This window comes from Bradyrhizobium sp. CCGB20, from assembly GCF_024199855.1.
Taxonomy (GTDB): Bacteria; Pseudomonadota; Alphaproteobacteria; order Rhizobiales; family Xanthobacteraceae; genus Bradyrhizobium.
Genome location: NZ_JANADN010000001.1, coordinates 5115131 through 5171539 on the forward strand (window position 1 = coordinate 5115131; position 56409 = coordinate 5171539).

Sequence of the window (56409 nt, forward strand, 5' to 3'; positions counted from 1 at the left end):
CAGGATCATGAACTCCTGGAAGTCGATCGGATTGTCGGCATGTACGCCGCCATTGATGATGTTCATCATCGGCACCGGCAACAGCCGCGCCGAGGTGCCGCCGACGTAACGATAGAGCGGCATGTCGAGCGAGTTCGCGGCCGCCTTGGCGCAGGCGAGCGAGACGCCGAGGATGGCGTTGGCGCCCAGCCGGCTCTTGTTCGGCGTGCCGTCGAGGTCGATCATGATCTGGTCGATCTGGGCCTGCTGCTCGACATCGAGGCCGCTCAGGGCCTCGAAGATCTCGCCGTTGACGGCGCCGACCGCCTTGGTGACGCCCTTGCCGAGATAGCGGGCCTTGTCGCCATCGCGAAGTTCCACCGCCTCATGGGCGCCGGTGGAGGCGCCTGATGGCACCGCGGCGCGGCCGAGCGCACCATCTTCCAGCACGACGTCGACCTCGACGGTGGGATTGCCACGGCTATCGAGAATTTCGCGGCCGATGATGTCGATGATGGCGGTCATGATGTGCACTTCCGTTCGTTAGGGCTGATCGGTGCCGCGGGTCTTACACGGAGCGCAAGCAAATGTGAACGCTTGGAGGGCGTGCTTCGACTGACGCTTGAAGCTCCCGAGACTAAGCTTGCTTTCGCCTGATCTGCGCGTCCAACCTCAATCTGAAACAGTCGGGGTAACGCCATGAATCGCCGCCAGTTTCTTGCCTCGAGCGCCGCCACCCTCGCCGTCCGCCCAAGTTTTGCGCAGGAAGGGCCGTTCCGGACAAAATATTACCCGATCAGCGCCGGCATTGGCCTGCACGACCTCGCCCCCGCTCCCGACGGCACGGTCTGGTTCACGGCGCAGGGTAAGGGCCTGCTCGGCAGGCTCGATCCCCGGGATGGCAGTTTCAAGACAGTCAGCCTCGGCCAGGGCGCCGCCCCGCACGGGGTGACCATCGGCCCAGACGGCGCGCCCTGGATCACCGAGGGCGGCCAGAACGCGATCGCGCGGGTCGATCCCGGCGATCTCAAGGTCACGCTGTTCCGCCTGCCCGAAAAATTCGCCTCCGCCAATCTCAACACCGGCGTGTTCGACAAGGAAGGCACATACTGGTTCACCGGCCAGTCCGGGTACTACGGCCGGCTCAAGCCCGGATCGGGCGAGATGGACGTGTTCAAGGCGCCCAAGGGCGTCGGCCCCTACGGCATCGCGGTGACGCCCAGAGGCGAGGTCTGGTACGCCTCGCTGGCCGGCAGCCACATCGCGAAGATTGATCTTGCGACCGGCAATGCCGCCATGGTCGAACCGCCGACGCCGAACCAGGGTTCGCGGCGGGTCTGGTCAGATTCGCAAAGCCGGATCTGGGTCAGCGAGTGGAACAGCGGTCAGGTCTCGGTGCATGATCCCGCCAACGGCTCCTGGAAGTCCTGGAAACTGCCGGGCGATCGCCCCCGCACCTATGCCGTCTATGTCGACGACAAGGACAAGGTCTGGCTCACCGATTTTTCCGCCAATGCCATCGTCCGCTTCGATCCCGCGACCGAGCGATTCAACGTTTTCGCCAGCAACAAGGCCAATGCCAATGTGCGCCAGCTCGATGGCCGCGCAGGCGAGCTCTGGGGCTGCGAGTCCGGCAACGACCGGATCGTCATGATCCAGACGATCGCGGCTGGTTGACGACGGCGACATTTGCGTCCATCCCGGCACCCTCCGGAGCGCGATCTTATCGCGCTCCGGTTTTTTGGAGCATGATCTTTCGGAAAACCGGTGCCCACTTTGCGCTAACGCGGCCCTCCGGGTCCGGATCATGCTCGAACAGGATGTGACGACGATGGCGAAAAAATCCCTCCAGCTCGGCCGCGCGGTTGAGTGGCCGCACACACCGGAAGAAGCCCAGCTCGACCGCGTGCCCAATCCGCAGAAGGGCACGGACTATCTGGTGCGCTTCACCGTGCCGGAATTCACCTCGCTCTGCCCGGTCACGGGCCAGCCGGATTTCGCCCATCTGATGATCGACTACGCGCCCGGCCCGTGGCTGCTGGAGTCGAAGTCGCTCAAGCTCTACATCGCGAGCTTCCGCAATCACGGCGCCTTCCACGAGGACTGCACCGTGATGATCGGCAAGCGCATCGCGAGCGAGATCAAGCCGAAGTTCTTGCGCATCGGCGGCTACTGGTATCCGCGCGGCGGCATCCCGATCGACGTGTTCTGGCAGACTGGCCGCGTGCCGAAGGGATTGTGGCTGCCGGAGCAAGGCGTCGCACCCTATCGCGGGCGGGGCTAGCTGGAGACGAATGACGATGAGATCGATGTCTGTAAAATTCCGCAGCCTTGCCTTGGGCCTTTTGGGTGTTCTGTGGCTCACCGGCGCATCCGACGCTGCCGAAGTCCGGGTGATGATCTCGGGCGGACTGACGGCGGCCTACCAGTCGCTGGTGCCGGAGTTCGAGAAGGCCACCGGCAACAAGGTGCTGACGTCGTTTGGGCCGTCGATGGGGACGACCACCAATGCGATCCCGGTCCGGCTGGAGCGCGGCGAACCGGCCGATGTCCTGATCATGGTGGGCTATGCCCTCACCGACCTCGCCAGCAAGGGCAAGGTCGTGGCCGGCAGCCAGGTCGACCTCACCAGATCGCCGATCGGCATTGCCGTGAAATCGGGAGCGCCGAAGCCGGACATCAGCTCGGTGGAGGCAGTCAAGCGCGCGCTGCTGGCGGCGAAAACGATCGCCTATTCCGATAGCGCCAGCGGCGTCTACGTCTCGACCGAGATGTTCGACAAGCTCGGCATTGCCGACATCATGAAGGATAAGGCGCGGAAAATTCCGGCAACGCCCGTCGGCGAGATCGTCGCGCACGGCGAGGCCGAACTCGGCTTTCAGCAGATCAGCGAGCTGAAGCCCGTGAAGGGCATCGATATCGTCGGACCGCTGCCGAACGAATTGCAGAAGATCACGATCTTCTCCGCCGGAATCGCGGCCGGTTCGAAAGAGTCCGATGCCGGCCGGGCCCTGATCAAGTTCCTCGCCTCCCCCGCCGCACGCGATACGATCATCGCGAGCGGCATGGAGCCGATCGCGGGTGGTGGAGCGAACTGACGTAAGGCCGGCTCGACGCGCCGGCCCTCATCAATCGGATGCTGCCGGGTCCTTCTTGATCGGACCGAGATCGCGCGCCGGATAGTTGGCGCCGGATTCGACGATGTGTCGCCGCACCGCTGCAACGAGTGCGGCGAGATCGCGAGACTCGATCGCATCGACGATATCGACATGGTGTGCAGCACTCCGCTGGAGTTCGGCGTTCGATGGCCACAAGGCGATCGGTCCTGGCCTGGCGCGATTTCTGATCTCCACGATGAGCCTCGCGAGTGATTGGTTCGCGGCATGGCGATAGATTTCGTCGTGAAAGGCGGCGTTGGTGTTTGCCTGGTCCGCCTTGCTGCCGCGCGCCACGGCCTCTTCAAAGATTTTCTGAGCCTGCTTGATCTTCGCTAGTTCGTCGGGGCCGATATTCGGTAGCGCCTGCGTGGCCGCTTCAACCTCGAGCAGCATGCGGATCGCCAATATCTCGCGAACGACGTTCAAGTCGGGTTGCGCAACCCGATACCCACGATTTTCGACGTGGGTCACCATCCCGCTTGCGGCGAGCTGGGTCAGCGCACTCCGGACATCAAACCGTTTGGCAGCGAAGTCCTCCTCCAGGTCGATCTGGCGCAACCATTCGCCCGGTCGATAGTCGCCTTGCAGAATGGCGGCGCCGATTTCCGCCGCCAACAGCCGCTTCTGCTCCTTCCGTACTTTCATGGCTGCTTCCCTTTTTGGAGCGCTTGACTCGCCAAAACTATTGCGCACAAATTGGCGCCAATAAATGTGCATAACAAATCGCGACGACGGGAGGAACAGTAGATGTCCGGCATCGATCGTAGAAGCTTAATGGTGATGTCGGTTCTCGGCGCCACGGTGGGGCTCCGTGGGGCGGCCCAGGCCGCGCCGAACGGATATCCCGAGAACTATCAGAAGATCATCGACGACGCCGAGAAAGAGGGCAGCCTTCTCATCTACTCGATCATGTCGCCGGAAAACTGGCGGCCCGTGATCGAGGGCTTCAACAAGCTCTACCCCAAGATCAAGGTCGAGACGCTGGATCTCCCCGCTTCCCGCGAGAGCTTCGAGCGCTATCTGGCCGAGCGCAGCACCAACAGCCGCACCTGCGATCTCATCGCGACGGCTGACCCGGGCGGCTGGATCGACTTCCAGGAGCGCGGTGAGATCCTCGACTATGCCTCGCCCGAAGCGAAGGCCTGGCCGGATTGGTCGAAGCCGTTTCCCGGCGTCTACACCGTCTCCTCCGACCCGATGGCGCTGATCTGGAACAACACGCTGGTGCCGGACGGCAAGCGCCCGAAGACGCTTGCGGAGTTCGTCGAGCTTGCGGTGGCCAACGAGAAGGCCTGGCGCAACCGCATCACCAGCTACGGCGTGCACCAGACGACCTTCGGTTATGGCATCTCCTACGCCTACGTGAAGAAGCACGGCGAGAAGGCCTGGGACCAGTTCGCCCAGCTCGCCAAGCTGTCGCCCCGCTTCGAGCGCTCCGGCGGGCCGATGACCGAGAAGGTCACCTCAGGCGAATACAACATGGGCTTCTTCGTTTCGGCCATTACCTTCTGGCCGCGCCTGAACGATCCGGCGCGGGCAAAGATCCTCGGCTGGAGCTTCATCGGCGACGGTCAGCCGGTCGTGCTGCGCGGCATCGCCATCCCGAAGGGATCGAAGAACGTCAACGCAGCGAAATTGATGCTCGACTACGTCGTGTCCGAGGACGGTCAGCGCGCATTCGGACGGGGCGGCCTGACGCCGGCACGCCCCGGCGTGAAGCCGGGCGACGGAATCCGCCACACCTACTCCTCGATCGTGGAAGCCGTCGGCGAACAGAATATCTGCTACATCGGCTACGATCGGGACGCCGTGCGCGATTACGACAGCTTCCTCGCGCGCTGGAAAAAGACCTTCAATGTCGCTTGAGGCAAGCAGCGCGCTGAGGGCAACGGCTACGGACTCGCTGCCGAAGCCGTTGCCCGGCCGCGATACCGTCATCCAGTACGGCATGGCGCTGCTGACCGTCGTCTTGATCGCGGCGCCTCTCCTGCCCGTTCTCTATCAATCGTTCCTGGATCGTGCGCTTTACGATTCCGGCCAGCAATTGACGCTGGGCAATTTCGGCCGCCTGCTGCGCACCGACGGCTTCGCGCTCGTCATCTGGAACACGCTTGTCTTCGCCACCCTCACCACCGTGATCTCGCAGGCCCTCGGCACGATGGCAGCGGTGCTGTTCGGCCGCACCGACATGCCTTTTGCCCGGCTGTTTGGCGAACTCTTCCTGTGGCCGATCTATCTCTCGGCGCTGGTGCTGTCGTTCGGCTGGTACACGATCTACGGGCCGGCCGGTTACCTCACGCTTCTGGTTCAGTCGATCTTCGACGGCGTCCCCTGGAATCTCTACTCTCTGCCGGGCATGGCGATGATCGCGGGCGTCTCGCAGGCGCCGGTCGCCTACATCTACTGCATGTCGTCGGCGTCGATCACCGACCCGACACTGGAGGAAGCCGCGCGCGTGGCCGGTGCCGGCACCTTGAGAACCTTGTGGCGGATCACGCTGCCGCTGCTGATGCCGGCGATCGCCTACAGCGCAGTGCTGAATTTCACGGTCGGACTGGAGCTGCTCGCGATTCCGCTGGTGTTCGGAGATCCCGCCGGAATCACCGTGCTGACCACGTTCCTCTACAACAACGGCGTGGCGTCAGCCCGTCCCGATCACGGGCTGGTGGCGACTGCGGCCGTGCTGATGCTTGTCGTCGTGTGCGTGTTGGTTTGGCTGCAGGGACGCCTGCTCGGCAACACCAGGCGCTTCGTGACGCTCGGTGGCAAGGCCACGCGACCGCGCCCGTTTCGGCTGAACAGTCTGCGCTGGCCGCTTTGCATCGTCGCGGCGATCTACATCACCGCAACGGTCGTGATGCCCATCGGCGCGCTGCTGCTGCGCGCCTTCACCAGCCTGTTGTCGCCGATGGTGCCGATCAGCGAGGTGCTGACGCTCGGCAATTTCGCCAACATGCTCGAATATCCGGTCTACCCGCGTTCGATCTGGAACTCGCTCATCGTCAGCTCCGTCGGTGGTGTTGTCGCGACTGCGATGGTCGCCCTGATCGCCATCATCGTGCTGCGATCTGATTTCCGCTGGCGCGGCCCGCTGCACTACGTCGCGCTGTTTCCCCGCGCCGTGCCCGGCGTCGTCGCCGGCATCGGGTTCTTCTATGCGTTCGCGCTTGTGCCCGGCCTGGGCGGCCTTCGGAACACGATCTGGATTCTGGTCGCCGCCTTCACGATGCACTTCATTCCCGTGGGGCTCGGCGCGGTCGCGCCGATGCTGTTGCAGATGAGCCCGGATTTCGATCGCGCTGCCCGCACGCAGGGCGCGGACTGGTGGACGACGAGCCGGCGCATCGTTCTGCCTCTGCTGCGCCCAGCGCTGGTGGCCTGCTTCATCATCCTCTTCATCACGTTCTTCAAGGAATACACGACCGCGATCTTCCTGTTCGCTCCCGGCAGCGAAGTGATCGGGACCACGCTGCTCCAGGCCTGGACGCAGGGCGAGGTCGGCCTCGTGTCCGCGCTGGCGACCGTCCAGATCCTGGTGATCGGAGTCTGCGTGACGGCGGCGCGCGCTTTTCTCGGAGTGAAGCTTTATGGCTGAGTTGCTGATCGAGAATCTGCACAAGCGGTTCGGGCCGGTCAAGGCGATCGACGACGTCAACATCCACGTTGCGGACGGCGAGTTCGTCACGCTGCTGGGTCCGTCGGGGTGCGGCAAGTCGACGACCCTCGGCGCCATTGCCGGACTGGATCAGCCGACGAGCGGACGGATCCGTGTCGGCAACAAGACCTATTTCGACGGCCAAAAGGGCATTTTCCTGCCGCCAGAAGCCCGCCATTGCGGATTGGTGTTCCAGAGCTACGCCTTGTGGCCGCACATGACGGTCTACGACAACGTCGTGTTTCCGCTCAAGCTGCGCAAGGTGTCGACCGCCGATTGCAAGCGCCGCGTCGAGGAGAGCCTCGCTCTCGTCGAGATGGAGAGCTTTCAGGATCGCTATCCGCATCAGCTCTCGGGCGGCCAGCAGCAGCGTGTGGCACTCGCGCGAACGCTGGTCTACCAGCCCGAAATCCTGTTGCTCGACGAACCCCTGTCGAACCTCGACGCAAAGCTGCGCGACCGTGCCCGGACCTGGCTTGCCGAACTGCGCACGCGCCTCGGCCTGACGACGATCTACGTGACGCACGACCAGGTCGAAGCACTAGCCCTGTCCGACCGCATCGTGGTCATGAATGGCGGCCGCATCAGTCAGATCGGCTCGCCCCAGGAGATCTACACGCGGCCGGCAGACAGTTTCGTGGCCGACTTCATCGGAACGACCAATTTTCTGAACGGCGACGTGGTCGGGGCGCCCGACGGCGATGGGCAGACGCTGGTCAGTCTCGCCGACGGCCAGCGCGTTCTGATCAAGTCCGACAAACGTCCGTCCCCGGGCGACAAGGTGACGTTTGCCTATCGTCCCGAGCAGATGCGCCTGGCAGCGGCCAACGATCAGGCCATCGGAGGTTCGATCGTCGAGGCCGACGTGGTCAGCCATTCCTACGTTGGCGGCCGCTGGCAAATCGGATTGAGCGTCGGCGGAAACCAGATCCGCATCGAAACCCAGGACGCAACGCCTGACCGCCGGTTGCGCCTGTGGCTGCCTGTCACCGGCGGCATCCTGTTTACAGAACGGAACCATGGCAAATCCCACTGACGCCACCTCTCCCGAAAGCGGACTGCATCAGGCCGACTACACGCCCGGTGTCCGCGGCCCGCTGACAGGGCTCCGCGTCATCGACCTTTCGAGGCTGGTTGCGGGCAATCTGCTCACCCAGCATCTCGCCGACTTCGGCGCCGACGTCATCAAGGTCGAGCCGCGCGAAGGCGACACCCTGCGCGGCTGGCGCACCAAAGGCGTCGAGACGAACTGGAAGATCCATTCGCGCAACAAGCGCAGCATCTGCCTGGAATTCCGTCACGACGAAGCGGTGCCGCTGATCCGCAAGATGATTCCCGGCGCGGCGATGCTGATCGAGAGCTTCCGTCCCGGTACGCTCGAGCAGATGGGGCTTTCGCCGGAAGAGCTGCTGCGGCTTGAGCCGAAGCTCGTGATCGTGCGGATATCGGGATGGGGGCAGACCGGCCCCTATCATCGCCGACCCGGCTTCGGAACGCTGGTGGAAGGCTTCTCCGGCTTTGCCGAGATGAACGGTTTTCCCGATCGCGAGCCGGTGTTGCCGCCAATGTATCTGGCTGACGCCCTCTCCGGTCTCACCGGAGCGTTCGCCGCGATGGCGGCGCTGCGGGAGGTCGAGATCAACGGCGGCAAGGGCCAGGTAATCGATCTGCCGCTGCTCGACCCGATCGTGAACTCGCTCGGGCCTCAGGCGGCAAACTATCGTCTGACCGGTGTCGTCAAACCGCGCAGCGGCAGCCGCTCGAGCGGCTCGGTCCCGCGCAACGTCTACCGTACCCTCGATGGCGGCTGGGTCTGCCTGTCCGCGTCCACGCAAGGCATGGCTATGCGGGTCTTGCGCTCGATCGGCCGCCCGGAGCTTTGCGAGGATCCCAAGTTCAAGACCAACGAGCAGCGGCTCGTCCATGTCGCCGAACTCGATCAGATCATCGGCGATTTCATCGCGACGCGGACAGTCGACGACAACGTGGCTTTCTTCGAGGCGGCCGAGGTCACGATCGGTCCGGTCAACGACACCGTCCGATTGATGAACGATCGCCACGTGCAGGCCCGCGGACTGCTGGCCGACTATCCCGACGAGGACATGGGAACGTTCCCGATGCACGCCGTCCCGGTGCGCCTCTCCGAGACGCCGGGAAGCATCCGGACGCCGGCCCCACGCCTCGGTCAGCACAGCCGCACCATCCTGGCCGAAGCAGGCCTCAGCCCTGACGACATCGATGCCGCCCTCACCTCGGGCGTTGTGAAGGAAACCAGCACATGACAGTTCAACGAAAATTCCCCGTCTGGCGCTCCGCGCTGTTCGTGCCCGCGAACGTCGAGCGTTTCGTCGCCAAGGCCGTCGAGCGCGGCGCGGACGCACTGATCATCGATCTCGAGGACAGCGTGCCGCTTGCCGAGAAGGCGAACGCCCGAAAGCTGATCCCGGGCATCGTGAAGCGTTTTCGCGACACCGGAAGTTCGGACGTCATGGTGCGCATCAACCAGCCGCTCGAACTGGCGGTGCCCGATCTGGAAGCGGCCGTCATCGCCGGCGTGGACGCGATCAAGATCACCAAGGTCGAAGGTGCCGAGCATCTCCGCCTGCTCGACGAGATGGTGACGAGACTGGAGATCGAGCGCGGATTGCCCGTCGGCAAGATCTGGTTCGTCGGCCTGATCGAGGCTCCCGGTCCGCTCGCCAGGGCCCATGACATCGCGCGATCAATCCCGCGGCTGGCGGGCATCTCGCTGGGTGCGGAAGATTACGCCACCGCGATCGGCGCCAAGCCGACCGAGGAGACCCTGTTGATGCCGAAGCAGCAGGTGGTGCAGGCAGCACGCGCCGCCGGCATCATGCCGCTCGGCACCATCGGCTCAGTCGCCGATTTCTCCGACCTCGAAGGATACACAAGGATCGTCAGGCGTTCGGCCGACTTTGGCTTCGTCGGCTCGGCCTGTATCCACCCGTCGCTGGTGCCGATCCTCAATGCGGGCTTCAGCCCGTCGGCCAAGGAGGTCGCGGATGCCGAACGCGTCGTCGAACTCAACAAGCAGGCGGCCGCCGAGGGACGCGCATCCTTCGCCATTGACGGCAAGATGATCGATATTCCGATCGTGCAGCGGGCCGAAGCGCTGCTTGAACGCGCGCATGCAATCGCCGCCCGCGCGCATCGCCCCCGCTGATTGTGTCAGCCGCAGCGTGCCATGCCGCAAGCGCGGCGCGCTGCGGCGTCGAAAGAGCAAAATCCGAGCAATAGAGCGATTGAGCGCAGGTCTTACGCCACCGCCCTCACCTTGCTGATGAAGCCGTCGACCTCCGACGTCAGCGAGGTCGACTGGCTCGACAGGTTGGCGGCGGCCTTCAGCACACCGGACGCGGCGCGGCCGGTCTCGTTCGCCGCTGACGACACGGTTGCGATGTTGCGCGTCACGGTCGAGGTAGCCTCCGCCGTGTGCTGGACGGTGTTTGCGATCTCGGCAGTCGCCTTGTTCTGCTCCTCGATGGCGGCGGCGATGACGCGGTTGATGCTCGAGACTTCCTCGATGGTCTTGACGATGCCGTCGATCGCCGAGACCGCCTTCTGCGTTGCGCCCTGGATCTCCGTGATCTGGGCGCTGATCTCTTCGGTGGCCTTCGCGGTCTGCGAGGCCAGGTTCTTCACCTCGCTCGCCACGACCGCAAAGCCCCTGCCGGACTCGCCGGCGCGGGCGGCTTCAATGGTCGCGTTCAGCGCCAGCAGATTGGTCTGGCCTGCGATCGAGGTGATGAGACCGATGACCTCGCCGATGCGATCGGCGCCGTCGGCGAGCGCGCGCATGGTGCTGTCGGTCTCCTTGACGGTGACGACCGCCTGCTCGGTGGCGCGCGTCGCCTGCTCGACCTGACGGTTGATCTCGCGGATCGAGGCGTTGAGCTCCTCCGCCGCAGCCGCCACGGTCTGCACGCCGCCGCCGACCTGGTCGGCAAGCGTCGAGGCCGAACCGGCCTGGGTCTGGGCTTCGGCGGCGGTGCCCGACATCGAGCGCGCGGTCGTCTCCAGCTCGCCCGAGGCGCTCGACAGCGCCTGCACCATCTGGCCGATCCGGCCTTCGAACTGCCGCACGAGGCCGGACATTTCGGACGCACGCTTTTCCTTGTCGGCGCGCTCGGCGGCCTGGTCGCCGGACAGGCGCTCGGCGTTGATCATGGCGTCCTTGAACACCTGCAAGGCGGCGGCCATGCGGCCGATCTCGTCGTTGCGGCCGAGGCCCGGCACGTCGCTGGCAAAATCGTGCGCGGCGAAGCGGGTCATTACGCCGGTAATCGCGGTCAGCGGACGGGTGACGCGGTTGCGCATCAGGAACAGGCCGCCCACCGTCAATGCGAGCGAGGCCGGCACCAGCAGGCCGAACAGGATCAGGCTGAAGCGGGCGCGCGAGGCGCCCTCCTCGGCCCGCGAGATCATGTTGGCGAGCGCGGTCTGCGTGACGATGACGACATTGTTGGCGCCGACCAGCTGGCGATCGCGGTACTCCATACCGACGACGCCGGCAGGCTCGCCGGCAAGCAGCTTGGTCGCAATCGCATTGCGCTCGTCGCTGAGCGCGCCGGAGATTTCCGGCTCGGCGTTGCGGATCGCCTGCAACAGCTCGGGCGAGGCCACATTCGGGCTGAGGTCGCGCACGACGACCCAGGACTGTTGGATGCGGCCGCGCAGATCGGCGAACTGGACGCCGTCGGCGGCGGTCCAGGTCTTGTTGGCGAGGATCGAGGAGAACTGGATGAGAATGGTCTGACCGGCATTGGCGCGGGCCTGCCAGGACGCCTGCTTGGCGATCAGGAGGCGATCGACCACAGGGTCGATCAGCGTCATCGCGTTGTCGACATGAGCGGTGACGTCGCCGATCGCGTCCATATAGGCATCGCTGATCCTGGCCCAGCTCGGCTGCAGGTTCGCATCACGCGCGCCCTTCTCCTGCTTCAGAGCCGTGATGGCACGCGGCCTCAGTTCCTCGAGCTGCGCCCAGATGCCGCGGAGCTTGTCGAGCTTCTCGGCAAGACCGGGGGCTTCGACGGAAGCGAGGCTCTCCAGGGCCTGTGCGTGATTCTTCTGCACGGTGGCGCGCTGCCCGGAGAGGCTGGTCATGACGCTGTCGGGCGCGGGGGCGGCCGCTGCGAGATAGCTCAGCGTATCACCACGCTCCAGGCGAAAGATCACCAGCGTGTTGGTCAGGTCGCGGCTGGCGACCGCGAGCGAGACGATGCGGTTGCTGTCCGAGTAGCGCGTCACCGCCAGCTTCAGCGCATAGGCGGAGATGACGACGAGGACGAGACCGAGAGACCCAACCACCGTGCCGAGGATACGGGCGACCGAACGCTGCTTTTGCATCGACTGATCCATAGATGTTGCCGCCAATTCGCGGTTTGCGGGCAATCTAGGGAGCGAACGGTGAGATTTGATTTAAGATTGAAGGGATTTGGCTACCATTTTCTCCCGGGAAAATACGGAGAGCTGGTAGTTCGATACTTCCGTCAGGCCCGCGCGTCCGCCGGCGCCCGCTGCTTGAGCAGCCGGGCACAGACGAGGCCCAGCACCACCATGATCGCGGCGCTCACGAGCAGGGTCGGCACCTTGCCGGCGTGCTGGAGCCCGATCCCATAGGCGAGCGGTCCGACCGTCTGGCCCATGAAGAAAAAGAACGAGTGCAGCGACAGCGCGGTCGCGCGGGCCTCGACCGAGAGCTCGCTGGCAAACACCTGCAAGCAGCCATGGGCCATGTAGAAGCCCCAGCCCATCACGACGAGGTTGAGCGCCTGGACCTCCCAGCGCGGGCCGAAGGCGACGGCAACAAGCTGCGAGGCTACCAGCGTCATGCCCGCGATCATCATGCCCTTGACGCCGAGCCGCGGCAGCATGCGCGACACCGTCAGCGTGTAGAACAGGCCGCCGACCGCGAAGCCCGCGATGACGAGGCCCGCGATCGACAGCGAGGTCTGCCCGAGCTCGAACAGGAACGAGGCGATGTAGGGAAACAGGCCGAGCACGCAGCAGCCCTCGACGAACACCGCCGAGTAGCACACATAAGCGTTGGGATTGGTGAAGATGGTGCGATAGCCCGCCTTCAGCGCCGACAGGCTCGTCTTCGGCGGATGCTTCACCCTGGCGCCACGAAAGCCGGCTGCGACCGCGATCGAGGCAGCGATCACGAGCACGCCGAGCACCGCCAGCACGCCGCGCCAGCCGAGGAAATCGCCGATCAGGCCGGAGGCCGAGGCGCCGAGCAGATTGCCGGTCATCGCGCCGGCCAGCGTGCGGCTGATCGCGACCTGGCGCTTCTCCGGCCCGACCAGATCGCTGGTCAGGCTCAGCGCCACCGGAAACACGCCGCCGGAGCCGATGCCGGCGAGCACGCGGGTGGCAAACAGGACGGAGAACGAGGTCGAGAGCGCGCCCAGGATGTTGGCAAGGCCGAGCAGCGCGAGGCAGCCGATCATCAGCCGCGTCTTGCCGAACAGATCGGCGGCGGCGCCGACGATCGGCTGGATGATCGAAAACGTAAAGGCGAACACCGCGGCAAAGCCTGCGGCGGTCGCGATGCTGACGCCGAAATCCTCGGCGACGTGCGGCAGCACCGGATCGAGCGCACGCGCCGAGAGTGCTGCTGCGAAACTTGCGCCGGAGATGACGTAGAGCGCAGCCGGCAGGCCGTGATCGTGCGGCCGCGCCTCGCCGTGCTGCATCAGCGCGGATTCTTTGCGAGCGCGTCGAACGCCATGAGCGTGCGGATCAGCCCTTCGAACTCGCGCAGCGGCACCATGTTGGGCCCGTCGGAGGGTGCGTTATCGGGATCGGGATGGGTCTCGACGAAGACGCCGGCAACGCCGACCGCGACAGCCGCGCGTGCGAGCACCGGGACGAATTCGCGCTCGCCGCCCGAGGATGCCCCCTTCCCGCCCGGCTGCTGCACCGAATGGGTGGCGTCGAAGATCACGGGCGCGCCGGTGGTGCGCGCCAGGATCGGCAGCGCGCGCATGTCGGAGACCAGCGTGTTGTAGCCGAACGAGGCGCCGCGTTCGGTGACGAGCACGTTGGCATTGTTCGCGCTCGTGATCTTGGTCACGACATTGGCCATGTCCCAGGGCGCGAGGAATTGCCCCTTCTTGACGTTGACGACCTTGCCCGTCGCGGCGGCCGCCAGCAGCAGATCGGTCTGCCGGCACAGGAAGGCCGGGATCTGGAGGATGTCCACGGCTTGCGCCACCTCGGCGCACTGCGCAGCATCATGCACGTCGGTCAGCACCGGCAGGCCGAGCGAGGCGCGGATCTCGGCGAAGATCGGCAGCGATTGCGCGAGGCCAAGACCGCGCGCAGCGGATGCGCTGGTGCGGTTCGCCTTGTCGAACGAGGTTTTGTAGACGAGGCCGACCTTCAGCCGCGCGGCGATCTCCTTCAGCGCAGAGGCCACCTCCAGCGCATGCTGGCGGCTTTCGAGCTGGCAGGGTCCTGCAATGATCGAGATCGGCAGATCATTGCCGAATTTGACCGTGCCAATGGTGACGACGGGCGCCGCTGACGTCGAAGAGCTCAAGGCCAATATCCCTCGTTTCGCCGCGACCATAGCGGCGATGGGGGGCGGATCAACCCTCTTTGGCCCGGGCTGCCAGAATATCAGGGTTGCGCCGGGGTTCCCCGGCGCGCCCTGCGCCGAATGCCGCTACTTGACCGACGAGAAGGCAGTCGGGGTCAGGATCTGGCTGACGATGTTGCCGACGATCTGGCCATCGGCCTCGCTCTCGGCGCGCGCTTTCATCCAATCCGGATCGGTCATGAAGGCGCCCCACTTCTTCTCGCGCTCGGCGAGCGACTCCCAGGCCAGGAAATAGGTCAGCTCCTGGTTGGAGTCACCGATCAGGGTGGTGAAGAACCCGGCCTGCTTGATGCCGTGCTTTTCCCACAGCTTCAGCGTCACCGTCTCGAACCGCTTCAAGAGCGCCGGCAGGCGGCCGGGCACGCAGCGGTAGATGCGCATTTCATAGATCATTCTTGCTTCCTCCCTGATCAGGTCGGGCGGTTATAGCGGCTGGCCATGATGGTGTCTTGAGCGCCGCCCGGTCGCCCCCGCAGCGTTTCGCGCATGGCTGGACAGGTCTTGACAGCCAACCGGCGCGGTTCGCTCCCGCAATGCTGCCGTAATGATCGGGCCGCTAGAACAGTCCAGTTGCAGCCAGGTGCCGGGATCATGCGGATTTTGCTCGTCGAGGATGAAGCGGAGATGGCCGGCGCATTGGCGTCGGCCTTGAAGCGCTACGACATGGTGGTGGATCACGTGCCCACGCTGGCCGAGGCGGAAGAGGCAATCTCTTCCGACGTCCATGCCGCCGTCCTGCTCGACCGTCAGCTGCCGGACGGCGACGGCCTTTCCCTGATCCCAAAACTTCGCGCGCGCGCCGACGGCGTGCCGATCATCGTCCTGACCGCACGCGGCGAGCTCGCCGACCGCATCACCGGGCTCGACAGCGGCGCGGACGATTATCTGGCAAAGCCGTTTGCGGTCGAAGAATTGCTGGCACGCCTGCGCGCCGTGTTGCGGCGGCCCGCCGGCCTCACGCCGGACGTGATCCGCGCCGGCCGCCTCACCTTCGATGTCGGCCATCGCGAAGCCAGTATCGACGGCCAGTCGTTCGAGCTGCCGCGCCGCGAATTGCTGGTGCTCGAAGCCCTGATCCGCCGCATGGGCCGGACCGTGCTGCGCTCGGCGCTGGAAGAGGCCGTCTACAATTTCGATGACGAGATCCAGTCGAACGCCTTGGACACCCACATCTCGCGGCTGCGGCGCAAGCTTGCCGAGGCCGATGCCGGCGTGGAAATCCACGGCATTCGTGGCGTCGGCTATCTCCTAAAAAAGCTGCCATGAGCAAGCACGACGATCCCTATTGCCTGCGCTCGCGGCTCAGCTGGCGCCTCCTCTCGCTCCAGGCCGCCATTCTGGTTGCGCTGATTGCGGTCGTCCTCGCCGGGCTGTGCGCATCCGGCTTCGTGCTGGCCGAGCGGGACGAAGATCGTGTGATCGACGTCGTGCAACGCGCGATCGCGCGCGACGAGCAAGGCGGCCTGATGCTGCGCCAGACGCCCGAACTGAAGCAGCTGCGTGGTGAAACGCCCGATCTCTGGTTTCAGGTCCGCGACAAGCAGGGACACTCGCTCAGCGAAGGCGTCGTGCCGGCCGAATTCGCTGCGATCGGCGGCAATCTCGACCAGATTAGCCAGGCACGGCTCGGCTGGCAGCTGTTCGAGGACGATCCGCGCAAGCCGGCCGCTCGCCTGAAGCGCGTCGATACCGACGCCGGCAATGTGCAGATTATCACGGCGACCCAGGGGCGGCTCACCGGCACCAAGGCGCTGTTCATGACATCGCTTGCGTTCCTCGGTATCGCCCTGCCCGGTCTGCTGCTGATGGGAACGGCGACCTTCATCGCGACACCGATGATCGTGCAGCGTGCCTTCCGGGGGCTCGACACCACGGCGGACGAGGCACGACGCATCGACATCCATCAGCGCGGCGCGCGGCTGTCGGTCGCGCAAATTCCGCTGGAGGTCGTGCCGCTCGTCACTGCGATCAACGACGCGCTAGCGCGACTCGACCAGGGCTATGCCCGCCACAAGCGCTTCGTCGCCGACGCCGCGCACGAGTTGCGCACGCCAATCGCGATCCTGAACACACGCCTGGAATCACTTCCGTCGAGCCCGGACAAGACCCGTCTGCTGGAGGATTCCGCCCGGCTGGCGACGCTTGCCGAGCAATTGCTCGACATCCAGCGGCTCGACCGCTGCGGCCATCCATTCACACGCGTCGACCTCGTCGCGATTGCGCAAAGCGCGGCCGCCGATCTTGCACCGCTGGCCATTGCCGCCGGGTACGAGCTGGCCCTCGATGCCCCTGCAACACCAGTCGAGACGATCGGCGACGCGGCGGCCCTGGAGCGGGCGCTGACCAATCTGGTGCAGAATGCGATCCAGCACGGCCCGCGGCACGGCACGATCGGCATTCGCGTCAGCAAGCCCGCATGCATCGAGGTCACCGACGAAGGCCCCGGCATTCCCGCCGATCAACGCGAGATGATCTTCGAGCCGTTCTACCGGCTCGCACCGCTCGATCGCGGCGCCGGCCTCGGCCTCAACATGGTGCGCGAGATCGTGCTCCTGCACGGCGGCCACGTCACGGTCACCGACGGGCCGAACGGCGGGACGTGCTTCAGGATGACTCTGGCGCCGGCCCGGCAGAGCTGATTCAATTCGCCCTTTGCGGCTCATGCGCAATGCAGTCGCAATGCACTTCAGCGACTCTTCGATTGGCCTCACCTCTGACCTGCGAGGCGCAACCAAGATGCCGGAGTGCGCATGCCCAACGATTTCCTCTCGTTCTTCCTGTCCTGGATGTCAGCCCCACGTCGCGTCGGCGCGATCGCGCCGTCAGGTGCGGCGCTGGCCGATCTCATCACCCGCGAGATTACCGCATCGACCGGCCCCGTTCTCGAGCTCGGCCCCGGCACCGGCGCGTTCACCTACAAGCTGCTCAAGCGCGGCGTGCGCCAGCAGGACCTCACGCTGATCGAATACGGCTCCGACTTCATGAAGCTGCTCCAGATGAGGTTTCCCAACGCGCGCGTGTTGTGGATGGATGCAGGGCGACTGACGACGGAGCGCCTCTATGAAGGCGCGCCCGTCGGCGCGGTCGTGAGCGGCCTGCCGTTGCTCAACATGTCGACGCGCAAGGTCGTCTCGATCATTGGTGGCGCGTTCAGTTACGTCCGCCCCGGCGGCGCCTTCTACCAGTTCACCTATGGGATGAGCTGCCCGATTCCACGGCCGGTGCTCGACAGGCTTGGCCTGCGCGCAAAAATCGTCGATCGGGCGATGCTGAACGTGCCGCCGGCCGCCGTCTACAAGTTGACGCGGCGGCCGCAGATGAAGCTCATCGCAGGATCACTTGCGCCCGACGCATCAACGCCGGTCGCGGCCGAAGCGGATTGCTAGACCAGCCGGCTCTGCACCATCGCCGCCTGAATGAACGAGGCGAACAGCGGGTGCGGCTCGAAGGGGCGCGACTTCAGTTCGGGGTGGAACTGGACGCCGATGAACCAGGGGTGATCCTCGTATTCGACGATCTCCGGCAGCACGCCGTCGGGCGAGAGGCCGGAGAATTTCAGCCCGTGCTGCTCGAGGCGATCCTTGTAGGCGGTGTTGACCTCGTAGCGGTGGCGGTGGCGCTCGGAAATCTCGGTCGCGCCGCCATAGACCTGCGAGACGCGGCTGCCGCGGTTGAGCGCGGCGGGATAGGCGCCCAGACGCATCGTGCCGCCGAGATCGCCGGCCTTGGAGCGCTTCTCGAGCTCGTTGCCGCGCAGCCATTCGGTCATCAGACCGACCAGCGGCTCCTTGGTCGGGCCGAACTCGGTGGAGTTGGCGTCCTCGATGCCGACGAGGTTTCGCGCGGCTTCGATCACCGCCATCTGCATGCCGAAGCAGATGCCGAAATACGGCACGTTCCGCTCACGCGCGAACTGCGCAGCGCGGATCTTGCCTTCGGCGCCGCGCTGGCCGAAGCCGCCCGGCACCAGAATGCCGTTGACGTGTTCGAGGAACGGCGCGGGATCTTCCTTCTCGAAGATCTCGCTCTCGATCCAGTCGAGATTGACCTTCACCTTGTTGGCGATGCCGCCATGCGAGAGCGCCTCGATCAGCGACTTATACGCATCCTTCATGCCGGTGTATTTGCCGACGATGGCGATGGTGACGTTGCCCTCGGGATTGCGGACGCGCTCGTTGATCTGCTGCCAGCTGCGCAGCTCCGGCGGAATCCGCGAGCCGATGCCGAAGGCGGCAAGCACTTCGTCGTCCAGGCCCGCGTTGTGATAGGCCTCGGGCACGGCGTAGATGTTGTCGACGTCGCGCGCCTCGATCACGGCGCTTTCGCGCACGTTGCAGAACAGGCCGAGCTTGCGCCGCTCTTCCTTCGGGATCTCGCGATCGGTGCGGCAGAGCAGAATGTCCGGCTGGATACCGATCGAGCGCAGCTCCTTCACCGAGTGCTGCGTCGGTTTTGTCTTCAGTTCGCCGGCACTCGGAATGTAGGGCAGCAGCGTGAGGTGGATGTAGACGGCATGATCGCGCGGCAGCTCGTTCTTGAGCTGGCGGATCGCCTCGAAGAACGGCAGGCCCTCGATGTCGCCGACAGTGCCGCCGATCTCGACCAGCACGAAGTCGTATTCGTCGTTGCCGTCGAGGACGAATTCCTTGATGGCGTTGGTGACGTGCGGAACCACCTGGATGGTCGCGCCGAGATAATCGCCGCGGCGCTCCTTGGAAATGATGTCCTGGTAGATGCGGCCCGTCGTGATGTTGTCGGCCTTGGTCGCAGGCCGGCCCGTGAAGCGCTCGTAGTGACCGAGATCGAGATCGGTCTCCGCGCCGTCATCGGTCACGAATACTTCGCCGTGCTGATACGGCGACATCGTTCCGGGATCGAGGTTGAGATAGGGGTCGAGCTTGCGGAGGCGGACCTTGTAGCCCCGGGACTGCAGCAGGGCACCGAGTGCCGCTGAAGCCAGACCCTTGCCGAGCGAAGAAACCACGCCGCCGGTGATGAATATGTACCGCGCCATGGGACCTAACCTCTAATCCCTCGAATTCGATTCGCCAAAGCGATTCGTATTCCGCCCCAAAGATTTTGCGGGCCTGTGGGTGAACCAAAACTAAGTGTGGTGACAGAACCTTGATGGGGATTCTTGATGCAGGACAGTAGAAGCCGCCCTGCATGGCCCCCCTGCTTTATTGCGAGCGCGGCACCTGCGGGCCGGCCGGCGCCTGGTTCTGCTGCTGCTCGTCGGCCTTCTTCAGCGAATCCAGGATGCCGCCCGAGGTCGGCGGCGCGATTGGCGATCCGCCGGCCGGCTGGCTCTGCGACCCCGGCTGGCCAATGATCGACGAGGGCGCGCGGCTGTAGCCGGCGTGCCAGGACAGGAACAGGCTGGTCAGGAAGAAGCCGGCGGCCAGGATCGCGGTGGTCCGGGTCAACAGATTCGCGGTGCCGCGGCTCGACATGAAGCCCGCGCCGCCCCCCATGCCGAGGCCGCCGCCTTCCGACTTCTGGAGCAGGACGGCGCCGATCATGACGGCAACGATCATGAGGTGAATGACGATGACAACGGTTTGCATAGTGTCCTTCCGTCACAAGCCGACAGCGCCGAGACGGCGGCCGATCGCGCTTCGCGGGTTTTCCTGAAGTTGCGCGGTGTTACACGATCGGAAGGGGCATTGCCACCCCCGATCGGGTCGGATCAAGGCTTTGCGGTTAGCTAGGGGCAGCCCTTGGCAATCGCAAGGAAATCGGCCGCCTTCAGGCTGGCGCCGCCGACCAGCGCACCGTTGACGTTTTTCACGGACATCAGTTCGGCCGCGTTCGACGGCTTGACCGAGCCGCCGTAGAGGATGCGCATCTTCCCGCCATCGGCCTTGAACCGGGAGGTCAGGAGTTCCCTGATAAACCCATGAATCTGCTCGACATCCTGGGCTGTGGGGGTCAGGCCGGTGCCGATCGCCCAGACCGGCTCGTAGGCCACGACCAGATTGGCCGCGGTCGAGCCGTCAGGTAGCGAGCCATCGAGCTGACCGCGCAGGACGTCCAGGGTCTGGCCGGCATCGCGCTGGCCCTGGGTCTCACCGATGCAGACGATCGCAGTGACTCCGGCGCGCCAGGCGGCCTCGGCCTTCTGCCGGATCAGGGCATCGCCCTCGCCGTGGTCGGCGCGGCGCTCGGAATGGCCGACGATGATGGCGGTCGCGCCGGCGTCCGCCAGCATTTCGGCAGCGATATCGCCGGTGTGGGCGCCGGAGGCCTTGGGGTGGCAATCCTGCGCCCCCACCGCGACCTTGGTGCCGCGTGCCTTGTCGGCGTAGGCCGCGATCAGAGTCGCCGGCGGGCAGACCAGCAGGTCGGCCTTGGCGGCCACGTCTGCCGCGCCCTTGAGCATGGCGTCGAATTCGGCAGCCGAGCCCTTCAGGCCGTTCATTTTCCAGTTGCCGGCGATCAGCGGTCGGATGGCATCGGTCATGTCAATTTCCAGCAAAATGAGGTTTGTGCATGCGCTAGCAGAGCTGTTGCGGCAGTTCCAGAGACCAGGGGCTTTTAACCGCAGCTTCGCGAGACCGCGGGACCTGAGGTTGCGGGGGGAAAGCCGCCACTTTATGATGATTGATCAATTTGGTGACGCGCTTTTGCGGAATCTGCATTAAGACGCGCTCCCGTTCCCCTCCTGACCAAACAAGTTGGACCAAATGCTTCGAGGAATGCGCAAGGCCTCATCAAACTGGGTCGGCAAGACCATTATGGCGATCGTGATGGGCGTGCTGATCATCAGTTTCGGCATTTGGGGCATCGCCGACATCTTCAAGGGCTTCGGGCAGTCCACGGTGGCCAAGGTCGGCAGCACCGAAATCTCGCTGAACGAGTTCCGCCAGATCTATACCGACCGCCTGCAGCAGATCAGCCGCCAGTTCGGCCGGCCGCTGACGCCCGACCAGGCGCGTGCCTTCGGCCTCGACCGTCAGGTACTCCAGCAGACGATCGCGGAAGCAGCCCTCGACGAAGAAGCCCGCCGGCTCGGGCTCGGCCAGTCCGACGAGCAGATCCGCCAGGTCATCATGAACGACCCCAACTTCAAGGGCGTCGGCGGCAGCTTCGATCCGAACCGCTTCCAGGCCGTGATCCGCAATTTCGGCTATACCGAGCAGCGCTACGTCTCCGAGCAGCGCAAGGTGTCGCTGCGCCGGCAGATCACCGGCACGATCGGCGCCGGCCTCGAACCGCCGAAGGCCATGATCGACGTGCTGACGCGCTTCCAGAACGAGCAGCGCGCGATCGAATTCGTCAGGCTCGACGCCGCGCAGGCCGGCACCATCGACGCCCCCTCGCCCGAAGCACTCGCCGCCTATTTCGAGGATCACAAGGTCCAGTTCCGCGCGCCCGAATATCGCAAGATTTCTTTCGTCGTGGTCTCGCCGGAAGAGATCGGCAAATGGAGCGAGGTCTCCGACGAAGACGCCAGGAAGGTGTTCGATCAGCGTAAGGACCGGCTCGGTACCCCGGAGAAGCGCCAGATCCAGCAGCTCGTGTTCCCCAACGCCGCCGAGGCGCAGGCCGCGCGCGAGCGCCTCGTTGCCGGGACGTCGTTCGAGGACCTCGCCAAGGAGCGCGGCCTCAGCGCCTCCGACGTCGACCTCGGGCTAGTCACCAAATCCTCGCTCGACTCCGCGGTCGGGAATGCCGCCTTCGCGCTTCCCGAAGGCGAGATCAGCCAGCCGATCCAGGGCGCTCTCGGCACCTCGATCGTCAAGGTCGGCAAGATCGAGCCGGGCAATGAGGCGAACTACGCCAGCCTTGCCAACGACATCAAGCGCGAGATCGCGACCGAACGTGCGCGCGTCAAGGTCAATGATCTCCGCGACAAGATGGAAGACGAGCGCGGCGGCGGCTCCAGCGTGATCGACGCAGCGCAGAAGCTCGGCCTCACCGCTGTGACCATCGACGCCGTCGACCGCTCCGGCCGTGGCCCGAATGGCCAGCCCGTCGCCAGCATCCCCCAGGGCCTCGACGTGGTGTCGCAGGCCTTCAACACCGATGTCGGCGTCGACAACGATTCGATCTCGTTCAAGGGCGGCTATGTCTGGTACGACGTGCTCGCCATCACGCCCTCGCGCGACCGCAGCCTCGACGAGGTCCGTGACCAGGTCGAGGCGCGCTGGCGCCAGGACCAGATCGCGGCCAAGCTGAAGACCAAGGCGACCGAGATGGTGCAGAAGCTCGAAGCGGGCGGCAAGCTCGCTGATGTGGCCGCCGCCATCAATGCCAAGGTCGAGACCGCCACCGGCTTCAAGCGCGACGACTCGCCCGCCGGCGTGCCCGCCAACGTCGTTACGGCCGCCTTCCGCACCGCCAAGGACGGGGTAGGACAGACCGCGGTGAACGGCGGCAGCGAGGTGATCATCTTCCGCGTCACCGAAATCGTCGAACCCACCGTCGACGCCGCCTCCGACGCGGTGAAGAAGCTGAAGGACAGCCTCGACCGCGCGCTGACCGACGAGCAGGTCGCCTCCTACGTCAACAAGCTCGAAACCGACATCGGGACCACGATTAATCAGGCCGCCTTCGCGCAGGTGACCGGCGCGAACCAGTGAGTTGAAAGCACGCGATGGACGACCTGAAATCGATCATTGGAAAAGTGGCGACCGGCGCCAGCCTGTCGCGTGACGAAGCAGCTTCCGCCTTCGACGCCATGATGTCCGGCGAGGCCACGCCCTCGCAGATGGGCGGCCTCCTGATGGCACTGAGGGTACGCGGCGAGACCGTCGACGAGATCACCGGCGCGGTCTCGGCGATGCGGTCCAAGATGCTGACCGTGACGGCACCGCCTGAGGCCGTCGACATCGTCGGCACCGGCGGCGACGGCTCCGGCTCGGTCAACGTCTCGACCTGCGCCTCCTTCATCGTCTCGGGCGCCGGGGTGCCGGTGGCCAAGCACGGCAACCGCGCGCTGTCGTCGCGCTCGGGCGCGGCCGACGTGCTGGCCTCGCTCGGCGTGAAGATCGACCTCAGGCCTGAGCAGGTCGGGTTCTGCGTGCGCGAATGCGGTATCGGCTTCATGTTTGCCCCCGCCCATCATCCCGCCATGAAGAACGTCGGCCCGACCCGGGTCGAGCTTGCAACGCGCACGATCTTCAATCTGCTCGGTCCCCTGTCGAATCCGGCCGGCGTGAAGCGGCAGATGGTCGGCGTATTCTCGCGGCAATGGGTGCAGCCGCTGGCGCAGGTGCTCAAAAACCTCGGCTCCGAATCCGCCTGGGTCGTGCACGGCTCCGACGGCCTCGATGAGATCACTCTCACCGGCCCGACCTTCGTCTCCGCGCTCCACAAGGGCGAGATCCGGAATTTCGAGGTGACGCCGGAAGACGCCGGCCTGTCGCGCTGCGAGCCCGGCGCGCTCAAAGGCGGCGACGCCGACGCCAATGCGATCGCCTTGCAGAGCGTGCTCGATGGCAAGCCGAGCCCCTATCGCGACGTCGCACTGATCAACGCCGCCGCTGCGCTGGTCGTGGCCGGCCGCGCCAAGGACCTCAAAGAGGGCGTTGCGATCGGTGCGAAGTCGCTCGACAGCGGCGCCGCGGGCGCGCGGCTGAAACACCTGATCGCGGTCTCGAACGGCTGAGCTTCCCCATGTCGGACATCCTGACCAAGATCGAAGCTTACAAGCGCGAGGAAATCGCAGCCGCCAGGCGCGCGCTGCCGCTGTCGGACGTCGAGGCCAAGGCCAAGGCGCAAGGTGCACCGCGCGGCTTCGTGCGCGCGATCAAGGCCAAGCACGCCAATGGCGACTACGCGCTGATTGCCGAGGTCAAGAAAGCCTCGCCGTCGAAGGGGCTGATCCGCGCCGATTTCGATCCGCCGCTTCTCGCCAGGGCCTATGAGGCCGGCGGCGCGGCCTGTCTGTCGGTGCTGACCGACACGCCATCGTTCCAGGGCCATCTCGACTTCATGGTGGCGGCACGCGAGGCGACGTCGCTACCCGTGCTGCGCAAGGATTTCATGTTCGACACCTATCAGGTGGCCGAAGCCCGCGCGCATGGCGCCGACTGCATCCTGATCATCATGGCCGCGCTCGACGATGCCACTGCCAAGGATCTCGAAGACGCCGCCCTCGCCTACGGCATGGACGTGCTGATCGAAATCCACGACCGCGCCGAGCTCGACCGCGCGCTGAAGCTGCGTTCGCCGATGATCGGCGTCAATAACCGCAACCTGCGCACCTTCGAGACCACGCTGGCGACCAGCGAAACGCTGGCGCCGCTGATCCCTGCGGAACGGCTGATGGTCGGCGAAAGCGGCATCTTCACGCCGGCCGATCTCGCCCGGCTCGAACGCGTCGGCATGTCGACCTTCCTGGTCGGCGAGAGCCTGATGCGCCAGGCCGACGTGACCGCGGCCACCCGTACGCTGCTCGCGCGAGAGAACGCGCCGCGCGCGACGGGTACGCGCTGACATGGCGCGCAAGCCCTCGAAGACCAGGCCTTCAAGAACGGCCGGCCCTGCCCTCACCCATATCGGCGCCTCCGGCGAGGCGCGGATGGTCGACGTGTCGGAGAAGCCCGCGACCGAACGACACGCGATCGCCGAAGGCCGCGTCGTCATGACCAAGGCGACGCTTGATCTCATCGTCTCGGGCAACGCCAAGAAAGGCGACGTGCTCGGTACCGCGCGCATCGCCGGCATCATGGCCGCCAAGCGCACCTCGGAGCTGATCCCGCTCTGTCATCCCCTCGCCCTGTCGAAGGTCACCGTCGATATCGAGCCCGACGCGAAACTGCCGGGCTGCCTCGTCCGCGCCAGCGTGAAGGTGACGGGCCCGACCGGCGTCGAGATGGAGGCGCTCACGGCCGTCTCGGTCGCCTGCCTCACCATCTACGACATGATCAAGGCGGTGGAACGCGGCGTGCGCATCGAGGGCATCCATCTCGTCGAGAAGCGCGGCGGCAAGTCGGGCCACTATCGCGCCTGACCTACTTCGCTTCGCGCTGCCGCTCGCGATAAGCACGCGTCTTCACCCGGTTGCCGCACAGCGTGGACATGCACCAGCGCCGCGTCGCCGGCTTCGACCGGTCGAAGAACACCCGGCGACATTCCTCCGAAGCGCACATCTTCAGCCGGTCGAGTGTTCCGAGAAGCGTTGCGTCGTGAAGCTCGATCGCGACCGCCGACAGACCGGCGAGCGCATCTTCGCGCGCTGCCGATAATATCGCGCCACGCCCCGGACGCGCCTCGACCCGCAATGGAAACGAAGCGAGTGCGCCATCAAGCGCACCGAGAATATCCCGATTCCGGCGCCGCTCGACCGGCTCGCATTGCAGATAGGCGCGTAGCGCTTCCCGCAGCCCCAGCGCGGCCTCGAACATCGCAGGCGTGATCCGCCCGCCTTCAGTACCAAGGCCGCGTTCCTGCATCCAGTCCGCAAGTTGCTTCGGCCCGGCGAGCTCGTCGCTCTGCGGGTGCTCCAAGCCGAAATGCATGAAATGGCGGACATCGAGCGTGTTGGCGAAATCGTAGACGTTCGCCAACGCGTCGGGAACCTTGAACTTGCGCGACTCTTTCGACATCGGAACACCGGAACGTTGAAACACCAGTAAAACAGATTTACCCGTTGACAGCAACAGACACCTGTATATTAGTTATACTGGTGTCGATCCATCTGGAATAGAGCGTCATTGCGATCACTGGAGTGGAGAACGCGAGCCATGGCCGATGCCCTGCACTACCTCGAACTCACCGAACTCGCCGTACGCCTCAAGGCGCGCGAATTGTCTGCGCTGGAGGTGACCCGCGCACAGCTCGACCGCATCGATGCCATAGACCGCGAACTTGGCAGTTACGTTCACGTGATGGCGGAAACGGCCATCGCCGAGGCGAAAGCCGCGGACGCCGAAATCGCACATGGCCTGTATCGGGGTCCGCTGCATGGTGTGCCGATCGCGCTGAAGGATCTGTTCTGGACCAAAGGCATTCCGACGGCGGCCGGCAGCACGATTCATCGCGATTTCCGTCCCGGTGAAGACGCGACCGTCGTGCGTCGCCTCAAGGACGCAGGTGCCGTGACGCTCGGCAAGGTGCAGCTCACCGAGGGCGCCTATTCCGATCACCATCCCCTGGTGAGGCCGCCGAAGAATCCGTGGAATGCGGATTACTGGCCGGGCATTTCATCCAGCGGCTCGGCAGTCGCGACAGCTGCCGGACTTTGCTTCGGCTCGCTCGGCTCCGACACCGGCGGCTCGATCCGCTGGCCGTCCGCCGCCAACGGTCTGACCGGGCTGAAGCCAAGCTGGGGCCGCGTCAGCCGTCACGGCACGTTCGAGCTGGCCACGACGCTCGACCATGTCGGATCGATCTGCCGCAGCGCGGCCGATGCTGGCGCGCTGCTCGGCGCGATCGCTGGACAGGACCCGAACGATCCGACGTCGCTGTTCGAGCCGGTGCCCGACTATCTTGCTGCGGCCGCAGAGGACATGCGGGGCTTACGGATCGGCGTCGACGCGGCCTGGAACAGCGACGACGTGGACGTTGCGACACAGCGTGTATTGGCAGACGCTATCGAGGTTTTTCGCGCACTTGGCGCTGTCTTCGTCGATGTCCGATTTCCTGACGTGACCCAGGCAGTCGCCGACTGGGCGCCGAATTGTGCGATAGAAGCTGCGAACGCGCACGAGGTCACCTATCCGGCGCGCAAGGACGAGTATGGGCCGATCCTCGCGTCGGTGATCGAGGCTGGTCGCACGCTCACGGCGCTCGATTATCAGAAGATCCTGCTAAGGCGACTAGCGCTGCGCGGCCGCGTGGCCGCCCTGTTCGAGACCATCGACCTGCTGCTGATCCCGGTGCACCCATTCCCGCCTTTGACGCTCGCCATGATCCGGACGCTCGGCGAGCAGCCGGACCTGATCGCGAAGCTGCAGCGCTACACCTGTCCGTTCGACATGACCGGTCATCCTACGATTACGCTGCCGGGTGGTGCATCGGAGGATGGACTGCCGATCGGGTTCCAACTCGTCGCCACCCATCTCGACGAGGCCATGCTCGTTCGCGCCGGCGCGGCGTTCCAGCGCGCGACGTCCTGGCATCGTCGTCATCCTTCCCTCACCTCGCGGAGGCAACAATGACCGTTCAATCCACACCGGCTCATCGGGGCATTTTCCACGGCTGGTTCGTCGTCGCCGGCGCGTTCGCGGTCACCTTGGTCGGATTCGGCTGCGCCTACACCTTCAGCGCGTTCCTCAAGCCGCTGCAGCTCGAGTTCGGTGCCTCGCGCGGCTCCGTCTCACTGGTGTTTTCGCTCGCCGGCTTCCTCTATTTTGGCCTCGGTATCGTCAGCGGCCCGCTCGCCGATCGTTTCGGCTCGCGCGTGCTGGCGGTGACCGGCATGCTGCTTATCGGCTTTGGCCTCGTCGCCGCCGGCTTTGCGCGCAATCTCGTCGAGGTCTATCTCGCCTATGGGCTTGGGGTCGGTGTGGGTGTCGGCTGCGCCTACGTGCCGGCGATCGGCGCGGTGCAGCGCTGGTTCGTGCGCCGGCGCGGCTTTGCCTCCGGCCTTGCGGTCAGTGGGATCGGCGTCGGCACGCTGGCGATGCCGCCGCTCGCGACACTCCTGATCGAGATGTTGGGCTGGCGCGGCGCCTATATCGCACTTGGCCTGCTGGCGGCGGCGATCGGCGGCGGCCTCGCGCTGCTCATCGAGAATGATCCAAACCGTCGCGGCCTCGGCCCCGACGGCGATCCGCCGCTGGTGACGGGCTCAAGTCGCGCAGACGGTGCGTCCGTCGCTGAAGCGGTGCGCTCGCGCAATTTCATCGCGCTCTATGTCGCCTGCCTGATCTGCTCCTTCGGCGTGTTCGTACCGTTCGTGCATCTCGTCCCTTATGCCGGCGACCACGGCGTGGCGCCCGCAGCCGCAGTGCTGCTGCTCGGCGTGATCGGCATCGGCAGCACCGCCGGCCGGTTCCTGCTCGGCGGACTAGCCGACCGCATGGGCCGAACCTCGGCGCTGCTGCTGATGTTTGCCGGTATGGCGGCGGCGCTCGCGATCTGGGCGGTGTCGGCCCATGCCTGGCAACTCGCGGTGTTCGCCTTCGTCTATGGCGTGTTCTATGGCGGCTGGGTCGCGGTGCTGCCGGCCGTGGTGATGGACTATTTCGGCGGCCGCAACGTCAGCGGCATCATCGGCATACTCTACACCAGCGTAGCCTTCGGTACGCTGATCGGACCGAGCGCCGCCGGCTTTGTCTACGACGTCAATCACAGCTACACGCTGCCGATCCTGATCAGCGCAGCTACGAACATCGTCGCGGCGCTGATCGTGGTGGCGACACTGGCGCGAACCGAAACACGCTCGGTCACTTCAGCGACGTGCTGATCGATCCGAATTTTGCGTTGAGCCGGCTGCCCATGCCGTTGATGACGGTGATGATGGCGAGCGCAATGCCTGCGGCGATCAGGCCGTATTCGATGGCGGTTGCGCCGGACTCGTCGGCGAGGAAATTCTTCAAAGCGTTGTACATGAACCAGCGTCCTTTTCTGCGTCGTTGCGGAGACGCTCGCAATTCGTGTGCCAATGCGGCCGTGAGGATCGCCAACAGCTTAGATGGTTAAGCCTTGATTGATCATCGCGGCGGCCGGCAGGAATTGACCGGCGGCGCGAGGGCCCGCGGCAATTCCTGCACGTCTTGCGCTCCGTACATCGCTTGCAATTGCACGCGCCGATTCATCCTGCATTAACCGCCCTTCCTAACTTTGCCTCCACACCGTTTCCGTAAACCAACGGATGTTTCCGGGGCCAGGAATTGACCCTGACGTGTGCACGGCAACGATCGAGTGTGATGACGGGATTCGGCAGTCGCCTCTTTGACCAGGCCTTCGTACGCAGCGGACCGATCCGCTGGCTGGTGGTGGGCGGCACGCTGCTGATCGCGGCAATCGCCATCGGCTCGGTTCTGATGGCGCAGAACTTCCGCGAGCGCGCGCTGCGCAACTCCGGCCGCGAGCTGGAAAACACCGTGCTGCTGCTCGCCCATCATTTCGATCAGCAATTGCAGGACTTCGCGGTCATCCAGAAGGATTTCGTCGACCACGTCCGCGCAACCGGCATCGCAAGCGCAGAGGACTATCGCAAGCGCCTTTCCGGCCAGGACGTCCACCGGATGCTGCGCGCGAAGATCGAGGCGCTGCCCTACATGGGCGGCGTCAACATCATCGATGCCGAAGGCAATGTGATCAACTCGTCGACGACGTGGCCGGCCCCCAAAGTGAACGTCGCCGATCGCGCCTATTTTCGCACTTTCAAATACGATCCCTACTCGCCGGACGTGCTGATCGAGCCGTTGCACAGCCGCATCTCCGGCGCCTGGACCATCCTGATCGTGCGCAAGATCGTGGGACCGAACGGCGAGTTCATGGGCGTGGTCGGACGCGGTATCGAACCTGCCAATTTCGAGAAATTCTTCGAAACTGTGGTGCTAGGCGAAGGCGCGACGATCTCGATGCTGCATCGCGACGGCACGCTGCTCGCCCGCTATCCCCATTCCAGCGAGTTGATGGGCAGGAATTTCAAGACCGGCCCGTTCGAGCATCAGAGGGTGTTCGGGCTCGATCACTTCGCCGGCCGCTTCATGAGCCCCGTCGACGGAGACGACCGGCTGATCTCCTCGCGCGCCCTGCCCCACTTCCCGATCCTGATGATGGCCACCACGACGCGCGCGGCGGCGCTGACGGACTGGCGCGAACAGATCGGCATCCTGATCTCGGTTGCAGGCGCCTCCGCGCTCGCCATTGCGGGCGTGCTGATCGCGATCGTGCGCAAGCTTCTGGAGCAGCATCGCGCCTCCCGCGAGCGGCTGACGCTGGAGAAGCAGCGCCTCGACCGCGCCGTCAACAACATGACGCAGGGCCTGTTGCTGTTCGACGCCGAGCGGCGGCTCGTGATCTGCAACCAGCGCTACATCGAGATGTACGGCCTCTCAGCCGAGGTGGTGAAGCCCGGCTCCAGCTTCCACGACATCATCGCCCACCGCAAGGCGACCGGCTCGTTCGCCGGAGACATCGACGGCTACGTCGTCCGTGTACTGCGCGACATCCATGTGCGCAACTCCATGGTGGTCGATACCTCCGACGGACGCTCGATCCACATCCTCAACGAGCCGCTCGCGGACGGCGGCTGGGTGGCAACCCACGAAGACATCACCGAACGCCGTCGGACCGAGGAGCGCATCACCCACCTCGCCCACTATGATGCGCTGACCGACCTGCCCAACCGCACCATGTTCCACGAGCATCTGCGCAAAGAGCTCGCCGCCATCGCCGGCGGCGAGGAGGTCGCGGTGCACTATATCGACATCGACGAGTTCAAGGGCGTCAACGACGCACTCGGCCATCTCGTCGGCGACGAGCTGTTGAAATCGATCGCACAGAGTCTGCGCCGCTGCGCAGGCCCGGCCGACTTCGTGGCGCGGCTCGGCGGCGACGAATTCGCCATCGTGCAGAGCGCGGTGACGTCGCAGGACGCGGTCAGCGATCTCGTCGCGCGGGTCTTCGAGGCCATCCGCACCCCGTTCGACTGCATGGGCCATCACCTCACCACCGACGCCAGCATCGGCATCGCGCTGGCGCCGGGACACGGCACGGTGCTGGACCAGATCCTGAAGAACGCGGATATGGCGATGTACGCCGCCAAGGCCGCGGGACGCCGGACCTATCGCTTCTTCGAGCCGGAGATGGACGCCAAGGTCCGCGAGCGGCGGCAGCTCGAGATCGATCTGCGCCACGCCATCGCTCATGGCGGCCTCGAGGTCTACTACCAGCCCTGCCTCGGCCTGAAGGACGACCGCATCACCGGCTGCGAGGCGCTGGTGCGCTGGCGCCATCCCGAGCGCGGCATGGTCTCGCCCGCCGAATTCATCCCGATCGCCGAGGACACCGGCCTGATCAACGAGATCGGCGAATGGGTGCTCGCGACCGCCTGCCGGGATGCCGCGAACTGGCCCGACGACATCCGCCTCGCCGTCAACGTCTCGCCGGTGCAGTTCAAGAGCGGCACGCTGGCGCTGAAGATCATGGCGGCGCTCGCCGCTTCCAATTTGCCGGCGAGCCGGCTCGAGCTCGAGATCACCGAAGCGGTGCTGATCCGCGACGACGACACCGCGCTTGCGATCCTGCACCAGCTCCGCGCCATCGGCGTGCGGATCGCGCTCGACGATTTCGGCACCGGCTACTCCTCGCTGAGCTATCTGCACCGCTTCCCGTTCGACAAGATCAAGATCGACCGCTGCTTCGTCAACGACATCGCCGGCCCCGACGGCTCCGCCAGCATCGTGCAGGCCGTCGTCAATCTGGCGGCTGCCCGCCGCATGACCACCACGGCCGAAGGTGTCGAGACCGAGGAGCAGCAGCGCCTGCTCCGCACGCTCGGTTGCTCGGAGATGCAGGGCTATCTGTTCAGCGCCGCAAAGCCTGCCGACAAGGTGCTGGAGCTGTTCGCGCTGCACCGCAGCCGCCTCGCCCGGCGCGACGGCGGCGAAAGCCGCCGCCGCGAGGCAGGCTAGCTTGTTACGTGCAGATTCCCGAACCGATCGTCCCCCGGCATAGCCGGCGGCCTCAACTCCCTGATCATCTCCCGGACATTCATGGCCGCCGCGCTCCGCTTTGGCCGCAGATTGCGGCCGCCCGCTGTTGTGCCAGGCGACCCGGCCGGGCATTCAGTCCCATTTGATCGGACATCCCGGCGACTCCGGAATGACGCCCATCACCGGCGGCTTCGGAAAATATTGAGTCGTGACCTGTACTTCCTCGGCGCTCTTGTCGTCGAACAGCAGGGAAATGAGCTTCAATGCCTCATCGAGGCCCGCGGAGATGCCACCTCCCGTCAACCGATTGCCGGAGGCGTTGCGGGACACCACAAAGCGCTGGCGCGTGGTATCCACCTTGATGCGAGGGAAGCTCTGGAGACACGCGGTGAAGTACCAGTGCGTGGTCGCCTCGTGACCGTCCAGCAATCCCGCACGCGCGAGCAACAGCGCCCCCTCGCAAACCGAGCACACCCATGTCGCGTCGGCGGCTATCTGGCGAAGATATTGCAGATAAGGAGACTGTGGGTCTTTCATGATGCCCTGGAGAGCAGCGGGGTCGCCGCCGGGGACCCAGAGGATGTCCAGCGCGGGGGTCTGGGCGAAACTCGCGTGAGCTTCGAAGCGGACGCCATTTATGGACGTCACGGCACAGCCATCCTGAGAGATCAGCGTCGACTGCAAATCGTTGTCCTGGCCCGCCCAATAGAACATCTCGAGAGGGCCTGCGACGTCCAGCAGATTGACGCCTTCATAGATCGGAATTCCAAGCTTCATGGCGAAACCCCAGTCACCTTGCTTCCTTGCGGACATGGACGTGTCGCGATGACAACGCCCCGCCGCGATGACTCCTGACGCGACAACGCCATCAGGAGATCTGCCTCATCGTTCCATGGAATTTTGAGAACTCAGGGCGGTACTTGGCGCCGCTGCCGGGTTGCGTGATGTTCGTGATGATGGTGTTCATCCGGTAGTCTTCGAGATGCACCACGGTGGTGCCGTCGCGCTCCTGCCAGGTTACGAGGAAGAGCTGGTCGCGGATCGCCTCGACCGCGATGTGGACTGTCTCGGAACTGTTCGGGATCGGATTTCCGCTCGCGTCGACGCCGGTGTAGGTGAGCGATGTCTCCGACGCGAAGTCGAGCTGCACACGAAAACGAGCACCATTCGCTGAACTGAAGTCGACCAGGTACTTGTGACCAACTGCTGGAAAAACATCCGGCATCGTTCAATCCCTCCTGATTGCGGCATCGCGGCGAGTGCCCCGATGCCGGCGACGTCATGGGGCACGAGCTATCGCAGTTCGACCTTGAAGAGCTTCTTCCCCTGAGCTGCGGTCAGCGATGCCATTGCGCGCACCTGAGGGCCGCTGCCAAGCAAGCCATCGCGGGTGCGCACCTGAACCTCGATGTCATCGGCAGTCATCCGGGCCGCCGCCTCGCCCAGCGATTGCGTGCTGATGGCCGCCCTGCCCTCGATATGGGTCTGGCAATTCGCGCAACCATCGACGTGCCAGCGGCTCAGCACTGCTTCAGTCCCGATGTGACGCTTCTCTCCATCCACGTTTGCGAATGCACTGATGAGGAACGACCCGCGGATGCGCGCACGGTTGAGGCCCCGTACGCTGATCGTCCTGGCTGCGACAGCGGCGCCGGACGCGGCCGCGAGCGAGGCAGGCTGGTCAAGCGAGCCGGGCCCATAGGTGTATCCCAGCTGCTTCTCGATGTTGATGCAATCCCGCGACGTATAGGGACGCTCCTTGCCCCCATCGGTCAGCTTGAAGGGTTCAAGCGGAGACTCGAGCGTCAGCCACGAATTGGCAGCCGTGCCCGGCGTCGGCCCCTGGCTGTCGACGGAATTGGTGCCGGGGTATTCCGGTATGATCTCGAACTCGTCGGTGAACCCGTTCTTTTTCTGCCACAGCCAGAATACGCGATCGACAAAGCAGTGATGGAAGAAAAAGATCGGATCGAGACCGGCGGTGTCGTTCTCGCCCATGTCACCGTTGGCCCCGTCGATCGGAGACGCGTCGAAAATGTTCGGGAGATCGAAGCCTCCGACGGCAAGATGAATGCTATTGTGCGGGCTTTCGATTGGAACGACGCGTTGCCCCTTGTCATCGAACCACTGCGCGGCTGACGTCGTATTGGAGAACACGGTGTAGTTCGGCGCATTCAGGCAAGCCATGTACTTGTCCTTCACGTGCCCGCCTCCGATCGGCTTTCCATCGACGATGACGGTCGCGGATAGCCAATTGCGTATGTTGTCGTTGAGAAGTCCGACATTGACGTCGTCGTTGGGAAACTTTGCGTTATGCGCCTCCGTCGCCGCCCTGTCCGCTTCGGTCCCGACCAGCCCCGAAAGGGGATACCGCACCGTCTCGTATCCCCGCGGCTTGCTGTAATCGGCGTCAGGGATCGGACTGAGGTGATCGACGATACCTCTCGGAAACACGAACGACCGCAACGGGTTGGGAATCGTTTGGCCGTCCAGCACGAAGTCCTTTTGCGTGAGGACGCTGGGAATGCCCGCGTTCACGGAGGCATCACTGGTCTCGTCCCAGAATGGCAATGCAACGTCCGCGCAGCCAGGAATGCTCCGTAGCGCGTCTTCCAGTTTCAGCAGATAGACCCGGTGCCAGGTCGGGAACAGAATATTGCCGTGGTTGCAGTAGCCGCCCCAGTACTGCGAGTTGCCCCAGCCTGCGCCACGGAACGGCTCTCCGTGATAGCCGCCGAGCATGAAGAAGGATTTTGGATCGTCGGGGGGCAATTCCTTGATGCCCTTCCAGGCGCGGATCACGTCCTCGAGAGGCTTCTTGTTACCCTTGTCGAACTCGTCCTGCAGATCCTGGATCGAGCGACGTACTCGCAGCGTGGCGCTCATGGCTTTTGCCTCCCCGGAGATCAGGCCATTTCTCCAACCTCAGATTGCATCATACTTCATATACTTTAGGTTGAATATCGAATTTTTCTCGACCATGAACGCGAGGCATCCCGGTTGAATCCGGACGTCGAAACTTCTCCCTCTCTCCGGCAGCTATTCGTCGCCTGGACTCTGGACGACGTCATCAACGCGACATGGGGTCTTCCGGCTTGACGATGGCGACCGGCCCGGATACGTCCATGCTTGCAGCTGCGCAAGACGCCGCTGCCGTAGGCGTTACCGTCATCCAACGCGTCCTCTGTCGAGAGGGTCCCAGCTGGGAGATCTCGATTCACGAGACGCCACGGTCATGCCATCACTTTCCCTGCTTGCGGATACTCACCCGTTCAAGACGCCGCTTCCGGCGCGGCTCGTCCGCGTCTGGACGTTTGCTGTCTCGGATTGCCCGCCGCCGGGATTTTCCGGGTTGCCGTGGCTTTCACCTCCATTGAAAGGCAGCAACCATGAAGATGACTGGCAACACGATCCTCGTCACTGGCGCCACCAGCGGCATCGGCCGCGCGCTGGCCGAAACTTTCCACGACCGCGGCAACCGCGTCATCGCCACCGGGCGACGGCAGGCCCTGCTCGACCAGCTTGCGGGTGAACGCCCCGGCCTGATCGTCATGCCGCTCGACCTTGACGATCCCTCGAGCCTGCCGCGCTTGTCAGCAGAAGTGCGTGCGCGCTTTCCCGAGCTCAACGTGTTGATCGCCAACGCCGGCATCTCGCGGCCGGAGGACATGACGGCGGACGGCTGGGACGCCGGTGACGCAGAAGCCATCGTCCAGACCAACATTCTGGGCACGCTGCGTGTGACGGCGGCATTCCTGCCGCTCCTGAAACGGCGGCCGAACGCGACGGTCATCGCCACCAGCTCGAACCTCGCCTTCGTGCCGCGTGCCGACTTCCCCGCCTACTGTGCCAGCAAGGCGTTCCTGCATTCCTGGCTCCAGTCGTTGCGCCATCAGCTCCGCAAGATCCCGGTCGAGGTGCTGGAGCTCGCGCCGCCCTATGTGCAGACCGAGCTCACCGGCGCGCAGCAGGCAAGCGATACGCGTGCAATGCCGCTCGATGCCTACATCGCGGAGGTCATGCAATTGCTGGAGCTGCGCGTTCATCCCCGCGACGAAGTGCTGGTCGAACGCGACCGCGCCCGCCGCTGGGCCGAACGCGACGGCCGCTACGAGGCCACCTTTGCGGCCATGAACCCGAGCTGAGACGGGGTCCCAAAACGAATTCGCCCGGGAGCGGTCATCCGCTCCCGGGCGATATCTGGAATCGCAAGGCTTAGTTCGGCACCGCAGCCTTCGGCGCAGGCTTGGCGGCGACCGCATTCGCGGTCACGCCGTGCAGGAAGTCGTAGGCCGCGTGGAGGGCCTTGTCGTCTTTCTCTTCCGGCGGGACGTAGGATTGCGATCCCGTCTGCTCATTGCCGTCGGCGTTCTGCAGATGGCCGCGCATCTGGGATTCCGCCATGGTGTCCATCCGGCCCTTCAGCTCGGGCGGCACGTCCTGCAGGATCTCGATGTCGGGCGCGATGCCCTGGGCCTGGATCGAACGGCCCGAGGGCGTGTAGTAGCGCGCGGTGGTCAGCGCCAGTGCACCGTTGCCGGCGCCGAGCGGAATGATGGTCTGCACCGAGCCCTTGCCGAACGAGCGCGTGCCGATGATGGTCGCGCGCTTGTGGTCATGCAGCGCGCCGGCCACGATCTCCGAGGCCGAAGCCGAGCCGCCATTGACCAGCACGACCAGCGGCTTGCCCTTGGTGAGGTCGCCACCATGCGCGGTGAAGCGCTGGGTCTCTTCCGGATTGCGGCCGCGGGTCGAGACGACCTCGCCGCGCTGCAGGAATGCGCTGGACACCGAGACGGCCTGGTCGAGCAATCCGCCCGGATTGTTGCGCAGGTCCATCACATAGCCGACGAGCTTCTCCGGCGGGACGTCCCTGGAGATCGAGGCGATCGCCTTCTTCAGGCCGTCGGTGGTCTGCTCGTTGAACGAGGTGACGCGGATATAGCCGATGTCGCCGTTCTCGACGTGGAAGCGAACCGGACGCACATGGATGATCTCGCGCTTGATCGCGACGTCGAGCGGGGCGTCAGCACCCTTGCGCACGATGGTGAGCTTGGTCTGGGTATCGACTGGCCCCTTCATCTTGTTGACGGCCTGCTCCAGCGTCATGCCCTGCACGGCATCGCCGTCGATCTTGCTGATGAGGTCGCCGGACATGATGCCGGCCTTGGACGCCGGCGTGTCGTCGATCGGCGAGACGACCTTCACCAGGCCCTCCTCCATCGTGACCTCGATGCCGAGCCCGCCGAACTCGCCGGAGGTGGTCTCCTGCATCTCGGTCCAGGCCTTGTCGTTCATGTAGCGTGAATGCGGATCGAGCGAGGTCACCATGCCGGTGATCGCGCCCTCGATCAGCTTGGAATTGTCGGGCTTCTCGACATAGCTCGCCTTCACCCGCTCGAACACTTCGCCGAACAAATTGAGCCGGGAATAGGCATCATCCGCGCGCGCCGCCGCCCGTGCCGCCCATACTCCGCCGTGCGGGCTCGCTACCAGAAGGGTCAGACACGCTCCCGTGAGCGCGCCCAGGGGGAACAGCAGGTTTTTCCGCATGGATAGGCTGGCCTTCTTGCTCGGAGCTTTGCTTTGGGCTTGGGAAGCGCCATGCAAATGGCGATCCAGCCCGCTGTTCACAATACCATTCGGGTTTCTTCAAGGCCGGGACGCCGCGCTGGCCGGTACACTGTAAAAATCCCTTCGCTCTGGCCTAAACTTTTGGCAACGTTCCGAAACCGTTTCGCGCAAGGCGGGAATCGGCCGGCCCGCCCACGCCTCGCAGCTATGCGATTTTAGGATGGTTTTGGAGGGCCGGACGCGATAGGCGATGACAACAAGACTTCAAATTCTCGGGAGGACAACAATGAATGACGCGCCCCGCATCCGGCCGGAAAGGAACGTCGAACTCGGCGCCAGCAACGAGCCGTTCCAGAACCTGCACGAATTCATCCGGAAGGCGCGCATCAACCTGAACCAGAACGCCTGGGATTATATCGTTGGCGCCGCCGAGACCGAGACCACGATGCGCCGCAACCGCATGGCGCTGGACGAGATCGCCTTCCGGCCGCGCGTGCTGCGCGACGTCCGCGAGGTCGACGGCTCGGTCGAGCTGTTCGGGCGCAGGATGCGGCTACCGGTGGTGCTGGCCCCTGTCGGTGCACTGGAGATCTTCGATCCGGATGGTGCGGCGAGCGTCGCGCGCGCGTGCGGCACTTTCGGTGCGGCGCACATGCTGAGCTCGGTGTCCGAGCCCGGCCTGGAGAAGACCGCCAAGGCCGCCCCTGATGCGCTGCGGCTCTATCAACTTTATGTGCGCGGTGACGACGACTTCGTCGCCGATGTCGTCGCGAGGAGCGAGAAGAACGCCTACGCCGCCTTCTGCCTGACCGTCGACACCGCCCATTACAGCCGTCGCGAACGTGACATTGCCAAGCGCTATGTTCGCGAGAGCCGCCTGCGCGCCACCGGCGGCGACTACCAGAAGGGCCTGGAGTGGCGGACCGTGAAGATGGTCAAGGACAAGTTCAAGATCCCGCTCATCCTGAAGGGCATCGCCACCGCCGAGGACGCCCAGATCGCGGTCGATCACGGCGTCGAGTGGATCTACGTCTCCAACCATGGCGGCCGCCAGCTCGACCACGGCCGCGGCGCCATGCACGTGCTGCCCGAGATCGTCGACGCCGTGAAGGGCCGCGCCAAGATCATGGTCGATGGCGGCTTCTGCCGCGGCACCGACATCGTCAAGGCGATCGCGGCGGGCGCAGACATGGTCGGCATCGGCCGGCTGCAATGCTGGGCGCTGGCGGCGGCCGGCGAAGCCGGCGTGACGCGGATGCTGGAGCTCCTGGAGGACGAGGTGCTGCGCTGCCTCGGCCTTCTGGGCGCGACCTCCTTCGCCGAGGTCAACAAGTCCTGCCTGCATCAGGCGACCGCGACCAATGCGCCGAGCGTCTTCAGCGCGTTCCCGCTGTTCGACCACGACCCGTATCGATACTGAGCGAAAGGATGCAATGAGCTCGCTCTCCCCCGGCAGCGCGGATGCGCTCTTGTTCGATCTCGGGCGCGTGGTGCTCGACATCGATTTCTCCAAGGCGATCGCCTGCTGGGCGGGACATGCCGGCTGCAAGCCCGAGGCCATCGTCGCGCGCTATGTGCGGGACAGCGAAGCCTACCGGCTGCACGAGGTCGGCAAGATCAGCGACGAGGCCTATTTTGACTCGCTGCGCGTCTCGCTCGGGATCGGCATTTCGGACGCACAATTCCTGGAGGGGTGGAACGCGATCTTCGCCGGCGAGATGCCCGACATCGCCGAGTTGCTGCCGCGCGCGGCAAAGCAGATGCCGGTCTACGCCTTCTCCAACACCAACCGGCCGCATGTCGACCATTTCTCGAAGGAATATGCCGGCCTGCTCGGACATTTCCGCGAGCTGTACCTGTCGTCCAGCATCGGCCTGCGCAAACCGGATGTGGAGGCTTTCGACCATGTCGTGGCCGCGATCGGCGTGCCGGCGAACCGTATCGTGTTCTTCGACGATCTTGCCGAGAACATCGAGGGAGCGCGGTCCAGCGGGCTGACCACGGTGCACGTGACCACGCCCCGCGACGTCGGGAACGCCCTCAAGGCGCTCGGAATTTGATCCCGGGCCGGCGGCTACACGCCGCGAACCAGGCGTATCCGGAGCCTATTTTGCCCGGGGAGAGGAACCGAAGCCCTTTGTATATTTTTATACAGAGTTCCCGGAACGAACGCCTGCCTCAGGACTCATGACTCCGTTGGGAATTCTACATCGGACTTATCGTCGTGTTGGGCAAAACCTACCTCACCAAGCAGGCCTCTCTGCTGATGAAATTCGCCAGGACCACATCGGATTCTGAGCTTTCCGCCAAGCTGATCAGCAAGGCCGCCGACCTGAAATCCCAGGCCGACCCGTTGCCTGACAAGGATCAGGGCTCCGCGGCGCCGGATGTCAGTCCGTACAAGCAGCCGGGGACCTGACCGATGCTGGCCGTGGCTCTCGTCATTCTCGTCCTCGCCATGGCCATCCTCATACCGGTCTGTCTTGCCTTCCGGATCATGCCGCGGCGGACTTGACGTCTGCCCATCGCTGCAGAGCGGATGACGCAGGATAAATCATCCTGTGCGGCCGCTGCTTTGCCTCCGCGCGCGCGCTCGGCTAAGACTCTCGCCGCCGATTTGCCCGAACGGGCACAGCTGGAGTTTTCACCCGTGGCCCTGATGCCGGTTTCCGACGCGCTTGCCGCGGTGCTGGCGGGTGCAGAGCCGCTGCCTGAAGAGATGATCGCGCTCGACGCAGCCTTCCACCGCGTGCTCGCCCGCGACGTCGCGGCGCGGCGCACGCAGCCACCCCAGGCCATGTCGGCAATGGACGGCTATGCAGTGCGGGCGGCCGATGCGGCGAAGATCGATGCCGCGCTCACCGTGATCGGCGAGGTCGCGGCGGGCCGGCCGTTTGCGGGAACGGTGGGCGCCGGCGAAGCGGTGCGGATCTTCACCGGCGGCGTCGTTCCCGATGGCGCGGACGCGGTCGTGATTCAGGAGGACACGGTTGCGGATGGCAAGCGCATCACGATCACGGAAGCGGCCGTTACCGGGCGGCACATCCGCCCCGCTGGCGTCGATTTTCGCGAGGGCGACGTGCTGCTGCGCGAGGGCACCCGGCTGACCGAGCGCGATCTGGCACTCGCTGCCGGGATGAATCACCCTCGACTGCCCGTCCGCCGCCGCCCGAAGGTCGCGATCCTCGCCACCGGTGACGAGCTGGTGATGCCCGGCACGACGCCCGGCCACGGCCAGATCGTCTATTCCAACGGCTATGCCCTGCACGCGCTCGCCCGCAGCGAGGGCGCCGACACCACCGACCTCGGTATCGCCGCCGACACGCTGGCGGCCACCACGGCCGGCATCCGCCGCGCGCGCGCGAGCGGCGCCGACATCCTGATCACGACCGGCGGCGCCTCGGTCGGCGACCACGATCTGGTCCAGCAGGCGCTGCGGGACGAAGGCATCTCGATGGCGTTCTGGAAGATCGCGATGCGGCCGGGCAAACCGATGATGAACGGGCGGCTCGGCGCGATGCGTGTGATCGGCCTGCCCGGCAATCCCGTGTCATCCTACGTTTGCGGATTCCTGTTCATGGTGCCGCTGATTCGCGCGCTCGCGGGCCGTTCGGCGATTCATCATCGCCGCGAACGCGCGGTGCTCGGCCGCGACGTCGGCGCCAACGACCAGCGCGAGGATTATCTGCGCGCGCGCCTGGAGCTGCGCGACGACGGCACGCTCACGGCCGTTCCCGTCAACCATCAGGATTCCTCGCTGCTTGCGAATCTCGCTGCGGCACAGGCACTTCTCGTGCGCCCGCCGTTCGCGCCGAAGGCCGAAGCCGGCACGCCTTGCGAGGTGCTGCGGCTGCCCGTCTGAGCGCTTCGTTCGCGTGCGTTCCGCGAAGTTTGTGGCGTTCACGGTAAATTAAGCAGTTGCGGAACATGTATCGAACATATAGTGTCCGTTCATGATTTGTTTCGAGCATGCAGCGACTTATCGCTGAATTCAGCGTCTCGGAATCGAACGACATCAACCGGGGGATTTTGGTCGAGATGTTAACGCGCAAACAATACGAGCTCCTGCGGTTCATCAGCGAGCGACTGAAGGAAAGCGGCGTGCCGCCCTCCTTCGACGAGATGAAGGACGCGCTCGACCTGCGCTCGAAGTCGGGTATCCACCGCCTGATCACCGCGCTCGAGGAGCGCGGCTTCATCCGGCGCCTGCCCAACCGCGCCCGCGCCATCGAGGTGATCAAGCTGCCCGAGCTTCAGGCCGCCGCCGGCAGCCGCCGCGGCTTCACGCCGAGCGTCATCGAAGGCAATCTGGGCAAGGTGCGCACGACGTCCAGCCCGCCGGCGGACGACGGCGAGCGCCCCGTTGCGGTGCCCGTGATGGGCCGCATCGCGGCCGGCACGCCGATCGAGGCCCTGCAGACCCGCAGCCACACCATCAGCGTACCGCCCGACATGCTCGGCTCGGGCGAGCATTACGCGCTCGAAGTGCGCGGCGATTCGATGGTCGAGGCCGGCATTCTCGACGGCGACATGGCGCTGATCCAGCGCAACGAGAGCGCCGATACCGGCGACATCGTGGTGGCGCTGATCGACGACGAGGAAGCAACCCTGAAGCGCTTCCGCCGCCGCGGCGCCTCGATCGCGCTCGAGCCCGCCAATGCAGCCTATGAGGTCCGCATCCTGCCGCCCAACCGGGTGAAGATCCAGGGTAAGCTGATCGGGCTGTACCGGAAGTACTGAGACCGGACGTCCTGCTATCGGTGATTTGGCGCCTCTCGCGCACTTTTCGATCGGCATCGCCGATCCGGCATTGGAGCGGACGATTGTCCGCTTCCGCTGGATAGTCTTTCTGGTTTCGCGCAGATTATCCGGCCCCTCCTCCGGCGCTACATCCTCGGCACGTCGCACGAAGCAGCATTGCTTCGCGCCCTCTGGGTTCGAGGAGAAGTCATGCGCAAGATCATTCTGGGCACAGTCGCCGCGGCGCTGATCGCAGCATCAGCGTCGCAGGCCTTCGCCGCGCAATCGCAACACCATGTCCGCAAGGACGCCGCTGCGGGTAAGCAAGTCCGGAATGCCCCCAACGCCGTCGCGCAATCGTCGCGGCCGGACTGGCCGTATTCCGGCTGGTCGGCGCCGGCAGGGCGCTGACACACACGTCCGGAATGCGCGGGAGCAGGCTTTGTTCCTCATGGAGCCGGAAAAGATAATGTGATCGCGGCCTGCGGCGGCGAGCCGCAGATTTGCCTACAAGCGGGCAGACGCTAACATGCTTCCACTCTGATAGAGGCCTGCGCCTCGAGAAGAGACGCGGGTCGCTATCCCTGCAAGAGGAGCACCCGATGTGTGACTACAGCCTGCATGCCGTCGCGTCGCGTCCTGCTGAAGTCGGCGAGACGGTCGTCACGACAACCTTCCGCGGCACCTCGACGCGCGGTTTTGCCTCCGCGGCCGATCCGACCGTCGCGGTCTGCCTGCTGCCGGGAACGGAGCTCGCCTTCGCCGACAACGTCCGCTACGACAATCGCTGGATCTGGACGCGGACCGTGAACTCGCGCGTCGGCAAGTTCGGCAAGATCGATCCGCACATTCCCGATCGCCATCATGATGCGATCGAATTCCCCGACGGCAAATACGTGTTGGTGACGCAGCTTGTCGAAGGCCAGCGCGCGACAGTGCTGCAACTGCCGGTGACCCAGCCGGTCGGCGAGCGTGAGCACAAGCCGCAGATCACCGCCGAAAGCCGGCCGACCATCACCCGCCTGCCGATCGGCTGACACAGCCATCCCGGCCGGCGGGTCGGGCCAGGATTGAAATTGCCATCGCCGGCCGAGGCCGGCGAGATGGTATCGCTTGCATTCCGCGAAGCTCCATTGGACGGACCAAGCCGCTCCGCCTCCCCACCGCACGAAGTTTGCGCTGTCCTGCCTGAATTTTGAACGTCCGTTCCGCAGCCAAATGGCCGATGCTTGGTGCGGCTTGAGACGGCGGACACGTTCGATGAAGACCTTCATTCGCGTCGTTGAACTCTGGGTGCCCGACCGCACGCGCATGCGGCTGGAATTCGGCGGCGGCCTCTACGGCGAAGGCCTGTCCGCGTTCAGGGCCGTGAGCGAAGGTCTGCACTTCGGATATGATGAGGGGCTTCCGGGCAAGGCCTGGGCCAGCGGCCACCCCGTGATCCTCACCAAATTCGCCAACTCCTATTTCAAGAGGACCGATCAGGCCATCGCGGCCGGGCTCACCTGTGGCGTGGCGGTCCCGGTGTTTTCCGGCGAATTCCTGCAAGCCGTCATGGTGCTGTTCTGCGGCGACGACGAGGTACATGTCGGCGCGATCGAGCTCTGGCACAACGATGCCGAAATCTCCCACGAGATGGGACTCGTCGACGGCTATTACGGCACCGCCGACATGTTCGAATTCAACTCCCGCCACACCAGATTTCCGCGTGGCTTCGGCCTGCCCGGCCGCACCTGGAAGGCCGGCCTGCCGCTGATCATCAAGGACCTGCACGACGCCAGGAGTTTTCTGCGCTGGGAGGACGCCGCCAAGGTCGGGATCAATCTCGGCGTCGGCATTCCTTACCGGACCGGCACCGACCAGACGTGGGTTCTGGCGTTTCTCTCCGCGCAGGCAACCCCGATTGCGCGACGCTTCGAGATCTGGGTCCCGGACGAGGCCCGTTCGGCGCTGGTCTTCCGCGCCGGCGACTGCAGCGCGCAGACCGACCTCGCAGCCCTCTATGCGACGAAATCCATTGCCAGAGGCGAAGGCAGCATCGGCGGGGCCTGGACCACCGGCATGCCCGCGCTCAACGACGATCTTGCGCATGATGTCTCGGTCGCGGCCCTGCAGGCCCGCGCCTCTGGACTGAGCCGGATGGTCGTCCTGCCGGTTATCGGCAACGCCAGGCTCGACGCCGTGCTGGCCTGGTATCTGTAACCCGTCCGCTCAATCCTCGGCCTGCAAGTCGGCCTCCGATGGCGTCGCGTCCCGGCCGCGGGGCACGGCCGTCTTCGGCGCAAGGCTTCCGTCGAAATCGCCCTCGCCGGCGGCAGCCGGCGACCACGGGCGGTCCGTCCCCCTCGCCCTCGCCGCCTGAACCGCAAAGCCGTCGCCGCTTCGGGTCAGTGCCAGCGCGCCCTGCCTTGCGAGGCGCTGACGGTCGACAACCATCGCCGCGCAATCCGGCGGTGCGGGCCGCGCAGTCACCACCAGCGCGGCGCGGCTGCAATCATCGGCCAGCGCGTCGATGCGCGAGGACAGCGCGACGAGGCGCCCGTCGGCGAGCGGCGTCACGCAGCCGGCCTCGTCGCACGACACGCCAGCGGCCAGTGAGGCACTACCGGCGTCGCGCGGATCGGCGTCGGCGGCGAGCCACTCCTTCAGGAGAAAACTGTCCTTGCTCGACCTGATCAGATGCAGATGTCCGTCCCTGCCCCGCACCGCGACGCTCTGGCCGTCACCGGCGATCAGGACATCGGGCTGCCGTGCAGACAATCCCCAGAGGATCGCGGCGATCAGTGCCACCGCGCCGACCCAACGCAACGGCGTGCGCAACAGGCCCATCACGATGATCCCCAAACTTGCAGCGATCAGCGGTGCGACGCCGAACGCCGAGATGCGGCCGACCGCGCCCGGCAATGCGGCCACCCAGCGCGACACCGCAACCATCCAGTCGATGCCGATCCCCATCAGCCACCAGAACGGACCATCAAGCCCGAACGGCGCTGCAATCAATCCCAACAGGCCCGCGGGCATCACCAGGGCCGAGACCACCGGCATCGCCCCGAGATTGGCGAGCACGCCGAACGGCGTCACGCGGTGGAAATGGAAGGCGGCATAGGGCGTGGTCGCAAGCCCCGCGATCAGCGAGGCCAGGAACAGCATCGCGATCTCGCGGCCACCCCACATCGCAATGCGCGCCGTCGCGGAATGATCGGGCGATGCAAACAGGTTCGGCATACCGATCTGCACCAGCGCGACCAGCCCCAGCGTCGCCGCAAAAGACATCTGGAAGCTCGTGCGCCATACTGCAGAGCACTAGGAAAAACAGTAACTTAAGAGACCTTCCGGACCACAGTCCGGGACTTTTTCCGGGACTTGGCAATGCGCTCCACCGCCGCGGCGACGTCCTCGTCGAGCACATGAGCGTACCGCATTGTCGACTTGATGTCCCGGTGGTTCATGGCCTTTTGCACCAGCTTCAGGTTACCGCTGTCGCGTAGCAGCTTGGTCCCGAAGTCGTGGCGGAAGTCGTGGAACCGGAAGTCCTTCAGGCCGGCCCTGCGCCGGATGGTCTGCCAGACCGTCTTGGCGCCGTTGTAGGTCATCGGGTAGCGGCCGCCCATCACGCGGCCGTGCCGCCTGTTGCCGCAGGCCGCGACGTAGGTGAAGACGAATTCATCGTGCAGGCCCTGGAGAGGGAAGATGATCTCCCGGATGGCCTCTGTGATTGGGAACACGATCCGCCGGCCGCCCTTGCCGATCTTGACGATTTGCCGGGTGCCGAAGTTCACCTCGCTCCAGCGCAGCAAAACACACTCCTTAAAGCGCATGCCGCTGGCCCGGGAGAAGGCGAAGAAGTCCTCATAGTCTGCGCGCATCGCGTCGTCGATCGACGTGGCCTCGCCGTCCTGCAATTCGCGGACGCGTTCCTCCGGCTCGGGCAGGAGCAGTTCCTCCCATTTCGGCTCGCGATCGAATGTCGCGCCTTCGTCCTTTGCAAACCGGAACAGGCGCTGGAGAACCTTTGTCGCCGACCGGTTGACGGTGGCATTCGAGACGAGTGGCAACGCCTCCTCTTCCACCTTGGTCCGCTGCCCCCGCCGGGAGACCCTATGCCCGCGGCGCCACGCGACCATCTTCTTGGCATAGCTATGATCGATATCAGTGAGCGGGGTGGCTTGGCCGAAATAGCCGATCAGGCGTGCGAGATTCGTCTTGGTGGCGTCAGCGTCGGAATCATATTGCGCATGGTCCAGCCAGAGGCGGTCGGCGGCATCATCGATGAGAAGAGATGTGCGTGACCGCTTTGCGGCCTTGATGAGATCCTTCGCCTTCTCGAACTCTATGTCTTCGACGGCCTGGGCTTCTTTGCGAGTTGTGCATTCAGTCGAGCCGTGAAACCGACGACCACCGTGTTGGAAGTCGAAATGGTAGAACGGCGACTTTTTGGGCTTGTAGACAGACACGCTTCACGCCTCCTGCGCCGCTCGATGAAGTCGTCCAGGTCAGCCTCCGTGAAGCGGCGCCGAGGCCGCTTCTTGCCGAGCCCGACGTTAATGTATTCGATTGCGCCCTCGCTAACGAGGCCGCGGAGATGGTCTTCGGTAACGCTCAGTCGCAAGGCCGCCTGCTCTGGGGTGAGCAAGCGGCTGTTGTCGTTGGCTGGATTGGGCAAGAGCACGCGCCTGAGAAATATGATTGCTCTACAAACCTCGCCGACCTCAGCCGACGCACAAGCCGCCCTAGAAATGGCGCGCCACCGATCAGCATACATCGAGCCGGCGCGGATCATAGTCAAAACCCGTACTTTTCTTGCGGCAACGGCGAAAATAGCCCGCCCCAATCACCGGGGCGGGCCCTTCTGGGTATTCTTACTGACGAACACCAAGCACGATGATTTCGTCTTCCGAGGTTCGGGCGGCCCATGCAGCGCGCGCGTGCTCGATCTGCATCTTACCCTGTGGGTCGTGATGCGCAGCCCATTTGCCCAGGCTGTCTTCTTTCGATGATCCCTTGAGGAGGACGTGAAGAGCGCCCTGTCGAACTACGGGGTCGCGTCCCTCGGCGCGCAGGGCGGTAAAGTATGCCTCTGCACAAAAAGGCGTGGATGAGTCGATACGCGCGCTAGCATTGAGGTTGAAATCAGACATTCATATTCCCCTGTCGTCCGGCTCATTTGACCGGCCCCGAAATTGTGGTACCACAGATTCCATGAGCCGTCAAACTATGGTACCAAAGAAAAAGCGCGGGCCTCCCGCAACTGGCAAGGGCACACAGATACAGGTGCGCTTGCAGCCGGACGATCTCACCGCGGTGGATGCTTGGAGAGATAAGCAGGGCGATTCCCCTACCCGCCCCGAGGCCATCAGAACGCTGCTGCGGCGGGCGCTGCATTCCAAGCCGAAGGCCTAGCCTCAACCCCTATAGGGGCGCTTCGGCGCGTCCACAGGGATGTGGACGCCAAGCATTGTCCCGTCACGAATCGGCTTGACGCTCGGAGCTCCATACCGTGGAGGCCGACAATGTCTGATCCTGCCAGCGCCATCGATCAGGACGCCCCTCTCCGCCTTCGGAAAAGCGGCAGAACTCGCATTTCCTGGCGGCGGCATGACCGCTAGCGGACTGAGGCGGGAAGCCACCAGAGGACGGCTTGTCGTGGAGCGGATTGCAGGCAAGGACTACACCACGCTGTCAGCCATCGCGAAGATGCGCGAGCTGTGTCGCGTACCGGCGAAAGCCGAAATTTCTGTGGGGCCGCTGCAGCGCGAGCACCCTATTTGCGAGCATACCGTCAACTTCCTAGTGCAGTCAGACGTAAGGCTAAACGGCCCCCTCAGTCTTCGCGAACGCCTGCGTTCGGATTGCGCAGAGACCGACAGACTGAATAAGGCGCGGCCAATTTCCAAGAGAGAAAGGGACGCCCTGAAACTGTGTTTCGAAGCGCGCGGGACACCGATCGCGCTCTGAGCACTCACTGGCCGAGAACGGCCCTGTGGTTAGTGCTCCATGGCTTCATTCAGGCCACGGGACACGATCAGCAGGGAAATAGAATCTATCGCATCACCCCCGAGGGCGAAACGGCCTGGCTCGCGATTGCATGCGCCACGGCTAAAGACTAGTTGCCCCCTCCGCTTTCCTCGATCTATGGTGGCATTTTGGGTCTTGGGGGACCAATAATGCGTAGTCTAGGAATCGTGGCGCTTTGCGCCGCACTGGGCGGATGTGTCACGCAGAACGATCCGTCCCCAGCCGTCGCATATCAGCGAACAATTTCCGCCGACGTCGCAACCAAAGCGATCTTGGCGAACCGGTCGACGATGTGGAAAGACCCCTCTTCGATCCGGGATGCGAAAGTAGGCGAGCCGGCGACTTGCCCCACACAAAACGGCTTATTTCCCCCAGCGACATCGTGTGTCTGCATTGAGGCTAACGCCAAGAACTCATACGGCGGCTACACCGGAATGCGCAGGACGATTGTTGTCCTCTCATCCACCAGCGGCACGTTCCTCAATACCTCGGACGGCGGAATTAAGGGCTTTGAGGAAATTTGCCAAGGCATGCAGCCCCTACCGCGACTTAACGGCGACTACGTTGAGCCTAAACCATCGTCGAAGCTAGCCAAGCAACCGGCTACTTAGCAGCGACCGCGCTGGTCTGGCCTCGCCAACCTGAAATGGGAGTGAAAGCGATGCATTGTGCAGTCTGTGTGAAACCTGCTGAGCCGCTGCCGAAAACTCATGACGGCGATGGTTTCCACTGCGCTACTTGCGGGGACTACGTGGTCTCTGGGACCGTCATCACCTCCAGATGGCTGGAGGGGCGGTCACCCACCGAGCGGCTGAAAGCGCTAGAGAACGCGAAGCGGCAGGCTCAACCGGGCAAGCTTCCGGTGATTACTACCTACTCGCTTTGAGCTAGGCCTCCTCCAGCGCGCCGGCATCCTAATTGCGCCTCCGGCATTCAGTGCAGCAGCAATCCCTTCAACCACCAGCGATTTACGTGCGGTCCCTTCGCAGATTACTACGACTTCCAATCGAACTTCGCCTCGCTCTAGCCGCAACGCTGGCAATTTCCGCCCTCAATATGGTCTGGGCTTACACGCAAGCGAGTTGGAAGATTGATCCCGGCACAGCGACGCTATGCGGCGCAATTATTGGGCTGGCGATCATTGGACAACAAGCACGTCGGGGATTCAGCAACCTTATCAGATCGCAACGCAATCAATCAGAGCTTGACCGTGAGGCTCGGCTTCACCAGGTCGAGCTCGATCGCATCAGTCAGTTAGAAGACGCTGGGAAGAGGCTAAACTCCCTTGCAAATGCCTTATGGGCCGAGGTGTACGCTCTCCATTATCAGATACATGAGCAGTGGCGTTCAAATAAGATGTTCGCTGTTGTTTCAAAAGAGATGGCCAAGAAAGGTATTCTTCCTACCGCAAAGTCCATGTCATTCGCGACTTTCGATGCCCCGGTTTATAAAGCGAACATCAGCAATCTCGGTCTCCTGCCACCGGGTATCGCGGCGGATGTCGTCCTTGTGATGACCAGAGCCAGGGGTGGCGAAAACCGCAACATGGAGATGGACAAAGCCATCTCTCATGACCTCGCAGAGACCTTGCACCGCGGCTTTGCCGAAACACTTGAGGACCGGCGCGACGATCTATTCCATGTGTCAAAGCGCCTCTCTAGCGTCATTAATCCCATGAACCAAGACCCGGGTCCACTTATTGATGCGCAGAAGGCAAGAGCGGCAGCCAAAAAGGCAAATGGAGAGGACTAAAAGAAACGCGCATAGCTCTGGCAGCTTTTCATCGGGCGGCTAGAGCCGGGATCTATCGCCCGGTGCGCCTAGAACATGCTTCGTCCGGCTATCGCGGACCTACCAGACCGCAAACCTAAGTTTCTTCGCTAGCGTCGCCTTCGCCGTCAGAAAAGAAACGAAATGCACCCTGTCGAGTGCGGGAATGAATTCCAAGACCTCCGCAATTTTATACTCGTTCTTGTAGTTGCCGTTGGCTGTCCGTTTTTCCGTGACGAGCATTCTGACGCGCCAAGTATCCGCGAGTCCTAGGATGCCTCTAGCTCGCACCTGATCAGCGATCTCAGTGTCGGAAATGTCGGCCGATATGGTTTCATCACCATATCGGAACCTCGAAATGTGTGCATTAGGCTCAAAATCTGCGCGGCTTGGCCTGCTTAATTCGTTGACGAGTAGCGCCCAGACGATCCGCGCCATCTTGTTAGCGAGCGCGACGGTTACCAGCATCCGCGGTTTGCGAGCCAGCATCTGTTCGAGCCACGGCCCCCTTGGCGCACCGCGTTTGCTCGCCTGTTGCACGACCGCGCTGCTGCCGATGATGAGGAGGCGCCTGAGCGTGCGTTCGCCCATCTTGGATGTCGCACCGAGCTTCTGCTTGCCGCCTGTCGATCTTTGAAGAGGCGTGAGACCCAACCAGGCGGCGAAGTCACGGCCTTTGGCAAAGGTCTCGGCCGGCGGTGCTAGAGCGGCGATCGCGGTGGCGGAGATTGGGCCAATGCCGGGAACGGTCATTAGCCGGCGCGATACTTCGTCCTCGCGAGCACGTCGCGCGATTTCCTGGTCGAGGTCCGCGACCTTGCCATTGAGGTCGGTCAGCAGGTCCAGCATCAATTGGAACATGACGTGGGCCGCTTTGGGGAGCGAGCTGGCCATCTCTTCTTCCTCGATCAGGTCGGTAAGCATCGTCACGTGCGACGGCCGGCTTAGGTGCGACCCATCCATATTCAGTGAGGTGTCCCCGGATCGCGTTGATGAGCTGCGTTCGCTGCCGCACTAACAGGTCACGGGTCCGAAACACCAGACCCGCCGCCTGTTGCTGTTCGCTCTTCACGGCCACGAACCGCATGCTCGGCCGCTGCGCTGCTTCGCAGATCGCCTCGGCATCGATCGCGTCGTTCTTTTGCCGCTTCACGAACGGCGTTACATAGGCGGGCGGGATCAGCCGAACTTCATGACCAAGCTGCGCGAGCTGCCGGGCCCAGTGATGGGCTCCGCCACATGCCTCCAGAGCTACCGTGCAACTCGGCTGGGCTGCGAAGAAATCCAGCAACTTTCCTCGGCTGATCCGTTTGCTGAATATAGCTCGCCCTTTCCCGTCTGCTCCATGAGCGTGGAAAACATGCTTGGCGATATCCAGACCGATTATGACAACCTCTGACACGGACGCCTCCCTTAAGTGGTGCTCAACACCTTCACTTTGGCACATCGATGCCGTCGAGGCGGGGGTCCACCCCATCATAAACCCGATCAGCCCGCGCGGAGGTAGGGTGCCCGTGTCCGTTTAGTCTTCAAGACTGGACATCGCCAGTTCGCCCTAGCTAGTCCGCTAAGGGGCCAAATGCAGACATCCACTTAGAGGAATTGGTCACCGTTCCGAGCACACTTCGTGAGCAGCTTACATTTCGCTCGCTCGTGGCATAGTCTTGACCGCGGCTGCCCACCTCAGGGAGTGGACGGCTACCGGCAGAGGGAAAGGCTGTGCGCTACCTCTTCGCAAACTGTACGTTTGACCTGGGTCGCCGCGAACTGCGTCGAGGCGACGAGGTAGTCCCAGTCGCGCCGCAGGTTTTCGACCTGCTCGACTATCTGATCCGCAACAGAGAACGCGTCGTTACGAAGGACGATATCTTCAGCGCCGTCTGGAATGGCCGCGTCGTCTCGGAGGCGGCGTTGACGACCCGGCTTAATGCCGCCCGGAACGCGATCGGCGACACCGGCGAGAAGCAGCTTCTGATAAAGACCCTGCAGCGCAAAGGATTCCGCTTTGTTGGAGCCGTGCAGGAAGAAAGACAGGCCAGCCCTCTCGAGCAGGACAGTTCGGCGGTGCGTGGTGAAGTGACCGCAGCGACATCGCCTTCAGCACCCCGCCTTTCTATCGTTGTGCTGCCGTTCGCCAATCTCAGTGGAGATCCCGAGCAAGACTATTTTGTCGACGGCGTGACCGAGAGCCTAACCACGGACTTATCCCGCATCAGAGGCTCGTTCGTGATTGGTCGGCACACCGCATTTACTTACAAGGGCAAAGCAGTCGACCTCAAGCAGATTGGCCGCGAGCTGAATGTTCGTTACGTGCTCGAAGGTTCGGTGCAGCGGAGCGGGGATCGTTTTCGGGTGTGCGTGCAACTAGTCGATACCGAAACAGGCAGCCATCTGTGGGCCGACCGCTTCGACAAACCACTCGCCGACCTTTTCGAAATGCAAGACGAAATCGTGTCGAGATTGGCCAACGCACTTAATGCTCAACTTATTGCAGTCGAGGCGAGGCGAGCGGAGCGATCTTTGCAACCAAGCGCGTTAGATCTGCATTTCCAAGGGATGGCTCGACTTAATAAAGGTTGGACCCCGACTAGCCTAATGCAAGCGCGAGGTTTCTTCGAGGGGGCCCTAAAGCTTGAACCTGATAACATCGAGACACTGGCCGCTATTGCGACATTAGATGTGTTCTGTGCTGGCCTTGTGTTCGTTGATGACCCGTATCGGTACATTGCGACAGCAGAAGTGGCCTCGATTAAGGCTATCTCTCTCGATCCACGGCACGCCGCCGCTCATTTGGCTCTTGGTGGCGTGCGATTGTGTACGAGACGCGGATTGGAAGGACTTGCTGAATGCGAGCATGCCCTATCTTTGAACCCAAATTTTGCCGAGGCTCATGCTTGTGTCGGCGTCGCCAAACTGTATCTCGGTCGCCCCACTGAGACTGAGGCACACGTAAAGGAAGCGCTGCGTGTATCTCCTCGCGACGAAGGGATTGCTCGTTGGCTGGCCTATGTTGGTACGGCCAAATTGCACCTCGAAGCCGATGGTGAAGCCGCTGAGTGGCTACGCCGAAGCCTGAAAGCCAACCCGAACTATCCCATGGCACACTTCGAATACGCTTCCGCCCTCGCGCTTCTCGGGCAAACAGATAACGCGGTAGCAGCTAGAAACGAAGGTCTTTTACTCGATCCCGCCTTCACGATCCGCCGTTTGAAAACCCTCCGAGTTTCTGACGACCCGACGTTTCTTGCGGGGTCAAGGCGGCTTTTGAAGGGGATGTATTTGGCTGGCGTGCCGGAGGGGTGATGTCGCTTATGGGTCATAAGCGGCGGTGGACGCCGTGCGGCCCAGCGTCTCGTCTACCTCCCATAGCGCAATAGACCAGGACGCTGCGCATGCCCATCTCGCGCTTTAGCCAGCAGTAACTGCACCGGGCGGCCCTAGGATTCACCTAGCTTACCCCACATCCGAACCGGCTTCTCCTGCATGCCAACCCTTCTCTGTTGGCTGATAACGCTCTCCACGTTTCACCAGCCAGCCGCCTTCAACCATCTTCTCTGCCAAAGCCTTCGAACATGTCGGCTGGCTGCTGCCGGGGTAATACAGGCCGTCCCTGCGCTCGACCAAAAAGCCGTAGACGCGCACCAGGCGAAGCGCTTTCAGCATGCCGGGAATGAGAACTACGGTCGTGCTCGTCATTGCTCTCCAAACGACGGCCCCCCCGAACGTTCCCGAAGCCATTCGGCAAAAGCTGCGTCAATATCATCCTAGCGTCGCGGAACGAGCGCGAGCCACTGCAGGTCGTGGGTGTGGAAAAGCTAAGGCGCTTCGATGACTCAGAGAGCGCGACCAGCGGCGCCGCCTATGTCGGAAGGCATACAGACCCGATTGCCGAGTCTTCCTAGACCTCAGTAAACCTCGGCGATCCCCATTACCGCCGAGGTCTCCAACGGTCCCGGCAACTAATAGCTGGGGCCGTTTTTTTTGCGAACTGTAACAACGTGCGCGAGCTACTGCGCGTCGTGGGTGGGGACAACGCCCGCCGTTTCACACCGGCCTTGTGGCCCTTCGAGGGATACTTCAGAACGAGGCGCGGCATGAGATTCGTGCCAGACCTCGTGCCGTGGACAACTTGGGCGGCAAGCCGTCCTTTAGGCGCTAGAAGATCTACGATGCTCCGCAACGTTTGTCTTGCGCTTTTTAAGTTTCGCCGTTCGCTAGGATAGCGTCGATTGTCTGCTCGAGCTTGTCCAGCGTGCATGGTTTGATTAAGACGGGCGTTCCTTCAAATCCGCGCGGCACGCCGCTGCTGCCGTATCCACTCAAGAAAAAGAACGGCAGCCCTCGTCTCCTTATCGCTTCGGCAACGGGCCCCACGTTCGTGCCATGCAAATTGACGTCGAGGATCGCGAGATCGTATGCCTCAATCTCAGCAACAGATCGCGCATCATCTATATTCCCCGCTTCAGCGCTGACCCTGTGTCCGAGTTCCTCGACCATCTCAACGAGCATCATTCGAATAAGCGCCTCATCTTCCACGAGGAGTATTGATGCCTGCGTCATGTCTCGCCTCAAGCCTTGCCTAAATCAGCCGCTGAGCGCTCGTTAAGGAGTTGAGAGACCGCCGTTGTAAGCTGCGCGGGGGCAAACGGCTTCTGAAGAATTATGCTGTTGGGAACGCCTTGTGCCGGCCAGTCGTGGGCTGCTGCGCCCGATATGTAGACCACCGGAAATTTGGGATCGCCCTCGCGCGCAGCCCGCGCGACGTCCCAGCCGTTGAACCTTCCTAACAGATTGATGTCTGTCACCAGAGCGCAGTACGCGATGAGCTGCCCCTTGAGCAGCGTCACCGCCTCCTCGCCGGACTTGGCGCTGGCGACCTCGAAGCCCCCCTCGCCCAACGCATCCTCGACAATGCCTTGGATCGCATCGTCGTCTTCCACGAGCAGGACTACCGGCAGCATTTCCGTCAAAGTCTTATCCCCCGGAGCAAACGCAACGTGGACGTTACAAAGTGCACATAAGCCAAAAGTTCCCAAGCTGCCGGGAAATTTTGGCAGTCTTGGAAACGGCGGGTCTAGCTCGTATCGGAGGATTTCCTGGCCCTGGCCTTTTGGCGGATGAAGCTGACCTGCAATTCTTCGCCATTTACTCGTTCAAGTTGACAGCGACGATAGGCAAGTCCTGTGGACGAAAGAAGAAGGAAGAACTCGTTCAGGGTCAGCCCCTCAATCGAGATCTCAACTTGAAGTCTTGCCCCTACATCTGAGACTTCCTTAAGGGTGCACGCGCGACGCCACGTTCCATCAATGGCCATCATCTGCGCGGGCAACGGATGCTCGAACGTGACCCGTTGGCCTTCTTGCTCTTTTTGTGCGGGCATTGGGTAAACAGAAGTGATCCCGCCGTTATATCCCCGATCAACTAAAAGGTAGTAACCGCGATCGGGAAAAGTTGGCAAATTGAGAGCCGCTTGGGCCACTGAAGTTGAAATACGAAGCGTCTGTGAAGTCGGAAGCAGGCCAGTGCCGCCCTCCTCCATTGTGAAATAGAGACGCCGGTACCCGACCAAAGCGCGCACTTCGAATACGATGACCGAAGCCGGACAGGTGAGCACCTACCTTTGCTCGTTCCGCACAAGGGACGCCAGTCTATCGAGTTGGCCGGCCAAACCGACATAGGTTCGGGCAATGTTCTTCAGAGCGGTGGCGCGGTCCTTGGAGATGTCGCTCGCGGAAGAAAGTCTCTTGTAGTGGTCAGAAAGTCTCTTGTAGTGATCAGCATGTTCGCGGCACTCAGCAATGTTGCGGTCGAGGCGGTCGGCCGGCACGATCGAGGGCAAGGAACGCATACTCTTCTCCGACATGACAACGGTAGAGAGACGGCCCCGGCTCCAGGGGCGTCAAGGTGGGTTAGGCCGGGGCCGCTCCGCCAGCTCTGGTCAGCGACCCAGCGACGATTAAAATATTCGCCCGACCTTGCAGTTCCTTTTCCGAACTGAACGGGGCGCTTTCCGTATTTTACCGCGCGGCGCTTGTTGCTGTTTTCATCCTGGGCTGGGTTTGCTCGACTCATTTTTTGACCGGCCCTTTTCTTCTGCCGACTTCACACCCAAACTGCGGACTTTGCTCACCGCGTCCGACCGCTATGCTGCGCATGATCTTTCGGCAATGCAGCCTGCGTCTCGCTACCCGCGTGGAAACCGCAGGCCGTTCGCCGCCGCCCAACTAACAATCTCGTTCAACGTCCGCCGGCCAACGCCCACGAGCTTAAAGAGGTCGCGCTGCGTCAGCGACTGGACGTTCTCCTGCGTGGCCGCGCGGCAAGCCA

General features: G+C 63.8%; 52 protein-coding genes and 3 pseudogenes (1 of these 55 running past the window's edge). 30 read left to right on the forward strand and 25 right to left on the reverse strand.

Annotated elements, in window-relative coordinates; genetic code table 11:
• Positions 1-504, reverse strand: partial view of a phosphopyruvate hydratase gene (eno, locus tag NLM15_RS23640; RefSeq protein ID WP_028149603.1) — the 5' portion only. It extends 780 nt beyond the left edge of the window; the window shows 504 of its 1284 coding nt (coding positions 1-504); it begins with the start codon at positions 502-504; its stop codon lies beyond the left edge, outside the window.
• A gap of 174 nt (positions 505-678) precedes the next feature.
• Between eno and NLM15_RS23645 the strand changes: the two genes are divergently transcribed.
• From NLM15_RS23645 to NLM15_RS23655, 3 genes are all read left to right on the forward strand, one after another.
• Entirely contained in the window at positions 679-1656 is a 978-nt protein-coding gene (locus NLM15_RS23645) for a lyase (RefSeq protein ID WP_254119862.1), read from the forward strand.
• A 130-nt stretch (positions 1657-1786) separates the two neighbouring features.
• Positions 1787-2263: a preQ(1) synthase gene (gene queF, locus NLM15_RS23650; RefSeq protein WP_254119863.1), complete on the forward strand. Its 477-nt coding sequence runs from the start codon at positions 1787-1789 to the stop codon at positions 2261-2263.
• Positions 2264-2279: 16 nt separating this feature from the next.
• Positions 2280-3077, forward strand: a complete 798-nt coding sequence (locus tag NLM15_RS23655) for an extracellular solute-binding protein (protein ID WP_254119864.1) — start codon at positions 2280-2282, stop codon at positions 3075-3077.
• A 30-nt stretch (positions 3078-3107) separates the two neighbouring features.
• Here NLM15_RS23655 and NLM15_RS23660 read toward each other — a convergent pair whose 3' ends face one another.
• Positions 3108-3782 (reverse strand): GntR family transcriptional regulator, encoded by a 675-nt coding sequence (locus tag NLM15_RS23660; protein WP_254119865.1) that lies wholly within the window; start codon positions 3780-3782, stop codon positions 3108-3110.
• A 135-nt stretch (positions 3783-3917) separates the two neighbouring features.
• Between NLM15_RS23660 and NLM15_RS23665 the strand changes: the two genes are divergently transcribed.
• Genes NLM15_RS23665 through NLM15_RS23685 form a run of 5 tightly spaced genes read left to right on the forward strand, consistent with a single transcriptional unit; the run spans position 3918 to position 9976 of the window.
• Complete coding sequence (locus tag NLM15_RS23665) at positions 3918-5003, forward strand: ABC transporter substrate-binding protein (protein WP_254119866.1); 1086 nt, start codon at positions 3918-3920, stop codon at positions 5001-5003.
• Positions 4993-6732, forward strand: coding sequence for an iron ABC transporter permease (locus NLM15_RS23670; protein WP_254119867.1), 1740 nt, complete (start codon positions 4993-4995; stop codon positions 6730-6732). The genes NLM15_RS23665 and NLM15_RS23670 overlap by 11 nt, the downstream gene beginning before the upstream one ends.
• Entirely contained in the window at positions 6725-7828 is a 1104-nt protein-coding gene (locus NLM15_RS23675; protein WP_254119868.1) for an ABC transporter ATP-binding protein, read from the forward strand. Before NLM15_RS23670 ends, NLM15_RS23675 begins: the two co-directional genes overlap by 8 nt.
• Positions 7812-9074, forward strand: a complete 1263-nt coding sequence (locus tag NLM15_RS23680) for a CaiB/BaiF CoA-transferase family protein (RefSeq protein ID WP_254119869.1) — start codon at positions 7812-7814, stop codon at positions 9072-9074. Before NLM15_RS23675 ends, NLM15_RS23680 begins: the two co-directional genes overlap by 17 nt.
• Positions 9071-9976 (forward strand): CoA ester lyase, encoded by a 906-nt coding sequence (locus NLM15_RS23685; protein ID WP_254119870.1) that lies wholly within the window; start codon positions 9071-9073, stop codon positions 9974-9976. The genes NLM15_RS23680 and NLM15_RS23685 overlap by 4 nt, the downstream gene beginning before the upstream one ends.
• A 92-nt stretch (positions 9977-10068) precedes the next feature.
• Here NLM15_RS23685 and NLM15_RS23690 read toward each other — a convergent pair whose 3' ends face one another.
• From NLM15_RS23690 to NLM15_RS23705, 4 genes are all read right to left on the reverse strand, one after another.
• Complete coding sequence (locus NLM15_RS23690) at positions 10069-12162, reverse strand: methyl-accepting chemotaxis protein (protein ID WP_254119871.1); 2094 nt, start codon at positions 12160-12162, stop codon at positions 10069-10071.
• 143 nt (positions 12163-12305) lie between these two features.
• On the reverse strand, positions 12306-13514 hold the full coding sequence (locus NLM15_RS23695; protein ID WP_254119872.1) for an MFS transporter: 1209 nt from the start codon (positions 13512-13514) through the stop codon (positions 12306-12308).
• Positions 13514-14362, reverse strand: coding sequence for a 3-deoxy-8-phosphooctulonate synthase (gene kdsA / locus NLM15_RS23700; RefSeq protein WP_254119873.1), 849 nt, complete (start codon positions 14360-14362; stop codon positions 13514-13516). The genes NLM15_RS23695 and kdsA overlap by 1 nt, the downstream gene beginning before the upstream one ends.
• 126 nt (positions 14363-14488) lie before the next feature.
• The gene (locus tag NLM15_RS23705) at positions 14489-14815 is read right to left on the reverse strand and encodes an NIPSNAP family protein (protein ID WP_254119874.1); all 327 of its coding nucleotides are present in this window, start codon (positions 14813-14815) and stop codon (positions 14489-14491) included.
• Between the two features lie 198 nt (positions 14816-15013).
• On the opposite strand from NLM15_RS23705, the gene NLM15_RS23710 reads away from it, so the two are divergent.
• From NLM15_RS23710 to NLM15_RS23720, 3 genes are all read left to right on the forward strand, one after another.
• The gene (locus tag NLM15_RS23710; RefSeq protein ID WP_254119875.1) at positions 15014-15688 is read left to right on the forward strand and encodes a response regulator transcription factor; all 675 of its coding nucleotides are present in this window, start codon (positions 15014-15016) and stop codon (positions 15686-15688) included.
• A complete protein-coding gene (locus NLM15_RS23715) occupies positions 15685-17061 on the forward strand; it encodes a HAMP domain-containing sensor histidine kinase (protein ID WP_254119876.1) in 1377 nt (458 codons plus the stop codon). The genes NLM15_RS23710 and NLM15_RS23715 overlap by 4 nt, the downstream gene beginning before the upstream one ends.
• A gap of 111 nt (positions 17062-17172) precedes the next feature.
• Positions 17173-17808 carry a class I SAM-dependent methyltransferase gene (locus NLM15_RS23720; protein WP_254119877.1) on the forward strand — a complete coding sequence of 212 codons (636 nt, stop codon included), beginning with the start codon at positions 17173-17175 and terminating at the stop codon, positions 17806-17808.
• Here NLM15_RS23720 and NLM15_RS23725 read toward each other — a convergent pair.
• The 3 genes from NLM15_RS23725 to tpiA form a co-directional block, all read right to left on the reverse strand.
• Positions 17805-19436, reverse strand: coding sequence for a CTP synthase (locus NLM15_RS23725; RefSeq protein WP_254119878.1), 1632 nt, complete (start codon positions 19434-19436; stop codon positions 17805-17807). The two genes, NLM15_RS23720 and NLM15_RS23725, sit on opposite strands and share 4 nt — an antisense overlap.
• Before the next feature lie 166 nt (positions 19437-19602).
• Positions 19603-19989: a preprotein translocase subunit SecG gene (gene secG / locus NLM15_RS23730; protein WP_254119879.1), complete on the reverse strand. Its 387-nt coding sequence runs from the start codon at positions 19987-19989 to the stop codon at positions 19603-19605.
• A 140-nt stretch (positions 19990-20129) separates the two neighbouring features.
• Positions 20130-20885 (reverse strand): triose-phosphate isomerase, encoded by a 756-nt coding sequence (tpiA, locus tag NLM15_RS23735; protein ID WP_254119880.1) that lies wholly within the window; start codon positions 20883-20885, stop codon positions 20130-20132.
• Positions 20886-21108: 223 nt separating this feature from the next.
• Here tpiA and NLM15_RS23740 point away from each other — a divergent pair, with 223 nt between their 5' ends.
• The 4 genes from NLM15_RS23740 to moaC are packed head-to-tail and all read left to right on the forward strand — an operon-like array spanning position 21109 to position 25382.
• Complete coding sequence (locus NLM15_RS23740) at positions 21109-23007, forward strand: peptidylprolyl isomerase (RefSeq protein ID WP_254119881.1); 1899 nt, start codon at positions 21109-21111, stop codon at positions 23005-23007.
• A gap of 14 nt (positions 23008-23021) precedes the next feature.
• Complete coding sequence (gene trpD, locus NLM15_RS23745; RefSeq protein WP_254119882.1) at positions 23022-24035, forward strand: anthranilate phosphoribosyltransferase; 1014 nt, start codon at positions 23022-23024, stop codon at positions 24033-24035.
• A gap of 8 nt (positions 24036-24043) precedes the next feature.
• Positions 24044-24865: an indole-3-glycerol phosphate synthase TrpC gene (gene trpC / locus NLM15_RS23750; RefSeq protein WP_254119883.1), complete on the forward strand. Its 822-nt coding sequence runs from the start codon at positions 24044-24046 to the stop codon at positions 24863-24865.
• 1 nt (position 24866) lies between these two features.
• The gene (moaC, locus tag NLM15_RS23755; RefSeq protein WP_254119884.1) at positions 24867-25382 is read left to right on the forward strand and encodes a cyclic pyranopterin monophosphate synthase MoaC; all 516 of its coding nucleotides are present in this window, start codon (positions 24867-24869) and stop codon (positions 25380-25382) included.
• A 1-nt stretch (position 25383) separates the two neighbouring features.
• Here the strand turns inward: moaC and NLM15_RS23760 are convergent, their stop codons facing one another.
• On the reverse strand, positions 25384-25977 hold the full coding sequence (locus NLM15_RS23760) for a CGNR zinc finger domain-containing protein (RefSeq protein WP_254119885.1): 594 nt from the start codon (positions 25975-25977) through the stop codon (positions 25384-25386).
• 138 nt (positions 25978-26115) lie between these two features.
• Here NLM15_RS23760 and NLM15_RS23765 point away from each other — a divergent pair, with 138 nt between their 5' ends.
• Both NLM15_RS23765 and NLM15_RS23770 read left to right on the forward strand, forming a co-directional pair.
• Positions 26116-27531 carry an amidase gene (locus NLM15_RS23765; protein WP_254119886.1) on the forward strand — a complete coding sequence of 472 codons (1416 nt, stop codon included), beginning with the start codon at positions 26116-26118 and terminating at the stop codon, positions 27529-27531.
• Complete coding sequence (locus tag NLM15_RS23770; protein WP_254119887.1) at positions 27528-28781, forward strand: MFS transporter; 1254 nt, start codon at positions 27528-27530, stop codon at positions 28779-28781. The genes NLM15_RS23765 and NLM15_RS23770 overlap by 4 nt, the downstream gene beginning before the upstream one ends.
• Here NLM15_RS23770 and NLM15_RS23775 read toward each other — a convergent pair.
• Positions 28762-28926: a Flp family type IVb pilin gene (locus NLM15_RS23775; protein ID WP_254119888.1), complete on the reverse strand. Its 165-nt coding sequence runs from the start codon at positions 28924-28926 to the stop codon at positions 28762-28764. The genes NLM15_RS23770 and NLM15_RS23775 overlap by 20 nt on opposite strands.
• A gap of 318 nt (positions 28927-29244) precedes the next feature.
• Here NLM15_RS23775 and NLM15_RS23780 point away from each other — a divergent pair, with 318 nt between their 5' ends.
• On the forward strand, positions 29245-31962 hold the full coding sequence (locus tag NLM15_RS23780; RefSeq protein ID WP_254119889.1) for an EAL domain-containing protein: 2718 nt from the start codon (positions 29245-29247) through the stop codon (positions 31960-31962).
• A gap of 153 nt (positions 31963-32115) precedes the next feature.
• Here the strand turns inward: NLM15_RS23780 and NLM15_RS23785 are convergent, their stop codons facing one another.
• The 3 genes from NLM15_RS23785 to NLM15_RS23795 form a co-directional block, all read right to left on the reverse strand.
• Positions 32116-32796 carry a DJ-1/PfpI family protein gene (locus NLM15_RS23785; RefSeq protein WP_254119890.1) on the reverse strand — a complete coding sequence of 227 codons (681 nt, stop codon included), beginning with the start codon at positions 32794-32796 and terminating at the stop codon, positions 32116-32118.
• A 55-nt stretch (positions 32797-32851) separates the two neighbouring features.
• A complete protein-coding gene (locus tag NLM15_RS23790) occupies positions 32852-33208 on the reverse strand; it encodes a hypothetical protein (RefSeq protein WP_254119891.1) in 357 nt (118 codons plus the stop codon).
• 68 nt (positions 33209-33276) lie between these two features.
• The gene (locus NLM15_RS23795) at positions 33277-34869 is read right to left on the reverse strand and encodes a tyrosinase family protein (protein WP_254119892.1); all 1593 of its coding nucleotides are present in this window, start codon (positions 34867-34869) and stop codon (positions 33277-33279) included.
• A 503-nt stretch (positions 34870-35372) separates the two neighbouring features.
• Here NLM15_RS23795 and NLM15_RS23800 point away from each other — a divergent pair.
• Positions 35373-36128, forward strand: coding sequence for an SDR family oxidoreductase (locus NLM15_RS23800; protein ID WP_254119893.1), 756 nt, complete (start codon positions 35373-35375; stop codon positions 36126-36128).
• Between the two features lie 70 nt (positions 36129-36198).
• Here NLM15_RS23800 and NLM15_RS23805 read toward each other — a convergent pair whose 3' ends face one another.
• The gene (locus NLM15_RS23805; protein WP_254119894.1) at positions 36199-37536 is read right to left on the reverse strand and encodes a S41 family peptidase; all 1338 of its coding nucleotides are present in this window, start codon (positions 37534-37536) and stop codon (positions 36199-36201) included.
• 307 nt (positions 37537-37843) lie between these two features.
• Between NLM15_RS23805 and NLM15_RS23810 the strand changes: the two genes are divergently transcribed.
• The 8 genes from NLM15_RS23810 to NLM15_RS23845 all read left to right on the forward strand — a co-directional run bounded on the left by NLM15_RS23810 (position 37844) and on the right by NLM15_RS23845 (position 44499).
• The gene (locus NLM15_RS23810) at positions 37844-38977 is read left to right on the forward strand and encodes an alpha-hydroxy acid oxidase (RefSeq protein WP_254119895.1); all 1134 of its coding nucleotides are present in this window, start codon (positions 37844-37846) and stop codon (positions 38975-38977) included.
• A gap of 13 nt (positions 38978-38990) precedes the next feature.
• Positions 38991-39617 carry an HAD family phosphatase gene (locus tag NLM15_RS23815; protein WP_254119896.1) on the forward strand — a complete coding sequence of 209 codons (627 nt, stop codon included), beginning with the start codon at positions 38991-38993 and terminating at the stop codon, positions 39615-39617.
• Between the two features lie 164 nt (positions 39618-39781).
• On the forward strand, positions 39782-39976 hold the full coding sequence (locus tag NLM15_RS23820; protein WP_254119897.1) for a hypothetical protein: 195 nt from the start codon (positions 39782-39784) through the stop codon (positions 39974-39976).
• A gap of 231 nt (positions 39977-40207) precedes the next feature.
• Complete coding sequence (gene glp, locus NLM15_RS23825) at positions 40208-41419, forward strand: gephyrin-like molybdotransferase Glp (protein ID WP_254119898.1); 1212 nt, start codon at positions 40208-40210, stop codon at positions 41417-41419.
• A gap of 176 nt (positions 41420-41595) precedes the next feature.
• Complete coding sequence (gene lexA, locus NLM15_RS23830; protein ID WP_200493788.1) at positions 41596-42297, forward strand: transcriptional repressor LexA; 702 nt, start codon at positions 41596-41598, stop codon at positions 42295-42297.
• Positions 42298-42507: 210 nt separating this feature from the next.
• Entirely contained in the window at positions 42508-42708 is a 201-nt protein-coding gene (locus NLM15_RS23835; RefSeq protein WP_254119899.1) for a hypothetical protein, read from the forward strand.
• A 191-nt stretch (positions 42709-42899) separates the two neighbouring features.
• Entirely contained in the window at positions 42900-43334 is a 435-nt protein-coding gene (locus tag NLM15_RS23840; RefSeq protein ID WP_254119900.1) for a hypothetical protein, read from the forward strand.
• A 223-nt stretch (positions 43335-43557) separates the two neighbouring features.
• Positions 43558-44499: a GAF domain-containing protein gene (locus NLM15_RS23845; protein WP_254119901.1), complete on the forward strand. Its 942-nt coding sequence runs from the start codon at positions 43558-43560 to the stop codon at positions 44497-44499.
• Positions 44500-44508: 9 nt separating this feature from the next.
• Here the strand turns inward: NLM15_RS23845 and NLM15_RS23850 are convergent.
• The 4 genes and pseudogenes from NLM15_RS23850 to NLM15_RS23860 form a co-directional block, all read right to left on the reverse strand.
• Positions 44509-45594, reverse strand: a pseudogene (locus NLM15_RS23850) (ComEC/Rec2 family competence protein); the annotation flags it as partial.
• A 23-nt stretch (positions 45595-45617) separates the two neighbouring features.
• A complete protein-coding gene (locus tag NLM15_RS43755; protein WP_254119902.1) occupies positions 45618-46751 on the reverse strand; it encodes a tyrosine-type recombinase/integrase in 1134 nt (377 codons plus the stop codon).
• Between the two features lie 23 nt (positions 46752-46774).
• Positions 46775-47077: pseudogene (locus NLM15_RS44060) on the reverse strand (helix-turn-helix domain-containing protein); the annotation flags it as partial.
• Positions 47078-47156: 79 nt separating this feature from the next.
• Positions 47157-47435, reverse strand: coding sequence for a hypothetical protein (locus NLM15_RS23860; RefSeq protein WP_254119903.1), 279 nt, complete (start codon positions 47433-47435; stop codon positions 47157-47159).
• Between the two features lie 505 nt (positions 47436-47940).
• Between NLM15_RS23860 and NLM15_RS23865 the strand changes: the two genes are divergently transcribed.
• Both NLM15_RS23865 and NLM15_RS23870 read left to right on the forward strand, forming a co-directional pair.
• Entirely contained in the window at positions 47941-48252 is a 312-nt protein-coding gene (locus tag NLM15_RS23865) for a hypothetical protein (RefSeq protein ID WP_254119904.1), read from the forward strand.
• A gap of 996 nt (positions 48253-49248) precedes the next feature.
• Positions 49249-50064, forward strand: a complete 816-nt coding sequence (locus NLM15_RS23870) for a hypothetical protein (RefSeq protein WP_254119905.1) — start codon at positions 49249-49251, stop codon at positions 50062-50064.
• 429 nt (positions 50065-50493) lie between these two features.
• On the opposite strand, the pseudogene NLM15_RS23875 reads toward NLM15_RS23870, so the two are convergent.
• Positions 50494-51484 (reverse strand): annotated as a pseudogene (locus tag NLM15_RS23875) (IS110 family transposase); the annotation flags it as partial.
• Positions 51485-51801: 317 nt separating this feature from the next.
• On the opposite strand from NLM15_RS23875, the gene NLM15_RS23880 reads away from it, so the two are divergent.
• Positions 51802-53385, forward strand: a complete 1584-nt coding sequence (locus NLM15_RS23880; RefSeq protein WP_254119906.1) for a winged helix-turn-helix domain-containing protein — start codon at positions 51802-51804, stop codon at positions 53383-53385.
• A gap of 150 nt (positions 53386-53535) precedes the next feature.
• Here NLM15_RS23880 and NLM15_RS23885 read toward each other — a convergent pair whose 3' ends face one another.
• From NLM15_RS23885 to NLM15_RS23905, 5 genes are all read right to left on the reverse strand, one after another.
• Positions 53536-53778: a hypothetical protein gene (locus NLM15_RS23885; RefSeq protein ID WP_254119907.1), complete on the reverse strand. Its 243-nt coding sequence runs from the start codon at positions 53776-53778 to the stop codon at positions 53536-53538.
• 501 nt (positions 53779-54279) lie between these two features.
• Complete coding sequence (locus NLM15_RS23890; RefSeq protein WP_254119908.1) at positions 54280-54642, reverse strand: response regulator; 363 nt, start codon at positions 54640-54642, stop codon at positions 54280-54282.
• Between the two features lie 8 nt (positions 54643-54650).
• Positions 54651-55043 (reverse strand): response regulator, encoded by a 393-nt coding sequence (locus tag NLM15_RS23895; protein WP_254124379.1) that lies wholly within the window; start codon positions 55041-55043, stop codon positions 54651-54653.
• Positions 55044-55156: 113 nt separating this feature from the next.
• Positions 55157-55696 carry a hypothetical protein gene (locus NLM15_RS43760; RefSeq protein WP_309144935.1) on the reverse strand — a complete coding sequence of 180 codons (540 nt, stop codon included), beginning with the start codon at positions 55694-55696 and terminating at the stop codon, positions 55157-55159.
• The gene (locus NLM15_RS23905; protein WP_254119909.1) at positions 55697-55930 is read right to left on the reverse strand and encodes a hypothetical protein; all 234 of its coding nucleotides are present in this window, start codon (positions 55928-55930) and stop codon (positions 55697-55699) included. It abuts the gene before it with no gap.
• Between the last annotated feature and the right edge of the window lie 479 nt (positions 55931-56409).

What these genes read in the sequence shown, in the direction of transcription:
- NLM15_RS23645 (WP_254119862.1), top strand. Translation starts at nt 679, where the DNA reads ATGAATCGCCGCCAGTTTCTTGCCTCGAGCGCCGCCACCCTCGCCGTC.
- queF (WP_254119863.1), top strand. Translation starts at nt 1,787, where the DNA reads ATGCTCGAACAGGATGTGACGACGATGGCGAAAAAATCCCTCCAGCTC.
- NLM15_RS23655 (WP_254119864.1), top strand. Translation starts at nt 2,280, where the DNA reads ATGAGATCGATGTCTGTAAAATTCCGCAGCCTTGCCTTGGGCCTTTTG.
- NLM15_RS23660 (WP_254119865.1), bottom strand. Translation starts at nt 3,782, where the DNA reads ATGAAAGTACGGAAGGAGCAGAAGCGGCTGTTGGCGGCGGAAATCGGC.
- NLM15_RS23665 (WP_254119866.1), top strand. Translation starts at nt 3,918, where the DNA reads ATGTCGGTTCTCGGCGCCACGGTGGGGCTCCGTGGGGCGGCCCAGGCC.
- NLM15_RS23670 (WP_254119867.1), top strand. Translation starts at nt 4,993, where the DNA reads ATGTCGCTTGAGGCAAGCAGCGCGCTGAGGGCAACGGCTACGGACTCG.
- NLM15_RS23675 (WP_254119868.1), top strand. Translation starts at nt 6,725, where the DNA reads ATGGCTGAGTTGCTGATCGAGAATCTGCACAAGCGGTTCGGGCCGGTC.
- NLM15_RS23680 (WP_254119869.1), top strand. Translation starts at nt 7,812, where the DNA reads ATGGCAAATCCCACTGACGCCACCTCTCCCGAAAGCGGACTGCATCAG.
- NLM15_RS23685 (WP_254119870.1), top strand. Translation starts at nt 9,071, where the DNA reads ATGACAGTTCAACGAAAATTCCCCGTCTGGCGCTCCGCGCTGTTCGTG.
- NLM15_RS23690 (WP_254119871.1), bottom strand. Translation starts at nt 12,162, where the DNA reads ATGCAAAAGCAGCGTTCGGTCGCCCGTATCCTCGGCACGGTGGTTGGG.
- NLM15_RS23695 (WP_254119872.1), bottom strand. Translation starts at nt 13,514, where the DNA reads ATGCAGCACGGCGAGGCGCGGCCGCACGATCACGGCCTGCCGGCTGCG.
- NLM15_RS23705 (WP_254119874.1), bottom strand. Translation starts at nt 14,815, where the DNA reads ATGATCTATGAAATGCGCATCTACCGCTGCGTGCCCGGCCGCCTGCCG.
- NLM15_RS23710 (WP_254119875.1), top strand. Translation starts at nt 15,014, where the DNA reads ATGCGGATTTTGCTCGTCGAGGATGAAGCGGAGATGGCCGGCGCATTG.
- NLM15_RS23715 (WP_254119876.1), top strand. Translation starts at nt 15,685, where the DNA reads ATGAGCAAGCACGACGATCCCTATTGCCTGCGCTCGCGGCTCAGCTGG.
- NLM15_RS23720 (WP_254119877.1), top strand. Translation starts at nt 17,173, where the DNA reads ATGCCCAACGATTTCCTCTCGTTCTTCCTGTCCTGGATGTCAGCCCCA.
- NLM15_RS23725 (WP_254119878.1), bottom strand. Translation starts at nt 19,436, where the DNA reads ATGGCGCGGTACATATTCATCACCGGCGGCGTGGTTTCTTCGCTCGGC.
- secG (WP_254119879.1), bottom strand. Translation starts at nt 19,989, where the DNA reads ATGCAAACCGTTGTCATCGTCATTCACCTCATGATCGTTGCCGTCATG.
- tpiA (WP_254119880.1), bottom strand. Translation starts at nt 20,885, where the DNA reads ATGACCGATGCCATCCGACCGCTGATCGCCGGCAACTGGAAAATGAAC.
- NLM15_RS23740 (WP_254119881.1), top strand. Translation starts at nt 21,109, where the DNA reads ATGCTTCGAGGAATGCGCAAGGCCTCATCAAACTGGGTCGGCAAGACC.
- trpD (WP_254119882.1), top strand. Translation starts at nt 23,022, where the DNA reads ATGGACGACCTGAAATCGATCATTGGAAAAGTGGCGACCGGCGCCAGC.
- trpC (WP_254119883.1), top strand. Translation starts at nt 24,044, where the DNA reads ATGTCGGACATCCTGACCAAGATCGAAGCTTACAAGCGCGAGGAAATC.
- moaC (WP_254119884.1), top strand. Translation starts at nt 24,867, where the DNA reads ATGGCGCGCAAGCCCTCGAAGACCAGGCCTTCAAGAACGGCCGGCCCT.
- NLM15_RS23760 (WP_254119885.1), bottom strand. Translation starts at nt 25,977, where the DNA reads ATGTCGAAAGAGTCGCGCAAGTTCAAGGTTCCCGACGCGTTGGCGAAC.
- NLM15_RS23765 (WP_254119886.1), top strand. Translation starts at nt 26,116, where the DNA reads ATGGCCGATGCCCTGCACTACCTCGAACTCACCGAACTCGCCGTACGC.
- NLM15_RS23770 (WP_254119887.1), top strand. Translation starts at nt 27,528, where the DNA reads ATGACCGTTCAATCCACACCGGCTCATCGGGGCATTTTCCACGGCTGG.
- NLM15_RS23775 (WP_254119888.1), bottom strand. Translation starts at nt 28,926, where the DNA reads ATGTACAACGCTTTGAAGAATTTCCTCGCCGACGAGTCCGGCGCAACC.
- NLM15_RS23780 (WP_254119889.1), top strand. Translation starts at nt 29,245, where the DNA reads ATGACGGGATTCGGCAGTCGCCTCTTTGACCAGGCCTTCGTACGCAGC.
- NLM15_RS23785 (WP_254119890.1), bottom strand. Translation starts at nt 32,796, where the DNA reads ATGTCCGCAAGGAAGCAAGGTGACTGGGGTTTCGCCATGAAGCTTGGA.
- NLM15_RS23790 (WP_254119891.1), bottom strand. Translation starts at nt 33,208, where the DNA reads ATGCCGGATGTTTTTCCAGCAGTTGGTCACAAGTACCTGGTCGACTTC.
- NLM15_RS23795 (WP_254119892.1), bottom strand. Translation starts at nt 34,869, where the DNA reads ATGAGCGCCACGCTGCGAGTACGTCGCTCGATCCAGGATCTGCAGGAC.
- NLM15_RS23800 (WP_254119893.1), top strand. Translation starts at nt 35,373, where the DNA reads ATGAAGATGACTGGCAACACGATCCTCGTCACTGGCGCCACCAGCGGC.
- NLM15_RS23805 (WP_254119894.1), bottom strand. Translation starts at nt 37,536, where the DNA reads ATGCGGAAAAACCTGCTGTTCCCCCTGGGCGCGCTCACGGGAGCGTGT.
- NLM15_RS23810 (WP_254119895.1), top strand. Translation starts at nt 37,844, where the DNA reads ATGAATGACGCGCCCCGCATCCGGCCGGAAAGGAACGTCGAACTCGGC.
- NLM15_RS23815 (WP_254119896.1), top strand. Translation starts at nt 38,991, where the DNA reads ATGAGCTCGCTCTCCCCCGGCAGCGCGGATGCGCTCTTGTTCGATCTC.
- lexA (WP_200493788.1), top strand. Translation starts at nt 41,596, where the DNA reads ATGTTAACGCGCAAACAATACGAGCTCCTGCGGTTCATCAGCGAGCGA.
- NLM15_RS23835 (WP_254119899.1), top strand. Translation starts at nt 42,508, where the DNA reads ATGCGCAAGATCATTCTGGGCACAGTCGCCGCGGCGCTGATCGCAGCA.
- NLM15_RS23840 (WP_254119900.1), top strand. Translation starts at nt 42,900, where the DNA reads ATGTGTGACTACAGCCTGCATGCCGTCGCGTCGCGTCCTGCTGAAGTC.
- NLM15_RS23845 (WP_254119901.1), top strand. Translation starts at nt 43,558, where the DNA reads ATGAAGACCTTCATTCGCGTCGTTGAACTCTGGGTGCCCGACCGCACG.
- NLM15_RS23860 (WP_254119903.1), bottom strand. Translation starts at nt 47,435, where the DNA reads ATGTCTGATTTCAACCTCAATGCTAGCGCGCGTATCGACTCATCCACG.
- NLM15_RS23885 (WP_254119907.1), bottom strand. Translation starts at nt 53,778, where the DNA reads ATGACGAGCACGACCGTAGTTCTCATTCCCGGCATGCTGAAAGCGCTT.
- NLM15_RS23890 (WP_254119908.1), bottom strand. Translation starts at nt 54,642, where the DNA reads ATGACGCAGGCATCAATACTCCTCGTGGAAGATGAGGCGCTTATTCGA.
- NLM15_RS23895 (WP_254124379.1), bottom strand. Translation starts at nt 55,043, where the DNA reads ATGCTGCCGGTAGTCCTGCTCGTGGAAGACGACGATGCGATCCAAGGC.
- NLM15_RS23905 (WP_254119909.1), bottom strand. Translation starts at nt 55,930, where the DNA reads ATGCGTTCCTTGCCCTCGATCGTGCCGGCCGACCGCCTCGACCGCAAC.